The 56403-nt window shown below is 45.1% G+C and carries 69 protein-coding genes, 5 tRNA genes and 1 other annotated feature (1 of these 75 cut by a window edge); of the genes, 70 read left to right on the forward strand and 4 right to left on the reverse strand.

The window, feature by feature from the left end:
* Window positions 1-123: 123 nt before the first annotated feature.
* Together AAV90_RS01265 and AAV90_RS01270 are read left to right on the forward strand one after the other, a co-directional pair.
* A complete protein-coding gene (locus tag AAV90_RS01265; RefSeq protein WP_046494931.1) occupies window positions 124-867 on the forward strand; it encodes a WecB/TagA/CpsF family glycosyltransferase in 744 nt (247 codons plus the stop codon).
* A 342-nt stretch (window positions 868-1209) separates the two neighbouring features.
* Window positions 1210-3339, forward strand: a complete 2130-nt coding sequence (locus AAV90_RS01270) for a cell division FtsA domain-containing protein (protein ID WP_046494933.1) — start codon at window positions 1210-1212, stop codon at window positions 3337-3339.
* Between the two features lie 64 nt (window positions 3340-3403).
* On the opposite strand, the gene AAV90_RS01275 is transcribed toward AAV90_RS01270, so the two are convergent.
* Window positions 3404-4579 carry a D-alanyl-D-alanine carboxypeptidase family protein gene (locus tag AAV90_RS01275; protein ID WP_207642025.1) on the reverse strand — a complete coding sequence of 392 codons (1176 nt, stop codon included), beginning with the start codon at window positions 4577-4579 and terminating at the stop codon, window positions 3404-3406.
* A gap of 465 nt (window positions 4580-5044) precedes the next feature.
* Here AAV90_RS01275 and AAV90_RS01280 point away from each other — a divergent pair, with 465 nt between their 5' ends.
* From AAV90_RS01280 to disA, 6 genes are all read left to right on the forward strand, one after another.
* Window positions 5045-5473 carry a CtsR family transcriptional regulator gene (locus AAV90_RS01280; RefSeq protein WP_046494934.1) on the forward strand — a complete coding sequence of 143 codons (429 nt, stop codon included), beginning with the start codon at window positions 5045-5047 and terminating at the stop codon, window positions 5471-5473.
* A gap of 48 nt (window positions 5474-5521) precedes the next feature.
* Window positions 5522-6028 (forward strand): UvrB/UvrC motif-containing protein, encoded by a 507-nt coding sequence (locus AAV90_RS01285; protein WP_046494942.1) that lies wholly within the window; start codon window positions 5522-5524, stop codon window positions 6026-6028.
* 13 nt (window positions 6029-6041) lie between these two features.
* Window positions 6042-7109, forward strand: a complete 1068-nt coding sequence (locus AAV90_RS01290; RefSeq protein WP_046494944.1) for a protein arginine kinase — start codon at window positions 6042-6044, stop codon at window positions 7107-7109.
* A gap of 34 nt (window positions 7110-7143) precedes the next feature.
* Window positions 7144-9624 (forward strand): ATP-dependent Clp protease ATP-binding subunit, encoded by a 2481-nt coding sequence (locus AAV90_RS01295; protein WP_198142792.1) that lies wholly within the window; start codon window positions 7144-7146, stop codon window positions 9622-9624.
* A 133-nt stretch (window positions 9625-9757) separates the two neighbouring features.
* Complete coding sequence (radA, locus tag AAV90_RS01300) at window positions 9758-11113, forward strand: DNA repair protein RadA (protein WP_046494948.1); 1356 nt, start codon at window positions 9758-9760, stop codon at window positions 11111-11113.
* 5 nt (window positions 11114-11118) lie between these two features.
* Window positions 11119-12189, forward strand: coding sequence for a DNA integrity scanning diadenylate cyclase DisA (disA, locus tag AAV90_RS01305; protein ID WP_076982586.1), 1071 nt, complete (start codon window positions 11119-11121; stop codon window positions 12187-12189).
* Between the two features lie 127 nt (window positions 12190-12316).
* On the opposite strand, the gene AAV90_RS01310 is transcribed toward disA, so the two are convergent.
* Entirely contained in the window at window positions 12317-12715 is a 399-nt protein-coding gene (locus AAV90_RS01310) for a nucleoside triphosphate pyrophosphohydrolase family protein (RefSeq protein ID WP_046494950.1), read from the reverse strand.
* Between the two features lie 212 nt (window positions 12716-12927).
* On the opposite strand from AAV90_RS01310, the gene AAV90_RS01315 reads away from it, so the two are divergent.
* The 49 genes from AAV90_RS01315 to truA all read left to right on the forward strand — a co-directional run bounded on the left by AAV90_RS01315 (window position 12928) and on the right by truA (window position 40821).
* Window positions 12928-14037 carry a PIN/TRAM domain-containing protein gene (locus AAV90_RS01315; protein WP_052729522.1) on the forward strand — a complete coding sequence of 370 codons (1110 nt, stop codon included), beginning with the start codon at window positions 12928-12930 and terminating at the stop codon, window positions 14035-14037.
* Complete coding sequence (gene ispD, locus AAV90_RS01320; RefSeq protein ID WP_046494952.1) at window positions 14030-14728, forward strand: 2-C-methyl-D-erythritol 4-phosphate cytidylyltransferase; 699 nt, start codon at window positions 14030-14032, stop codon at window positions 14726-14728. The genes AAV90_RS01315 and ispD overlap by 8 nt, the downstream gene beginning before the upstream one ends.
* A 2-nt stretch (window positions 14729-14730) precedes the next feature.
* Window positions 14731-15204, forward strand: coding sequence for a 2-C-methyl-D-erythritol 2,4-cyclodiphosphate synthase (ispF, locus tag AAV90_RS01325; protein ID WP_046495238.1), 474 nt, complete (start codon window positions 14731-14733; stop codon window positions 15202-15204).
* Window positions 15205-15438: 234 nt separating this feature from the next.
* Window positions 15439-16890 carry a glutamate--tRNA ligase gene (gltX, locus tag AAV90_RS01330; RefSeq protein WP_046494954.1) on the forward strand — a complete coding sequence of 484 codons (1452 nt, stop codon included), beginning with the start codon at window positions 15439-15441 and terminating at the stop codon, window positions 16888-16890.
* 49 nt (window positions 16891-16939) lie between these two features.
* Window positions 16940-17161 (forward strand) — a binding site (T-box leader).
* Window positions 17162-17209: 48 nt separating this feature from the next.
* Entirely contained in the window at window positions 17210-17932 is a 723-nt protein-coding gene (gene cysE / locus AAV90_RS01335) for a serine O-acetyltransferase (protein WP_046495239.1), read from the forward strand.
* Window positions 17871-19463: a cysteine--tRNA ligase gene (gene cysS / locus AAV90_RS01340; RefSeq protein WP_046494956.1), complete on the forward strand. Its 1593-nt coding sequence runs from the start codon at window positions 17871-17873 to the stop codon at window positions 19461-19463. Before cysE ends, cysS begins: the two co-directional genes overlap by 62 nt.
* Window positions 19456-19857, forward strand: a complete 402-nt coding sequence (locus AAV90_RS01345) for a Mini-ribonuclease 3 (protein WP_046495242.1) — start codon at window positions 19456-19458, stop codon at window positions 19855-19857. The genes cysS and AAV90_RS01345 overlap by 8 nt, the downstream gene beginning before the upstream one ends.
* Before the next feature lie 20 nt (window positions 19858-19877).
* Complete coding sequence (gene thyX / locus AAV90_RS01350; protein ID WP_046494958.1) at window positions 19878-20567, forward strand: FAD-dependent thymidylate synthase; 690 nt, start codon at window positions 19878-19880, stop codon at window positions 20565-20567.
* Between the two features lie 261 nt (window positions 20568-20828).
* The gene (gene rlmB / locus AAV90_RS01355) at window positions 20829-21575 is read left to right on the forward strand and encodes a 23S rRNA (guanosine(2251)-2'-O)-methyltransferase RlmB (RefSeq protein ID WP_052729523.1); all 747 of its coding nucleotides are present in this window, start codon (window positions 20829-20831) and stop codon (window positions 21573-21575) included.
* A gap of 134 nt (window positions 21576-21709) precedes the next feature.
* Window positions 21710-22366 carry an RNA polymerase sporulation sigma factor SigH gene (gene sigH, locus AAV90_RS01360; protein ID WP_157609456.1) on the forward strand — a complete coding sequence of 219 codons (657 nt, stop codon included), beginning with the start codon at window positions 21710-21712 and terminating at the stop codon, window positions 22364-22366.
* Window positions 22367-22474: 108 nt separating this feature from the next.
* Window positions 22475-22549 (forward strand) — tRNA-Thr (locus AAV90_RS01365).
* 10 nt (window positions 22550-22559) lie between these two features.
* Window positions 22560-22644: transfer RNA gene (locus tag AAV90_RS01370), tRNA-Tyr, on the forward strand.
* 7 nt (window positions 22645-22651) lie between these two features.
* Window positions 22652-22727 (forward strand) — tRNA-Met (locus AAV90_RS01375).
* Window positions 22728-22738: 11 nt separating this feature from the next.
* Window positions 22739-22814, forward strand: a tRNA-Thr gene (locus tag AAV90_RS01380).
* 3 nt (window positions 22815-22817) lie between these two features.
* A tRNA-Met gene (locus AAV90_RS01385) sits at window positions 22818-22894 on the forward strand.
* A 137-nt stretch (window positions 22895-23031) separates the two neighbouring features.
* Entirely contained in the window at window positions 23032-24231 is a 1200-nt protein-coding gene (gene tuf / locus AAV90_RS01390) for an elongation factor Tu (RefSeq protein WP_046494963.1), read from the forward strand.
* 105 nt (window positions 24232-24336) lie between these two features.
* Window positions 24337-24648 (forward strand): 30S ribosomal protein S10, encoded by a 312-nt coding sequence (gene rpsJ, locus AAV90_RS01395; RefSeq protein ID WP_046494964.1) that lies wholly within the window; start codon window positions 24337-24339, stop codon window positions 24646-24648.
* 161 nt (window positions 24649-24809) lie between these two features.
* Window positions 24810-25421, forward strand: a complete 612-nt coding sequence (rplC, locus tag AAV90_RS01400) for a 50S ribosomal protein L3 (protein WP_052729613.1) — start codon at window positions 24810-24812, stop codon at window positions 25419-25421.
* A gap of 24 nt (window positions 25422-25445) precedes the next feature.
* A complete protein-coding gene (rplD, locus tag AAV90_RS01405; RefSeq protein WP_046494965.1) occupies window positions 25446-26069 on the forward strand; it encodes a 50S ribosomal protein L4 in 624 nt (207 codons plus the stop codon).
* A 2-nt stretch (window positions 26070-26071) separates the two neighbouring features.
* Window positions 26072-26359: a 50S ribosomal protein L23 gene (gene rplW, locus AAV90_RS01410; protein WP_046494967.1), complete on the forward strand. Its 288-nt coding sequence runs from the start codon at window positions 26072-26074 to the stop codon at window positions 26357-26359.
* Window positions 26360-26404: 45 nt separating this feature from the next.
* Window positions 26405-27229: a 50S ribosomal protein L2 gene (gene rplB, locus AAV90_RS01415; RefSeq protein ID WP_046494969.1), complete on the forward strand. Its 825-nt coding sequence runs from the start codon at window positions 26405-26407 to the stop codon at window positions 27227-27229.
* A 17-nt stretch (window positions 27230-27246) separates the two neighbouring features.
* A complete protein-coding gene (gene rpsS, locus AAV90_RS01420; protein WP_046494971.1) occupies window positions 27247-27531 on the forward strand; it encodes a 30S ribosomal protein S19 in 285 nt (94 codons plus the stop codon).
* A 17-nt stretch (window positions 27532-27548) separates the two neighbouring features.
* On the forward strand, window positions 27549-27890 hold the full coding sequence (rplV, locus tag AAV90_RS01425; RefSeq protein ID WP_046494973.1) for a 50S ribosomal protein L22: 342 nt from the start codon (window positions 27549-27551) through the stop codon (window positions 27888-27890).
* Window positions 27890-28564 (forward strand): 30S ribosomal protein S3, encoded by a 675-nt coding sequence (rpsC, locus tag AAV90_RS01430; RefSeq protein ID WP_046494975.1) that lies wholly within the window; start codon window positions 27890-27892, stop codon window positions 28562-28564. The genes rplV and rpsC overlap by 1 nt, the downstream gene beginning before the upstream one ends.
* Window positions 28564-28998 carry a 50S ribosomal protein L16 gene (gene rplP, locus AAV90_RS01435; RefSeq protein ID WP_046494977.1) on the forward strand — a complete coding sequence of 145 codons (435 nt, stop codon included), beginning with the start codon at window positions 28564-28566 and terminating at the stop codon, window positions 28996-28998. Before rpsC ends, rplP begins: the two co-directional genes overlap by 1 nt.
* A gap of 4 nt (window positions 28999-29002) precedes the next feature.
* Window positions 29003-29194 carry a 50S ribosomal protein L29 gene (rpmC, locus tag AAV90_RS01440; protein ID WP_242847455.1) on the forward strand — a complete coding sequence of 64 codons (192 nt, stop codon included), beginning with the start codon at window positions 29003-29005 and terminating at the stop codon, window positions 29192-29194.
* A 48-nt stretch (window positions 29195-29242) separates the two neighbouring features.
* Window positions 29243-29479 (forward strand): 30S ribosomal protein S17, encoded by a 237-nt coding sequence (gene rpsQ / locus AAV90_RS01445; RefSeq protein WP_046496442.1) that lies wholly within the window; start codon window positions 29243-29245, stop codon window positions 29477-29479.
* 29 nt (window positions 29480-29508) lie between these two features.
* Entirely contained in the window at window positions 29509-29877 is a 369-nt protein-coding gene (gene rplN, locus AAV90_RS01450; RefSeq protein WP_046494983.1) for a 50S ribosomal protein L14, read from the forward strand.
* Window positions 29878-29895: 18 nt separating this feature from the next.
* A complete protein-coding gene (gene rplX, locus AAV90_RS01455) occupies window positions 29896-30207 on the forward strand; it encodes a 50S ribosomal protein L24 (RefSeq protein WP_046494985.1) in 312 nt (103 codons plus the stop codon).
* 27 nt (window positions 30208-30234) lie between these two features.
* Complete coding sequence (gene rplE / locus AAV90_RS01460; protein ID WP_046494987.1) at window positions 30235-30771, forward strand: 50S ribosomal protein L5; 537 nt, start codon at window positions 30235-30237, stop codon at window positions 30769-30771.
* Window positions 30772-30787: 16 nt separating this feature from the next.
* On the forward strand, window positions 30788-30973 hold the full coding sequence (locus AAV90_RS01465) for a type Z 30S ribosomal protein S14 (RefSeq protein ID WP_046494989.1): 186 nt from the start codon (window positions 30788-30790) through the stop codon (window positions 30971-30973).
* A 114-nt stretch (window positions 30974-31087) separates the two neighbouring features.
* Complete coding sequence (gene rpsH, locus AAV90_RS01470; protein WP_046494991.1) at window positions 31088-31486, forward strand: 30S ribosomal protein S8; 399 nt, start codon at window positions 31088-31090, stop codon at window positions 31484-31486.
* An 18-nt stretch (window positions 31487-31504) separates the two neighbouring features.
* Window positions 31505-32044 (forward strand): 50S ribosomal protein L6, encoded by a 540-nt coding sequence (gene rplF / locus AAV90_RS01475; RefSeq protein ID WP_046494993.1) that lies wholly within the window; start codon window positions 31505-31507, stop codon window positions 32042-32044.
* 20 nt (window positions 32045-32064) lie between these two features.
* Window positions 32065-32430, forward strand: a complete 366-nt coding sequence (rplR, locus tag AAV90_RS01480) for a 50S ribosomal protein L18 (protein ID WP_046494995.1) — start codon at window positions 32065-32067, stop codon at window positions 32428-32430.
* A 32-nt stretch (window positions 32431-32462) separates the two neighbouring features.
* Window positions 32463-32966 (forward strand): 30S ribosomal protein S5, encoded by a 504-nt coding sequence (gene rpsE, locus AAV90_RS01485; protein WP_046494997.1) that lies wholly within the window; start codon window positions 32463-32465, stop codon window positions 32964-32966.
* A 13-nt stretch (window positions 32967-32979) separates the two neighbouring features.
* Window positions 32980-33165 (forward strand): 50S ribosomal protein L30, encoded by a 186-nt coding sequence (rpmD, locus tag AAV90_RS01490; protein ID WP_046494999.1) that lies wholly within the window; start codon window positions 32980-32982, stop codon window positions 33163-33165.
* Between the two features lie 19 nt (window positions 33166-33184).
* The gene (rplO, locus tag AAV90_RS01495; protein WP_046495001.1) at window positions 33185-33625 is read left to right on the forward strand and encodes a 50S ribosomal protein L15; all 441 of its coding nucleotides are present in this window, start codon (window positions 33185-33187) and stop codon (window positions 33623-33625) included.
* Window positions 33625-34890: a preprotein translocase subunit SecY gene (gene secY, locus AAV90_RS01500; protein WP_046495003.1), complete on the forward strand. Its 1266-nt coding sequence runs from the start codon at window positions 33625-33627 to the stop codon at window positions 34888-34890. The genes rplO and secY overlap by 1 nt, the downstream gene beginning before the upstream one ends.
* Before the next feature lie 14 nt (window positions 34891-34904).
* Entirely contained in the window at window positions 34905-35552 is a 648-nt protein-coding gene (locus AAV90_RS01505) for an adenylate kinase (protein ID WP_046495005.1), read from the forward strand.
* Window positions 35553-36317, forward strand: a complete 765-nt coding sequence (map, locus tag AAV90_RS01510; RefSeq protein WP_046495007.1) for a type I methionyl aminopeptidase — start codon at window positions 35553-35555, stop codon at window positions 36315-36317.
* A 27-nt stretch (window positions 36318-36344) separates the two neighbouring features.
* The gene (locus AAV90_RS01515; protein ID WP_046495009.1) at window positions 36345-36629 is read left to right on the forward strand and encodes a KOW domain-containing RNA-binding protein; all 285 of its coding nucleotides are present in this window, start codon (window positions 36345-36347) and stop codon (window positions 36627-36629) included.
* Complete coding sequence (infA, locus tag AAV90_RS01520) at window positions 36630-36848, forward strand: translation initiation factor IF-1 (RefSeq protein WP_046495011.1); 219 nt, start codon at window positions 36630-36632, stop codon at window positions 36846-36848.
* 34 nt (window positions 36849-36882) lie between these two features.
* Window positions 36883-36996, forward strand: a complete 114-nt coding sequence (gene rpmJ / locus AAV90_RS01525; RefSeq protein WP_046495013.1) for a 50S ribosomal protein L36 — start codon at window positions 36883-36885, stop codon at window positions 36994-36996.
* Window positions 36997-37036: 40 nt separating this feature from the next.
* Window positions 37037-37405 carry a 30S ribosomal protein S13 gene (rpsM, locus tag AAV90_RS01530; protein ID WP_046495014.1) on the forward strand — a complete coding sequence of 123 codons (369 nt, stop codon included), beginning with the start codon at window positions 37037-37039 and terminating at the stop codon, window positions 37403-37405.
* Window positions 37406-37427: 22 nt separating this feature from the next.
* The gene (rpsK, locus tag AAV90_RS01535; protein WP_046495016.1) at window positions 37428-37820 is read left to right on the forward strand and encodes a 30S ribosomal protein S11; all 393 of its coding nucleotides are present in this window, start codon (window positions 37428-37430) and stop codon (window positions 37818-37820) included.
* Window positions 37821-37836: 16 nt separating this feature from the next.
* Window positions 37837-38466, forward strand: a complete 630-nt coding sequence (gene rpsD, locus AAV90_RS01540; protein WP_046495018.1) for a 30S ribosomal protein S4 — start codon at window positions 37837-37839, stop codon at window positions 38464-38466.
* 93 nt (window positions 38467-38559) lie between these two features.
* Window positions 38560-39510, forward strand: a complete 951-nt coding sequence (locus tag AAV90_RS01545) for a DNA-directed RNA polymerase subunit alpha (RefSeq protein WP_046495020.1) — start codon at window positions 38560-38562, stop codon at window positions 39508-39510.
* A 15-nt stretch (window positions 39511-39525) separates the two neighbouring features.
* The gene (gene rplQ / locus AAV90_RS01550; RefSeq protein ID WP_046495022.1) at window positions 39526-39867 is read left to right on the forward strand and encodes a 50S ribosomal protein L17; all 342 of its coding nucleotides are present in this window, start codon (window positions 39526-39528) and stop codon (window positions 39865-39867) included.
* A gap of 210 nt (window positions 39868-40077) precedes the next feature.
* The gene (truA, locus tag AAV90_RS01555) at window positions 40078-40821 is read left to right on the forward strand and encodes a tRNA pseudouridine(38-40) synthase TruA (RefSeq protein WP_046495024.1); all 744 of its coding nucleotides are present in this window, start codon (window positions 40078-40080) and stop codon (window positions 40819-40821) included.
* Between the two features lie 74 nt (window positions 40822-40895).
* Here truA and AAV90_RS01560 read toward each other — a convergent pair whose 3' ends face one another.
* Complete coding sequence (locus AAV90_RS01560; RefSeq protein ID WP_076982587.1) at window positions 40896-42311, reverse strand: radical SAM/SPASM domain-containing protein; 1416 nt, start codon at window positions 42309-42311, stop codon at window positions 40896-40898.
* 436 nt (window positions 42312-42747) lie between these two features.
* Window positions 42748-43548 carry a MerR family transcriptional regulator gene (locus AAV90_RS13885; RefSeq protein ID WP_052729524.1) on the reverse strand — a complete coding sequence of 267 codons (801 nt, stop codon included), beginning with the start codon at window positions 43546-43548 and terminating at the stop codon, window positions 42748-42750.
* A 568-nt stretch (window positions 43549-44116) separates the two neighbouring features.
* On the opposite strand from AAV90_RS13885, the gene AAV90_RS01570 reads away from it, so the two are divergent.
* The 13 genes from AAV90_RS01570 to argJ all read left to right on the forward strand — a co-directional run.
* Complete coding sequence (locus AAV90_RS01570) at window positions 44117-44461, forward strand: phasin family protein (RefSeq protein WP_046495026.1); 345 nt, start codon at window positions 44117-44119, stop codon at window positions 44459-44461.
* A gap of 71 nt (window positions 44462-44532) precedes the next feature.
* A complete protein-coding gene (locus AAV90_RS01575) occupies window positions 44533-45144 on the forward strand; it encodes a hypothetical protein (RefSeq protein ID WP_046495028.1) in 612 nt (203 codons plus the stop codon).
* Window positions 45145-45187: 43 nt separating this feature from the next.
* Window positions 45188-45628 carry a MaoC family dehydratase gene (locus AAV90_RS01580; protein ID WP_052729525.1) on the forward strand — a complete coding sequence of 147 codons (441 nt, stop codon included), beginning with the start codon at window positions 45188-45190 and terminating at the stop codon, window positions 45626-45628.
* A 23-nt stretch (window positions 45629-45651) separates the two neighbouring features.
* Window positions 45652-46743 carry an alpha/beta fold hydrolase gene (locus AAV90_RS01585; protein ID WP_052729526.1) on the forward strand — a complete coding sequence of 364 codons (1092 nt, stop codon included), beginning with the start codon at window positions 45652-45654 and terminating at the stop codon, window positions 46741-46743.
* Between the two features lie 31 nt (window positions 46744-46774).
* On the forward strand, window positions 46775-48547 hold the full coding sequence (locus AAV90_RS01590; protein WP_157609457.1) for an AMP-binding protein: 1773 nt from the start codon (window positions 46775-46777) through the stop codon (window positions 48545-48547).
* Window positions 48548-48594: 47 nt separating this feature from the next.
* Window positions 48595-49719, forward strand: a complete 1125-nt coding sequence (locus AAV90_RS01595) for an alpha/beta fold hydrolase (RefSeq protein WP_052729527.1) — start codon at window positions 48595-48597, stop codon at window positions 49717-49719.
* Between the two features lie 445 nt (window positions 49720-50164).
* Window positions 50165-50587, forward strand: a complete 423-nt coding sequence (gene rplM, locus AAV90_RS01600) for a 50S ribosomal protein L13 (RefSeq protein WP_046496440.1) — start codon at window positions 50165-50167, stop codon at window positions 50585-50587.
* Between the two features lie 10 nt (window positions 50588-50597).
* The gene (gene rpsI / locus AAV90_RS01605) at window positions 50598-50990 is read left to right on the forward strand and encodes a 30S ribosomal protein S9 (protein WP_046495035.1); all 393 of its coding nucleotides are present in this window, start codon (window positions 50598-50600) and stop codon (window positions 50988-50990) included.
* A gap of 135 nt (window positions 50991-51125) precedes the next feature.
* The gene (locus tag AAV90_RS01610) at window positions 51126-51917 is read left to right on the forward strand and encodes an N-acetylmuramoyl-L-alanine amidase (protein WP_076982588.1); all 792 of its coding nucleotides are present in this window, start codon (window positions 51126-51128) and stop codon (window positions 51915-51917) included.
* 304 nt (window positions 51918-52221) lie between these two features.
* Window positions 52222-53616 (forward strand): AmmeMemoRadiSam system protein A, encoded by a 1395-nt coding sequence (gene amrA, locus AAV90_RS01615; RefSeq protein WP_052729528.1) that lies wholly within the window; start codon window positions 52222-52224, stop codon window positions 53614-53616.
* A 101-nt stretch (window positions 53617-53717) separates the two neighbouring features.
* On the forward strand, window positions 53718-54596 hold the full coding sequence (amrS, locus tag AAV90_RS01620) for an AmmeMemoRadiSam system radical SAM enzyme (RefSeq protein WP_046495037.1): 879 nt from the start codon (window positions 53718-53720) through the stop codon (window positions 54594-54596).
* A 348-nt stretch (window positions 54597-54944) separates the two neighbouring features.
* Window positions 54945-55982 carry an N-acetyl-gamma-glutamyl-phosphate reductase gene (gene argC / locus AAV90_RS01625; RefSeq protein ID WP_046495039.1) on the forward strand — a complete coding sequence of 346 codons (1038 nt, stop codon included), beginning with the start codon at window positions 54945-54947 and terminating at the stop codon, window positions 55980-55982.
* 101 nt (window positions 55983-56083) lie between these two features.
* Window positions 56084-56403 carry the beginning of a bifunctional glutamate N-acetyltransferase/amino-acid acetyltransferase ArgJ gene (gene argJ, locus AAV90_RS01630; RefSeq protein ID WP_046495041.1) on the forward strand. 886 nt of this gene lie beyond the right edge of the window, so 320 of the gene's 1206 nt are visible here — the first part of the coding sequence; the start codon lies at window positions 56084-56086; the stop codon falls past the right edge of the window.

Below are 56403 nucleotides of genomic sequence, written 5' to 3' on the forward strand. Positions count from 1 at the left end.
TTATCACATACCCGCCGAGAGGCGGGTATTCTGATTTTAAAGCAAGATTTTCAAGGCGAAAAATGGACGCGGACTAAAGAGACTTATATAATAATTGAAAACGGTCAAAGAGGTTAGATAAAGATGAAGTCAAACGAAAAGGCTCTTATTTTGGGAGCCAACGTAGATATTGTAGATTTCGGACAAGCTCTGCAGCGAATCAAGCAATTAATTAAGGCCGGTACGCCATCTCACATTATTACCCTGAATGCAGAAATATTATACCAAGCGCAGGACAATGAAGATTTGCTAAATGTGATCAATGCAGCGGACCTGGTAACCCCGGATGGTATAGGAATTGTCTGGGCTGGGAAAAAACTGGGTTACCCTTTCTTGGAGAGGGTAACGGGGATCGATCTGCTTTATCTAATATGTGAAGAAGCCGCCCAAGAATCCTGGAAAATATATATGCTGGGGGCTGCTCCCAATGTAGCTGAGACGGCCGCAAAACAATTAACCCAAAAATACCCGGGCCTTAAGATTTGTGGCTGCCATGACGGTTACTTTGCATCTGACGAAACTGATCAAATTATCGAAGATATTAAAAAATCCCAGCCGGACATATTGTTTGTAGCGCTAGGTGCTCCCAAGCAGGAATTCTGGATAAAAGAACATAAAGATGCTCTATCTGTACCCGTTTTAATAGGTGTAGGAGGAAGTTTTGATGTGGTGGCCGGGATCAAAGAACGGGCACCCGAGTGGGTTATTAAAGCCAATCTGGAATGGCTGTACCGGCTGGTCAAGGAACCCAGCCGCTTTAAAAGGCAATTGGCTCTGCCCCGATTCACGGTGGAAGTGTTAAAGCAAAAGGCCAAAACCAAGGATTAATCTTTATAATAAACGCGGATTCACGCGGTTTTAATTAGAAAATCAGATTTATCCAGATTGAATGTGATTAGTTTTCCGAATAATTAATTTTCTGCAGCAACAGCGCATATACTCAGAATTCTGGCTTTTTGAGCGGATGCTTTATCTTTTGCGACAACCTCATTTTCAAACCGGAATTAATTAATTTATAAATAATGATTATCTGACCTGGTAGCGGAAGCCTTAGCTTCCCCGCGTATCACAGCCGCCTTTTTAAAATGGTTGTGGTCGGCACTTAAGATTGAGTGCCGGGCAGCGTTTCTGTGAATATTTAATAATTCTGACTAACGTTGGGGGGATAATGTGAATAACGATACTGTGTTTGCCCTGGATATCGGCACCAGAAAAATTATCGGTTTGGTCATGCAGAAAAATAGCAGCGGTTATGAAGTACTGGACGCGGAAATGATTGAACATCAGAGCCGGGCAATGTTGGACGGACAGATACACGATGTGGAAGAGGTAGCCCGTACTATTTTGACCATAAAAAAAACCCTGGAAGAACGCCTGGGCATGCAGCTTAAATCTGCGGCAGTGGCTGCGGCCGGACGGGCTTTGAAAACGGCTTCAGGAACCGCCCGCAAGGATAATCAATTTGTTACCGAAATGAGCCGTGATGAGGTACGGGCCCTGGAAATAGAAGCGGTTCAGCTGGCTCAGCAAACGATTGCCCGGGATGATATGGAAAAAGGTGCCGAGACCCAGTATTTCTGCGTAGGCTACAGTGTAATTGCCTACTACTTGGAAAATCAGCAGATAGGAAATTTGATTGGACAGCTGGGATCCTTTGCATCGGTTGAAGTGATTGCTACTTTCCTGCCCAGAGTCGTAGTAGACAGCCTGTTTTCTTCATTAAAACATGCGGGTTTGGAAGTACACAGTATAACGCTGGAGCCCATTGCAGCTCTTTCCATGGCCATACCTCCCAATATGCGCCTGCTAAATCTTGCCTTGGTCGACATAGGCGCCGGAACCTCCGATATTGCCATAGTAAAAAACAGCAATATTTATGCATATGACATGGTGCCAAGTGGCGGAGATGAATTAACCGAACAATTGGCCGGTTGTTTTCTGATGGATTTTAATAGTGCGGAAAAACTCAAACGTCAGCTTGCTACCCAGGAAATATTGACATTCAAAGATATCCTGGATAACCAGGTGGAAATAAAAGCCGCTGAAATAAAAGCCCAATTAGAATCCAGGGTACGTGAACTGGCTCAAGAAATCAGCAACAGTATTCTACTTTTAAACGGTAAGGCTACTGATGCCGTATTATGTGTGGGCGGGGGCAGTTTAACCCCGGATCTGGTGCAATATCTGGCCGAGGCCTTGGAAATACCTAAAAACCGAGTAGGAATAAGAACCCGCGATAGTGCGCCCCAGGTAATCGGAGAATTTGACTGTTTACAGGGGCCACAGGCCGTAACCCCGCTGGGTATCGCGTATCATTCCCTGATTATCCCACCGCTGCCTTTTATCAAGGTAATGGTCAACGGACGTGAACTAGGTCTATGGAATATTGGCGATATCGATGTGGCGGATGCATTGCTTAGTGCCGGTATTTCTCTTAACGATGCCTATGGCAGGCCGGGAATGGGCAAAACAATTGAGGTAAATGGTTATCTGAAGGTTTTTAAAGGGGAAATGGGAACTGCCCCGCAGATACGTGTAAACGGCAAGGAAGCCAGCTTAGACACGCCAATCATTAAAAATGATCAAATTGAATATATAAAGGGCGAAGACGGGGAGAATGCCAGCGTAAAACTAATTAATATCGATTCAGGTGCCAGTGGGTACGTTTTTATAAATGGGGAAAGGCTGGAACTAAAGCCGGAATATACAGTCAATGGCCAGGAATGGGATGCAGAAGAGGAGATACCCGATCGAAGCCAAGTGGAAATCCGCCGTCTCAGTCGTTTGGGAGACATTCTCCTAAAGGCTGGTTTATCTGAATCTCTTCTTCAAGAGAAAACCTATAATTATTATCTTAACGAACAGCCCATGGTGGTCAAATGGTCTCCGCTTGAGCTGCGTGTCAACGGACAGCCGGCCCGAGTGGATCAGACCGTGAACTTTGGGGCTTCGATTGAGTATCGAGCCGGCCGAGAAAGACCGCGTCTAAAAGATCTTATCGTGATACAGCAGGACTTGGATTGTGTTGTGACAGTCAACGGGGAGCAGGTTAGAATCAAAAACAAAGGCTATAGCTTGACCAGGAATGGTTATCCGGTAAGCCCTGAAGAGGAAATATTTAACGGGGCACGCATCAAGATTGACCAAGAGCACAGTCAGGCCATCTTAAGCGACATATTCAAGGTGATAGAGATTAAAACCCAGGCTAACAAAAGATTACGCATCAGGGTTGACGGAGAAGAAGGCGGCTATACTACCCCGCTCAAAAATAATAGTGTGGTCGAACTGGAATGGGAATAAACCTACATAGGGTATAAAATAACCAAAGGGTACTATAACCTTTTGGAAGCTGCGTTTACTGTGGCTATTCTTTACGGCCGATGGTGAGTTTAGGTTGATAGGCAGTCGCTCTTTTTTGCCGCCGATAAATAATGTAGGTAACTATTAAAATTGCGGTAATAATCATAACAATCCCGGGGATTCTCATGATTCTTTCGCCCCAGGTGATCCGGGGGACATCATTGGCGGCGACCAAATCTACCTTTTTAAGCAGAATCCCGTTATTTAAAATCTCCATTTCACCCAGTTTTTGACCGCGTTGCACCGGGGCTTTGACACTTCCGGCTACATTCTGGCGGCGGGTAAAAGAAGCCCCCTGGTTGCATTGATAAATGGCGTTCACATCATCTCTGACCAGTACTTTTACTTCTTTGTCGATTCCTCCTCTGACCCGAGTGGTTGCACAAACATTATGGGAGGAAAGCAGTTTTTGGGTGGAATAATTGTCAAAACCATAATCCAGCAGGTTTATCACATCATTTGTCTGACCGCCTTTGAGGGGACATCCCATAACGACTACTATAAGACGCAGATTACCGCGTTTGGCTGTAGCTGTCAGACAGTTTTTGGCCTCCGAAGTGTAACCGTTTTTCAAACCATCGGCCCCTTCGTAACGCCACAACAGCTTGTTACTATTATGAATGGGGAATTCGCCCTGCCGCAGACTATGTTCTTTTAACGAGCTATACCTTAAAACAGGGGTGTTATCCAGGGTATACCGAGCCAGAATTGCCATATCATAAGCTGAGCTGACATGGCCGGGCGCAGGCAAACCATGGGAATTTCTAAAGCGGGAATCTTTCATACCGATGGCGGCAGCTTTTTTATTCATCAGTTCAACAAAGGCAGCTTCGCTGCCACCTAGTTTCTCTGCCACCGCTACACTGGCATCATTAGCAGAAACCAAGGACATAGCTATGAGCATATCGTCCATATTCATAACCTCACCCGGCTCCAGATAAATCCGGGTACCTTCCATGGAAGCAGCATATGGGCTGGCAATAACTTTATCACTTTTCCCTACCTGATTATGTTCGATAGCCTCCAAAGCCAGGAGCATGGTCATTAACTTAGTCATACTGGCCGGAGGGAGTTTTTTGTGCATATTTTTAGACTTTAGAACTTTACCGGAATCAGCGTCCATAAGCACATATGATTCAGCACTTATGGCATCAAGCTGGGACTGTTCAGCCCATGCCATATTAGGAAAACACGAAATTAAAAAAAATGCCGGTATCAATACCCAGACTAAACAATGTTTATGCAACATATTTTTTACACTCCAACAGCAAATAACTAAACATATTTATTATAATCCATTCGCAAAAAGTATGGAATCAGATGATATATTTTTCATGTATTTTAGAAATGAAATAAACCGTGGTTAAATTTCATAATCAACTATTATAATGCGCAAAATAAAAAAAGACAATATCAGCTCTTAAGCCCATAGCCACGGCATGAAAGTTCACCGCCGCCTAGCCTTGTGTTGCCGGATCGTACTTTAAGTTACTGAATTAAAAAATAACAGTGTCCTTCAGTGTTAAAAAAACTGCCACAATAATCAGCATCTATTAAAATCTATTTTCGTATTTGTATTGCAAAACCTTTACGAGATGATTACAATATACAAAAGGTCAAAAATGGTCAAAGAGAGGCTGGGTTCATGAAAAAGAGTTTAGCAGATCGCATTGAACAGTATATTAAAGTTCTCATTTCCAGAAGTGAAGATAAAAGTATCGAAATACAACGAATTGAGCTAGCGGAGACATTTGCTTGCGTACCTTCCCAAGTAACCTATGTTTTGAGCACGCGCTTTACGGAGAAAGATGGCTATCTGACCGAAAGTCGCCGGGGAGGATGCGGTTTTGTACGTATCAGTCAGTTTAGTTGTCCGTATTCTGAGGGTTTTGTAGATAATCCGCCTTTGTTTCAAATTATAGATGAATTAAAACAAAGTAAATTATTAAATGAACGGGAAGCGGAAATGATTAAATATATATCCATCAATAGCTGCAGGGACTTGCCGTATGAATACAAGATCAAGGTTAGTGAAGGGGTAGGCAAAGCACTTAAAGAGTATTTTGCTTATTAAAATGGGATATATATCGCAGAGTTTCCTGCAAAATAGGAGGTCTTTTTTATGTATTGTGAAGAATGTAAACAGAAACCTGCTGCAGTTCACTTGACCCAGGTATTTAACGGAAACATAATTCAAAGCCATCTCTGTGAGGAATGTGCTGCGAAAAAGGGCGGCTTTATTTTCGATCCCGGCAACAAGTTTTCCATTCCCAATCTGCTCAGCAGTATCTTTGGATCCGGTTATAACATGGATTTAACTCCGGTTGCCGAGACTCCGTCCTGCCCCAATTGCGGGATAAACTATAAGAACATTCGTGAAACAGGCAAATTGGGTTGCAGTGAATGTTACCGTATATATGAACAGGAATTGGAGCCGACCCTGCGCAGGATACATGGAAACAGTCAGCACATAGGCAAAATACCTTCCCGGGGCGGAGAAAAAGTCCTGTTAAGAAAGCAGATGGAAGATTTGAAAGCTCAGCTCCAGGAAGCGGTTAATATGGAAGAGTACGAAAAGGCCGCTGGAATCAGGGATAGTATTAAGGAATTAGAAACCAAGCTGGCTTGATGGAGGGATGACGATGAATGTCAAAGATGTTATTTATAATAATTTCGTGACTTGGATGGATGGGGATGCGGAAAATGGAGACATCGTGATTAGTAGCCGTATCCGTTTAGCTCGCAATCTCAGGGAAATACCTTTTCCCCACCTGCTCGATCAGGCCAAGGGTGAGGATTGCCTTAAAATAATAAAGGGCGCTTGGCAGGAAAGCCCTGCTTATCAGCAGGGGCAGATGGAACTGGAGACATTTGATCATTTAAGCTCACTGGATCGGCAAATGCTCGTAGAAAAACATCTTATCAGTCCGGGGCATGCCGAAACCAATTCAAGTTTTCGAGGGGTTGTCCTGAATCAGGATGGTTCTTTGTCAACGATGATCAATGAGGAAGACCATCTGCGCATTCAGTGTTTATTACCTGGCTTGCAGTTGGATGAATGCTATACCTTGGCTCAGGGCCTGGATGATGAATTGGAAAGCCAGTTGGAATATGCCTTTGACGAAAGACGGGGTTATTTAACTGCCTGTCCCACCAATGTCGGAACTGGGCTAAGGGCCTCGGTTATGCTCCACCTGCCGGCTATGCAAATGACCGGACAGACTAATCAGATCCTGCAAAACATCGGTCAACTGGGAATGACGGTAAGGGGTCTGTATGGTGAGGGCACTGAAGTGGCAGGTAACTTCTTCCAAATGTCTAACCAGATTACGATGGGCCAGACCGAAGAGGAAATATGCACACACCTGCGGGCAATTACAGTACAACTGGTGGAACAGGAGCGGCTCTTGCGGGAAAGGCTGCAAGTGGACTTAAAATATCAGTTGGAAGATAAAATAGGACGAGCCTATGGCATATTAAGCCATGCGCGCATAATCAACTCGAATGAGGCCTTATCGTTACTCTCCGATGTCCGTTTGGGCATAGATATGGGAATTTTACAAGGGATTAAGCCCAATGATTTAAATGAACTGGTGGTGGCAATACGCCCGGCTCATCTCCAGAAAAGGGCCGAAGAGGAAATGGATGCTACCGGAAGGGATATAAAAAGGGCGCAAGTAATTCAGGAGAAACTGCAGGGTATTCAGTAATTATCATATCAATACGCTAAAAGGGGTGATGATGATGTTTAGAAAATTTACCCAAAGAGCCAGAAATACAGTTATCCATGCGCAGGAAGAAGCGCGGGAAATGGGACACCCGGCCATTGGGACTGAACACATATTGTTGGGATTACTGCGGGAAGGCGAAGGTGTAGGAGCCAGAGCCCTTATTAACCTGGGTGTGGATCTCGAGAACGTTCGAGAGGAAATCAAGAAATACATCGGTCAGAACCAGTCAGCCAGTGAAGGACCGGCCGGAGATTTACCGATTACTCCCCGGGCCAAAAAGGTGTTTAATACTGCTTTTGACGAAGCTCGCTTACAGGGAGTCAACTATGTAGGCACGGAACATCTGCTCCTAGCTATCCTAAGAGAAGAAGAAGGGGTGGCCAGCCAGGTTCTGCTGGCTATGGGGGTTAAGCTGGATGATTTAAGGGAGCAGGTTATTCTGCTGCTGGGCGGAGAAGTTCCGGGTATGATGAATCCGGACAGCTTTCAGGAAATTTCAAATACGCCCCCTGTAACCACTCAAAAAGGGAGAAAAGGTAAGAGCAAAACCCCGGTTTTGGACAATTTTAGCCGGGATTTGACCAAAGATGCCCAAGAAGGCCGCTTAGATCCTGTTATTGGCAGGGAAAATGAGATTGAGAGGGTCTTGCAGATATTATCCCGGCGCACCAAGAACAACCCCGTTTTGATCGGTGATCCCGGAGTAGGCAAGACAGCCATTGTGGAAGGACTGGCGCAGCGCATCTTTGAAAACAAAGTACCCGAAAACCTAAGCCATAAAAGAGTCGTAACCTTGGATTTATCGTCCATGATTGCAGGAACCAAATACCGGGGCGAGTTTGAAGACCGTCTGATGAAGATCGTCAATGAGATTAAGGCGGCCGGAGATGTAATTGTTTTTATCGATGAACTGCATACCATTGTAGGTGCGGGAGCTGCCGAAGGGGCTATAGATGCTGCCAACATACTAAAACCTTCCCTGGCCCGGGGCGAGTTCCAGTGTATCGGTGCTACAACACTGAATGAATATCGCAAACATATAGAAAAGGACGCCGCACTGGAAAGACGTTTTCAGCCTATTCTGGTTGAGGAACCCAGTCCCGAGGAAAGCGTGGAAATATTAAAAGGGGTTCGGGATCGTTATGAAGCTCATCATGGAGTTAAAATAAGTGATCAGGCCATTCAATCGGCGGTGCGGCTTTCCAGCCGCTATATCTCGGATCGCTTTTTGCCTGACAAGGCCATTGATTTGATTGATGAAGCCGCCTCCCGGGTACGTCTGGCCAGTTATGTACTGCCCCAGGAATTAAAAGATCAGGAGGCCAGCCTGGAGGATATCATCAAAGAAAAAGAAGAGGCCATTAACGCTCAGGAGTATGAGAAAGCCGCCAAGCTGAGGGATGAAGAGCAGAAATTAAAAGATGAGATAGAAAATCAGCGCCGGGAATGGATCAGCAAGCGTAATGTTGAAGCCGGCGCAGTCAGTGAAGAAGAAATCGCCGCGATTATTTCAAGCTGGACTGGCATTCCGGTCAGCAAACTGGCGATCGAGGAAAGTGAACGGCTTTTGAATCTGGAGGAGGTTCTGCACAAAAGGGTAATCGGTCAAAACGAAGCCGTGAAAGCGATTGCCCGTGCCGTAAGAAGGGCCCGCGCCGGTTTGAAAAACCCCAAACGCCCTATCGGTTCCTTTGTATTTTTAGGTCCTACCGGGGTGGGTAAAACGGAATTGGCCCGGGCTTTGGCTGAAGCCATGTTTGCCAGTGAAGATGCTATCATTCGTCTGGATATGTCCGAGTATATGGAAAAACACGCCGTATCGCGAATGATCGGCTCTCCCCCTGGCTACGTAGGATATGATGAAGGCGGCCAGTTAACTGAAAAGGTTAGAAGAAAGCCTTACTCGGTAATTCTCCTGGACGAAATTGAAAAGGCCCATCCGGATGTTTTTAACATTCTTCTGCAGGTGTTGGAAGACGGACGCATGACAGATGGGCAGGGGCGGACAGTCGATTTTAGAAACACCATTATTATAATGACCTCCAATGTCGGGGTAGAAAATCTGCAAAAGAATAAAACCATGGGCTTTACCCGGGCAGTTGATGAAGCCGAAGATTATAACCAGATGAAGGAAAAGGTATTGGAACAATTAAAACATACCTTCCGTCCCGAATTTCTAAACCGCATTGACGAACTGATCGTTTTCCAGAGTCTGACTGAAGCAGAATTAAAAGATATTATCGGCCTGTTGGTTCAGGATTTAACTGAAAGGATAGAACACAGCGGTTATGATTTAGAAATATCTGACCCCGCCCGCAGCCTTATTTTAAAAGAAGGTTATGAGCCAGCCTATGGGGCCCGGCCGCTCAAAAGGGCTATTCAAAAACTTATCGAAGATAAGGTCTCAGAAGAAATACTCATGAAAAACGTTGAACCTGGTGATACCATCCTGGTGGATGCGGAAGATGGTCAGATCGTAATTAAAAAAGGTTAGATAGCAAACGTCTCAAGCAAGGGCAGGCTAAAAAGCCTGCCCTTGCTTGCTATCGCAAACATTAATGTCATAAAATAGAAGAACCAAACAAAAAACCTGTTATAGTATTATAATAAATAGAAAAGGGAAATTTATGGTCAAAATATCGAGCAAATTCGTTTGTCGGGATTGCGGTTTCGAAACTGGCAAATGGCTGGGAAAGTGCCCCGGGTGCGGGGCCTGGAACAGCTTATTAGAGGAAAGGGTAACCAAAGACAGCAACCGACCACTCAAGAGTGCTGTAGAAGCACTGCCGTTGAGCAGGGTACCGCCAACCGATATATATCGGCTGGCCAGCGGCATGAAAGAACTGGATCGAGTCCTAGGCGGTGGTATGGTACCTGGTTCGCTGGTTTTGCTGGGTGGCGACCCGGGTATCGGTAAATCAACCCTGCTATTACAGGTTGCCGATCATATATCCAGAAACCAACGCAAAGTGCTGTATCTTTCGGGAGAAGAATCACCGGTGCAGATCCGTTTGCGTTCCGTACGTCTTGATATTGATAGTGAACTGATATATCTTTTGAGTGAGCAGAATATCGATTTATTGGAAAGTTTTATAGAAGAGATTGATCCCGACCTGGTTATCATTGATTCCATTCAAACCGTTTATTCGGACAATTTAAGTTCAATCCCCGGAAGTGTTTCCCAGTTGCGTGAATGTACGGCTCGATTGATGAATCTTGCCAAACAAAGCCGGCGGATTTTCTTTCTGGTCGGGCATGTCACCAAGGATGGTGCCCTAGCCGGACCCAAGGTATTGGAACACATGGTTGATGTAGTCATATATTTTGAGGGTGAAAAAAACTATTCCTTTAGGATATTAAGGGGAGTCAAAAACCGTTTTGGGCCGACTGATGAAATCGGTCTGCTGGAGATGAGCGGCCAGGGTCTAAGAGAGGTAGTGGATCCAGCCCAGATTTTTCTGGCCGCTAAAGACCCTAAGGTCAGTGGATCGGCCGTTGTAGCCAGTTTTGAGGGAAGTCGGCCTTTGCTTATAGAAATGCAGGCATTGGTAACTTCATCGGGTTCAGCTTATTCGCGCCGTATGGCATCAGGCATTGATCAAAACCGGTTGGCGCTGATTATTGCGGTGCTGGAAAAAAGACGGGGTATTGATCTGAGCAGCTATGATGTTTTTTTAAAGGTAACCGGGGGCGTATTTATCAAAGATCCTTGTGTGGATTTGGGGATTGCCGCAGCTATCTACTCCAGTTTCCGCGAAATGCCCCTGTCCCGGGATACGGTTTTTTTAGGAGAACTCGGTTTATCCGGTGACATACGGTCAGTGCCTTTCCTGGATAGCCGCCTTAAAGAGATTAAAAAGATGGGTTTCAAACGGGTGATATTGCCGCATGGACAAATGAAATCCGTTTCGGCCGCAGGAGGTTTAAATATTCAGGAGATCCGTAATCTGGATGATTTAATAGAAATATTAATGGAGGGATAGACCTGGTGGAAGATATCTATCGAGCTAATTTCCGCGATTACTTAAAAATGCTGGCCCCGGGAACCATCTTTAGACTGGGGGTCGAAAATGTATTACAGGCCAATACCGGGGGATTAATCGTGGTGGGAGATTCGCCTGAACTCATGAATCTGGTTAGCGGTGGTTTCCATATTGATTGTGAATTCACTCCCTCCCGTCTCTATGAGCTGGCCAAGATGGACGGAGCGATAATTACTAACGGCGATGCTTCCCGGATAATATTGGCCAATGCCCAATTAGACCCTAATCCCAAATTACCTTCCCGGGAAACCGGAATCAGACACAGAACCGCGGAAAGGGTTGCCCAGCAAACCGGTGAATTAGTCGTAGCCATTTCTCAGCGACGCAGTGTCGTGACCCTCTACCAGGGAAATACTGTGTTTCGCTTACGGGATATGTCTACTATTTTGGTTAAAGCTAATCAAGCCCTGCAGACTTTGGAAAAGTATCGCAATGTGATGATGAGGGAGCTGCAGCGGCTGGGGGGGCTGGAATTTGAAGACATGGTAACGGTAGCCGAAGTCTGCGAAGTACTGCATCGCTGTATCAAAGTACTGAATATTGCCGGGGAAATCGAAGACTATATTGCTGAACTCGGTACGGAAGGACGCCTGGTTAAAATGCAGCTGGATGAATTGCTGGCTAATGTTGAGGAAGAAGCTACCTTAATAATTAAAGATTATTCTCATACCCCGGATAAGAGTTCGGAGGAGTTGTTAAATACGATCCTGCGGGCATTCGAAGAGGAAATATCGGATGCTGTTTTTATCGCCCGCATATTGTCACTGGGCACGACTGCCAGCCATCTGGAGCAGCAGGTCTCACCACGCGGTTACCGTATGTTAAACAAGATCCCGCGCATCCCGGTGGCCATAATCGATAATCTGGTCGAACGCTTTTCCTTGCTTAATCAGGTTTTGCGAGCCAGTATCGAAGAGTTGGATGATGTAGAGGGAATCGGCGAGGTCAGAGCACGCTCCATAAAAAATGGTTTGAAGCGGATGCATGAGCAACTCCTGTTGGAGTATATGGTGTAAAAACTAATCTTATATGCGATAGGCGATAAAATGGGAACCCCCACAATGCAACGGGTTCCCATTATTTTTTGCGAGGCCTTATTAGATTGGTTGCCTGGACAGCGTATCTGAAGGTTATCTTATTTTCTTATCTAAAATTGTAGACACCCAGGGCCGAAGCCTTTTTCTGTTCCTTTATAAAGACATCGTATAGATTGATATCTAATGTGTTGCAAAGGGCGGCCGTATAAAACAAGAGCTTACCCAACTCACTGCTGATTACCTCTTCGCACTGTGGGCATAATTGCCCCCGGAGGTGATTATCCAAACACGATTTTAATTCGGCTATGGATTGAATATTATCGGGGATTTGAATCTTTTGAGCCTGTACGGAAACGCAACCGCAATCAGTAACGGTTTTTATGACCGAGCGATTAACTCGGCAGGTAGCCTCGGAGAGTTTGGAAATAATATCCAAGATACTATGATGGCGAATGAGCAGATTATCAACGGTGTTTTGAAATTCATCACATATCAAGTCTTTCATAGAGGCTCTCCCCCCGCTCGCGGTAAGATTTCTATAAGTATAGCCCCGACCGCAAGCTTTTGTCAAATCTGGATCTTCAACAGATTATTGCCAAAATTGAGTTTTGAGGAAAAGGTGTGTGACTTGTTTAAGGAAGGAATAAATAAATATTTCTGGATCATTAGTATAATTATTACCTATTAATCCCAAAATATTAACTGGAGGTGTAATATATGCATAAACAGATAATATCCAGTTCCCTGCTTCTGTTTGCACTTATTTTTGGCATCTGGTCCGGTTATATAGCCAATCTTTATCTGTCCATGAACCTGGCTGGGCGTATTTTGGTTGGCATGGGTGGTGCCCTGTTGTTTTACATTGTGACGGGCCTGATGTTAAAAGCAACCCGCAAAATGATTCGAAAATTCAATCGGATGTTGGACAGTACTTCTATTGAAATCGTGCTGGGTGGCGCGGCCGGGCTATTGGTAGGTGTGTTGCTGGGCTTAATCACTTCATATCCCCTGTCCGTGATAGAAGGAGCAGGGGCTTATATCGCTCTGAGCGTATTTTTGCTATTTGCCTATCTAGGTTTAAGGATTGGAATCCATCGGGCATTGGATGTGGTTAAACTTTTTCCCGCCATGACTGCTGAGAATCTGGCCACGGCAATAGATCCGCCGGATTGTAAAGTGCTGGATACCAGCGCGATTATTGATGGGCGAATATATGATGTCTGTCTAAGCAAGTTTCTGGAAGGCAGGCTTTTAGTACCGATGTTTGTGGTTGAAGAATTACAGCATATTGCCGATTCATCAGATAATTTAAGACGCAACAAAGGACGCCGGGGATTGGAATTATTGTCGAAAATGACTAAACATCCGGGCATAAAAATTGATATAATTGAAGATAGTATCCCGGAAGAAAAAGAAGTGGATATGAAATTAATACGGCTCTGCAAACAAATTAATGCCAGTATCATCACCAATGATTACAACCTTAACAAGGTAGCAGAATTACAAGGAATAAACGTTTTAAACCTAAATGAACTGACCAATGCAGTCAAGGTGCTTGTCTACCCAGGGGAAACGATGCATATCAGCGTTTTAAAGGGAGGCAAGGAACCCGGCCAGGGGGTAGGATACCTGGAAGATGGAACTATGGTCGTGGTTGAGGATGCTCAAAACGAACTGGGAAATAATCTGGAGGTTATCGTCACCAGTGTGTTTCAAACTGCGGCCGGCAGAATGATCTTTACACGCAAGGCAAAAGAAGATGCACAGGCTGGTATAGGCAATACCCTGCAGACCGTAAAAATGCAAGAGGTGAACTTATATGGCTAGCAACCTCAGGGTTGTTATAGCGGCGGCAGGCCAGGGTAGCCGTATGAAAACCAGGGTTAACAAACAATTCATTTTACTTAAAACTCACCCGGTCTTAGCCTATTCCCTGGATTTTTTTGAGAAACAAGATATGGTTGATGAAATCGTGGTAGTAACTTCGGAAAAAGAAGTGGATTATTGCCAACGAGAGATAGTGGATAAGTTCCGCTATCGTAAAGTATCAGCCGTTTTGCCCGGCGGAAGAGAAAGGCAGGATTCTGTTTGGGAAGGACTTAAACACCTTAGTCCGGATACAGATTTTGTGGCTGTGCATGATGGCGCACGGCCACTTTTGTCGTCTGATGTCCTACAACGTTTGTTAAATGAAGCCCGGGAATGGGGGGCAGCTATACCAGGTGTTGCCAGCAAAGATACCCTCAAAATGGTTGATAAGGATTCATTTGTACGGCAAACTATAGACCGTAGCATGGTTTATTCCATTCAAACCCCCCAAGTATTTCTGTACAGTGAACTGCGGGAAGCTTATCAGCTAGCCTATGAAGAAAATTATTATGCTACTGATGATGCGGCTTTGTTTGAAAAATATATCGGCAGGGTCAAGGTGGTTGCCGGAGATTATAATAATATTAAGATCACCACCCCGGAAGATCTGATGATAGCCCGGAGCCTGCTGGAAGGCCGAGAGGAATGATTATGCGGATTGGAATTGGCTATGATGTGCATAGGCTGACAGAAGGCCGGCAATTGATCCTGGGCGGAGTAGAGATCGCTTCTGAAAAAGGACTCCTGGGACATTCTGATGCCGATGTGTTGCTGCATGCCATCTGTGATGCCTTGTTAGGGGCCGCGGCTCTAGGAGATATAGGCCGTCATTTTCCAGATACCAGCCAGGAATTCAAAGACATTAACAGCCTGGTTCTGATGGAGAGAACCGGACAGCTTATTAAAGAGCAGGGCCACACCGTTGTCAATATCGACAGTACCATTATTGCTCAGCGGCCGAAGCTGGCTCCGTACATAGATGAAATGGTTATAAACATCGCCCGGGTTCTAAACATAAGCCCCGGGCAGGTAAACATCAAGGCTACCACCACCGAAGGTCTAGGCTGGGAAGGCAGCGAGGCAGGCATCGCCGCTCAGGCCGTGGTATTACTGAAAAATGGATAATTAGAAAAAAACGCGGATAACACGGATTAATTGGACACAATACGCTATCTGCAGTATCAGCGTATAATACCTAATAATCCGGTTTTTGTGCGCAAGCTTTAGCTCAAGTACCCGCAAGGTGATCTACGATGTATTCCCCTCATGCCTTACCCCTTACTTTTCGTAGGTGGTTGGGCTTGAATTTAGTGTTATTCATAAATTTCAGCGCCAATAATTATTAAGGAGGAAGAACGCTTGAAAAAGCCCAAAGTAAGATTTGCGCCCAGTCCTACGGGGCCGCTGCATATTGGTGGGGCCCGTTCGGCTTTATTTAATTATCTTTTCGCAGCCCATCAAGGCGGAGAACTGGTTTTAAGGATTGAAGATACCGATCTGGAACGTTCCCGGCAGGAGTATGAAGAGGAGATTGTGGCCTCTTTAAAATGGTTGGGGATTAATTGGACGGAAGGCATAGAAGCCGGTGGGGATAACGGTCCTTACCGGCAGACGGAGCGACTAGACATTTACCGTCACTATACCCAACAACTTTTGGATCAGGGTTTGGCCTATTATTGTTTTTGCAGCCAGGCTGAGCTGGAACAAGAGAGGCAGGAACAGTTTGCCCGGGGGATAACGCCTCATTATGGAGGTAAATGCAATCACCTGAGCGAAGCCGAGGTTAAAGAGCGGTTAGAAGCTGGGGAGCCAGCCAGTATTCGTTTTCGGGTGCCTCAGAATACCATCTATGTAGTAAATGATCTAGTAAGAGGTCAGGTTAGCTTTGAAAGTGAAAACAGCGGCGACTTCATTATTGTGAAATCCGATGGCATACCGGTTTATAATTTTGCGGTGGTAATCGATGATGTCCTGATGGGCATCACTCATGTGGTGCGGGCGGAAGAACATCTGTCCAACACCCCCCGCCAATTAATGCTCTATGATGCCCTAAGATTCAGCCGTCCCGAGTTTGCTCATATATCCTTGATTCTAGGCAGTGACCGCCAGAAGATGAGCAAGCGTCATGGAGCTACTTCATTAATTCAATACCGTGAATTGGGCTATTTACCGGAAGCACTGTTAAACTTCTTGGCTTTATTGGGCTGGGCTCCGGAAGGCGAACAGGAAATTATGAGCAAAGAAGAAATAATTGCCGCCTTTACCCTGGAGCGGGTATCAAAAAGCCCGGCTGTATTTGACATCGATAAATTAAACTGGATGAATCAGCAGTATATCAAGAAAATCGCGACCGCTGATTTAAAAAATATGCTGTTGCCCTATATTAATCAAACCGAATATGCTGCAGATGTGGCTGCCTTACCGGAAACCAAGCAGCTTGTTTTAGTTGATGCTATTCGTGATCACTTGGTCTGTCTTAGTGACGTAGCCGATTTGCTGGATGTATTCTTCCGGGAGACCGAATACGAAGAACAGGCCTTAGTAGTCCTACAGAAGGAAAACGTATTACCGGTTTTAGAAATGTTTAAAGATGAATTTCCCGATTATTTAGAACCCCAGGAACTACAGCAATTCCTTAAGGGTATCGTCAAAAAGACCAAACTAAAACCTAAAGATGTGTATATGCCTTTGCGCAGTGCCTTAAGCGGCCGTACCCACGGGCCGGAATTACCTTTTTTGATTTATATTTGGGGCAAGGACAACACCTTAGTCCGTTTAGAAAAAACCATCCAAAAAATAACTGATTTATAAAAGTTGACAGAAAAATATGACCGGCATATAATCTAGTAAAATAACAATTATAAATGCCTAGAATGGGAAGAGTAAGCGAATATATGCTGCCAGAGAAAGAAGGTCACCGGCTGAAAGCCTTCTTAAGCAAAGGTCGCTGAAGTGCGCCCGGGAGCAGGTATGCTGAACTTAAGTAGGTATACCCGGTTTTAAACCGTTATATTCGAAAGAGGAGTGCCTTGGCACTCAAACAGGGTGGAACCGCGGAAGCAATTAACCTTTCGTCTCTGATTAAGAGATGAAAGGTTTTTTATTTATAAAAAGAAAGGGTGAAGGCAGGATGTTTTCTACGATTAGAGAAGAAATACAGGTAGTATTTGCAAGAGACCCCGCAGCGCGCAGCGTAATGGAGGTTATCTTCTGTTATCCTGGATTTCATGCCGTAATGAATCATCGCCTGGCCCATTGGCTTTATAACAAGAAGCTGTATTTCCTGGCTCGCTTGGTATCACATATCAGCAGACACTTTACCGATATAGAAATTCATCCCGGGGCCAAAATAGGCAAAGGGTTGTTTATAGACCATGGCAGCGGTATCGTTATTGGCGAAACGACCGAAATAGGCGACAATGTTACCCTGTACCAAGGCGTTACCTTGGGTGGCACTGGGAAAGAAAAAGGAAAAAGACATCCCACAATTGGGAATAATGTAGTTGTCAGTGCCGGAGCCAAAATATTAGGTTCGTTTACGGTAGGCGATTTTGCCAAAATCGGAGGAGGTTCAGTCGTATTAAAAAGCGTACCCCCTAACTGCACCGTAGTGGGTGTCCCCGGCCGGATCGTAGTCCAGGACGGGGCCCGGGTTCATGACGGCAAAATGGAAGTTGACCTGGAACACCATATGCTGCCCGACCCTATTGCCGATATGCTTACGGCTATGCAGGAAAAAATAGCCGTTTTAGAACAGAAGCTGGAGAATCTTGAAAAGGAGACCATCGAGGATGAAGATATACAATACTTTAAGCGGCAAAAAAGAAGAGCTGCAAACATTGAAACCGCATAGAGTAAATATGTATGTGTGCGGCCCCACCACCTACAACCTTATACACCTGGGGAATGCCCGACCCCTGGTAGTATTCGATACCGTCAGACGCTACCTGAAACACAGGGGTTATGAAGTTACCTATATTCAAAATTTTACCGATGTGGATGACAAAATAATCAAAAGGGCCTGGGAAGAACAAACCGACCCGCTGGAATTGGCGTCCCATTATATAGAAGAGTATTTTATAGATGCCGATGCCCTGGGGATTGACCGCGCGGATATACACCCCCGGGTCAGTCAGCATATTGAGGATATTATTGCCACCATCACCGGTCTAATGGAAAAAGGATATGCCTACGAAGTTGATGGCAATATCTATTATCGCGTCAGAGCCTTTGCTGATTATGGCAAGCTGTCCGGCCGTTCTGTGGAAGAAATGTTCTCAGGTGCCCGGGTAGAAGTAGATGAACGCAAAGAGGAGCCGGCGGATTTCGCGCTCTGGAAAAAGGCCAAACCCAATGAACCTAGCTGGCATAGTCCCTGGGGGGAAGGCAGACCGGGCTGGCACATAGAATGTTCGGTAATGGCAACCAAATATCTGGGAGAGACAATTGATATACATGGCGGGGGTGCCGACCTGATATTTCCTCACCATGAAAACGAAATTGCCCAGGCCGAAGCTTATACCGGCCAGCCTTTCGTCAAATACTGGATGCATAATGGATTTATTACTGTAAACAGTGAAAAAATGTCCAAATCATTAGGTAATTTCTTTGTACTGCGTGATATTTTAGCCAAGTACCCGGCGGATGTGATACGTTATTATCTGATCGCTACCCATTACCGCAGTCCTTTGGACTTTGATGACAGCAAACTGGAGGAGGCCCGTAAAGCCCTGGGCAGACTAAAAACCACCTTAACACTCACCCGCGAGTTTGTTGATGACGAACCTGAAATTACAGAATTAACGGTTGCCGGGAAGGCTCTACTGGAAAAAACCCATGAATTAGAACAAAAATTTAACGAAGCTATGGATGATGACTTTAATACTGCCATGGCCATGGGATTTCTGTTTGAGCTATCCCGCCTGCTTAACAGTTTTATGGCCGACCAGGATCGCCGGGAACCGGCAGCCCGGACAGCAGTTAAAAATGCCGCTGAGATTTTCATGGAACTGTTATCGGTATTGGGTATAATCATAGAACGGGATACTAATGATGAACAGTATGTCAACCTGTTGCTTAAGCTTTTGCTTGATCTGCGCAATCTGGCCCGGCAGGAAAAGGACTATGCGCTTAGTGATGCGGTACGGGACAGATTAAATGGGTTAAACGTCAAGGTGGAGGATAATCCCGAGGGCAGTCGTTTTCGCTATGAGGTTTCTCCGGCTGTAGACGAATTGCTGGAATATATCCTGGCTATTCGCCAAGAAAGCAAGGCGCAAAGGCAATATGCCCGGGCGGATTGGATTCGCGACAATCTGCAGGAGAACGGTATCATATTGGAAGATACCCGGGAAGGAGTGCGCTGGAAGTTTGCTGATGCCTAAACCGGCCAACGACAAGGAATTGCAGCAGTATTCTCCGGTAGTCCTGGCCTATATCGGGGACGCGGTCTTTGAACTGATGGTGCGTACACATATCGCTACCAGCGGCCCAAGAAAAATCAAGAATATTCACAGCGATACGGTAGATATAGTCAAAGCAGCCAGCCAAGCGCGAATGGTTCGTCATATTTTTAAGGATTTGTCCGAGGAGGAACAGGAAATAGTAAGGCGGGGGAGGAATGCCAAAACGAATCCTCCTAAAAACACGGTTCTCCATGATTATAAACTAAGTACCGGCTTTGAAGCCTTGTTGGGATATCTTTACCTAAAAGGCGAAGAGGAACGTCTACAAGACTTGATTCAGCGGGCTCTGGATGAAGGGCAGCCCGACCCTTAAAAGAAGGAGGTTGCATAAAAATGATAATAATCAAGCCTCAGATATATGTCCCCCAGGATGCACTTTCCGACCGGATATCAACCAGATTGGAACGCTATGCCCGGGTTTGTTACAAATCGGAGGATAAAATGAGTTCTGGCGGCAACCCGGATTTTTTAAAAAGCAAGGTAAGAATGGGACATGAATCAATTATAGAACATGAGAAAGCAACGGTTATGTTGATAATCGACCGGGGGGTATCCCACGAACTGGTACGGCACCGGGTAGGCGCTGCCTACAGCCAGGAATCAACCCGCTATTGCTCCTATAACCAGGATAAGTTTGGAAATGAAATAACGGTTATTGAGCCGTATTTTCTGCATGATAAACCAGAAGCTTATGCATTATGGCTGCAAAGCTGTCAGGTAATTGAGAAAAACTATATGCAGATGCTTGCCCAAGGTTGTTCAGCCCAGGAAGCACGCTCTGTTTTGCCTAATTCACTCAAGACAGAAATTGTGGTTACCTTTAATATGCGGGAATGGCGCCACTTTTTCCGCTTGCGTTGCGATCAGGCAGCTCACCCGCAGATGCGTCAGGTAGCGATCCCCTTGCTTTTATTCTTTAAGGAAAAACTGCCGGAGCTCTTTGAGGATATAGAATTTGATCGTAGTTTTCCTGCCCGGCATTATGCGGAATTAATTATAACCGATGATCTGTTTACTATCTGACATCTTTAAACGACTGCTTTTTCCAAGGAGCTTTCCCAAACAGTCGGCAGCAGATCACAATTCCAAGATATATTGCGTTTACGTCAGAAAATGCACCGACTTATTTATTTAAAGAACAATTTAAAGATACAGTAGTATAAAACCTGATACATAGGATCACCCGAGTATGGTAATCTATAACTAGATGGCTTCTCGGGCGGTCTGCTTTATACCAAGAATAGTTAACAGATAAAAACACTTAACTTATTTAGGAGAACGCCCATGAAGGAAAAATTAGCCGGAGTAAACAGTATAATGGAAGCACTGCGGGGCGGACGCCGGGTGCACAAGATTTATATTCAGGAAGGCCGCGGCGGCAAAAGGATTGGAGAACTTTTAAGTCTGGCCGCCAAACGCGGGGTTTTTTGCCAGTATGTCGAGAAAAACCAGCTGGATAGAATGTATACCCAGGGCAACCATCAAGGGGTAGTGGCCCAGGTAGATGTTTATGAGTACAGCACCTTGGAAGAAATACTTGAATATGCGGCTATGCGCGGGGAAGCGGCCTTGGTGCTGCTTTTGGACGGTATAGAAGATCCCCAGAATTTGGGCTCAATTATCCGCAGCGCAGAATGTGCAGGCGTACACGGTATAGTTATCCCTCGTCATAATGCCTCTGCGATTACTCCAGCCGTTGCCCGGGCCTCTGCCGGAGCGGTTGAACATATGCGTATTGCCATGGAAACCAACCTTGTAACCAGTATTAAACGTCTCAAGGATTACGGTTTATGGATAGTCGCTGCCGACATGGAGGACAGTCAGGACTATTTTCGAGCTGCTATACCCAGTCCCACCGCTGTAGTTATAGGGGGAGAGGGCAAAGGGATCCGCAGACTGGTCAAAGAGAAATGTGATTTGGTTGTAAAGATCCCCATGCGCGGGGCTTTAAATTCCCTTAATGCTTCCGTTGCCGCTGCTTTGCTTATCTATGAGATATTAAGGCAGCGCCAGGAAGAAAACCCGAATTGATTAAATAAAAAGGATTAATATTTCCCAAAAGAAGGGTTCTTGACGGGTGAGCCACTTGCCGCTATAATATACTTGTCCATAGAGTCGCCATCGTTATGATTAATAGGATATTATAATTTTATGGAGGCGATTTAGTGATAAATTCTGTCGCTACGCAAAGAATATACATATCATATGCCGAAATGACAGATGAAGAAATAGTTGAACTAGCCCAGCAGGGAGATCAGTTTGCCATAGAATATCTGGTTGATAAGTACAAAAACTTTGTACGCGCGAAAGCCAGGTCTTATTTTTTAATCGGGGCAGACCGGGAGGATATAATTCAGGAAGGTATGATCGGTTTATTTAAAGCCATTCGCGATTATAATGGGGACAAGCTGACTTCGTTTAGAGCCTTTGCTGAATTATGTATTACCCGGCAAATTATTACGGCCATTAAAACCGCCACCCGACAAAAACATATTCCTCTTAACTCCTATATCTCCTTAAACAAACCGGTCTATGATGAAGAATCAGACCGCACCCTGATGGACATTATTACCACCAACAAGATTACCAACCCCGAGGAAATCATCATCAGCCGTGAAGAATTCGTATTTATTGAGAAGAAGATGGGGGAAATATTAAGCACCCTGGAATGGAAAGTGCTTATGGCTTACCTGGAAGGTAAGTCCTACCAGGAAATAGCAGTGGAACTCAAACGCCATGTAAAATCTATCGACAATGCACTGCAGCGGGTGAAAAGGAAACTAGAGAAATACCTGGAAGATCGTAGCGAGATCAACATATAGCCGAGCGTAAAAAGCCCTGCCTGTCGGGATTGCGGCTCAAAAACTTAAATTTAATTTTTAAGTACTATTGACTTTGAATAGCTCAGCATATAGAATATTACTTGCTGAGCCGAGCTAGCTCAACGGTAGAGCAGCTGATTTGTAATCAGCAGGTTGCGGGTTCAAATCCTGTGCTCGGCTCCAAAAACTTCATGGAGGGATACCCAAGCGGCCAAAGGGGGCAGACTGTAAATCTGTTGTCGACGACTTCGAAGGTTCGAATCCTTCTCCCTCCACCATTAGCAACGCGGGATGGAGCAGTTGGTAGCTCGTCGGGCTCATAACCCGAAGGTTGTCGGTTCAAGTCCGGCTCCCGCAACCATAAAAACAATTGCCCTTATAGCTCAGTCGGCAGAGCGCATCCTTGGTAAGGATGAGGTCACCGGTTCAAGTCCGGTTAAGGGCTCCATCTGGCGGTGTAGCTCAGCTGGCTAGAGCATACGGTTCATACCCGTAGGGTCGTGGGTTCAAATCCCTCCGCCGCTACCATAAATATAAACCGTAAAGGAGCAGGATTTAAATCCTACTCCTTTTATTTTGTTCAGCTTTTGGGTAGAATATAATGAGTATGCCTAAAAAGCATTCATTATTAAATATCACGATTAAAAGGAAAGGTGAGAAAAAAGATGGCAAAGGCAAAATATGAAAGAAGCAAACCTCATCTTAACATTGGCACGATAGGACACGTAGACCACGGCAAGACAACGTTGACAGCGGCAATCACGTTAACCCTGTCCCAGACAGGCGGGGCAGTTGCAACTTCATATGCAGATATAGACAAAGCCCCGGAAGAAAGAGAAAGAGGTATAACGATAAATACCTCCCACGTAGAATACCAGACTGAGACCAGACATTACGCACATGTAGACTGCCCGGGTCATGCTGACTACATAAAGAACATGATCACCGGAGCAGCCCAGATGGATGGTTCCATATTGGTAGTATCGTCAGCAGACGGCCCCATGCCTCAGACCAGGGAACACATCGTGCTCTCCAGGCAGGTGGGAGTGCACCACATAGTAGTATTCATGAACAAAACCGACATGGTAGACGATGAAGAACTGCTCGAACTGGTAGAGATGGAAATCAGAGAACTATTAAGCACGTATGACTTTCCCGGAGATGACATCCCGGTCATAAAAGGTTCCGGTTTAAAAGCCTTAGAATGCGGTTGCGGCAGCAGAGACTGTGAGTGGTGTGGCCGCATATGGGAGTTAATGGATGCGGTGGACAGTTACGTTCCTCTGCCCGAAAGAGCAGTCGATAAACCCTTTTTAATGCCGATCGAGGACGTATTCACCATAACCGGTCGTGGCACCGTAGTAACCGGCAGGGTAGAAAGAGGCCAGGTCAAGGTTGGAGACGAAACCGAGATAGTAGGGATGAGAGAAGAGATCAGAAAACACATAGTAACAGGCGTAGAGATGTTTAGAAAACTATTAGACTATGCCGAAGCCGGAGACAATATCGGCACCCTGTTAAGAGGACTGGACAGAAAAGACGTGGAAAGAGGCATGGTATTAGCCAAACCAGGCAGCATCAAGCCCTTAACCAAGTTCAAAGGTGAAGTATACGTACTGTCCAAAGAAGAAGGCGGTCGCCATACCCCGTTCTTTGGTGGCTACAGACCCCAGTTTTACTTCCGGACAACAGATGTGACCGGCGTAATCCAGTTACCCGAAGGCGTAGAAATGGTAATGCCCGGTGATAACATTCAGATGTCCATAGAACTGATAACCCCGATTGCCATTGAAGAAGGCTTAAGATTTGCAATAAGAGAAGGCGGCAGAACAGTTGGTTCCGGAGTTGTTACCAGCATTGACTAAATAATAAAACACCAGCCAGCGGGATAAGGGATCATAGGGTCCTTTATCCCCAAACACGAGGATGCGTGTAAAGAATGAGCCCAGGCTAAGGAGGTTTAAAATAGAGTGAGTGGCCAGCAAAAAGTTAGAATTCGTTTAAAGGCATTCGATCACAAACTCCTGGATCAATCATCCCAGAAGATTGTGGAAACAGCTAAAAAAAATGGAGCCACTGTATCCGGACCTATTCCCCTGCCGACCGAAAAAAGTATCTATACGATCCTGCGGTCGCCTCATGTGAATAAGGATTCACGGGAACAGTTTGAAATGCGTACCCATAAAAGACTCATAGACATACTGGATCCTAATCCCAAAACTATCGATGCTCTTATGCACCTGGATTTGCCTTCCGGCGTAGACATAGAGATCAAGTTATAGGTGAGGAACCGGTGCTTAAAGACCAGTGGGAAAAGTGGTCTTAAGGCGGCAAAAACCCGGATAAAAATTAGAGGCGATGTTGGAGATCCCACTTTCAACCGCTCGCCATAATTCTGAGCCAGGAGGTAATCAAGGTGACAAGCAAATTGAAGAAAGCCCTCATGGGCACCAAGGTGGGCATGACCCAGGTATTCGATGAAACCGGCCGGGCGGTACCGGTCACGGTTGTAGAAGCCAGCCCGAATGTAGTGCTGCAAAAGAAGACGATCGCCAATGATGGGTACAACGCGCTGCAGGTAGGCTATGGTGAAATCAGGGAAAGACTGGTAAACAAACCGGAAACGGGCCACTTTAAGAAGGCCAATGTAAAACCTTTACGATATATAAGAGAATTCCGTATAGATAACGTAGACGATTATGACATTGGAGCTGAATTCAATGTAGATCTGTTTGCTCCCGGGGATATCGTTGATGTAGTGGGCACATCCAAAGGCAAAGGCTTTGCCGGAGCAGTTAAGCGCCATAACTTTGCCCGTGGAGCCATGGGCCATGGTTCCAAGTATCATCGCAGACCAGGCTCCCTGGCGGCCAAGGGGCCAGCCCGCGTTTTCAAAGGGCGGAAGTTGCCCGGAAGATTAGGAAGAGAACGGGTTACCGTGCAATGTTTACAAATCGTTAAGGTCTACCCCGAAAAAAACCTTATCCTGATCAAGGGTGCAATACCCGGCCCCAGAAAAGGTCTGGTTATTATTAAGAATTCTGTCAAGGCATAGCTTTATGAGAAGGAGGTTAGGAAGATGCCTAAAGTTGCGGTATATAACATGGCCGGGGCCCAGGTCGGAGAAATTGAACTAAACGACAATGTTTTTGGTATAGAGCCTAATGAGGCAGTCATGTATGACTTTGTTAAGATGCAGCTTGCCAATAAGCGTCAGGGTACATCTTCAACCAAAACCAGGACTGAAGTAAGAGGTGGAGGTAGAAAACCCTGGAGACAAAAGGGAACCGGACGTGCACGGGTAGGCAGTAGCAGGAATCCGGTTTGGAGAGGCGGCGGAATAGCATTTGGCCCCAAACCCAGAGATTATTCCTACAGGCTACCCCAGAAGGTAAGAAGGTTAGCGCTAAAGTCAGCCCTGTCTACCAAGGCACTTGATAATAAGATTGTAGTAGTGGACGAACTGAATTTTGAGCAGCCGAAAACCAAAATGATGGTTCAGGCCCTGGAAGCCTTAAAGGTAGGCAAAAAGACACTAGTTGTAACTGCAGATGGTAACGTGAATGTGACTAAATCAGCCAGAAATATAGAAGGCGTAAAACCTTTAAGAGCGGATTTCATTAACGTTTACGATATTTTAAAATACGATACCCTGCTCATTACCAGGGATGCAGTTGCCATGGTAGAGGAGGTATTTGCCTAATCATGAGAGACTACAGAGATATAATTATCAAACCGGTAGTAACTGAAAAATCCATGGATCTGCTGGCTGATAATAAATACACCTTTATTGTAGATAAGAAAGCCAACAAAACCGAAATAAAAAACGCCGTTGAAAATATATTTAAGGTCAGGGTTGAGCAGGTATATACCATGAATGTAAAGGGCAAACCCAAGCGGATGGGACGATTTGAAGGTAAGAGACCTGATCGCAAGAAGGCGATAGTTACCCTCAAGCCCGGCTATAAGATTAAACTGTTTGAAGGAATGTAGACCAAGCGCAATGCTAAATTAGATTAGATCGGGAGGATTGTTCCGATGAGTGTAAAAAAATATAGACCAACTACCCCAAGTAGAAGACATATGACCGTAATGACCTTCGAAGAAATAACCAGGAGTGAACCGGAAAAAGGTCTTACTACCAGTTTAAAGCGCAAAGCCGGCCGTAATGTTAACGGACGGATAACAGTCAGGCACCGAGGGGGAGGACATAAAAGACTCTACCGGGTAATTGATTTTAAACGCATCAAAGATGGTGTTCCGGCGAAAGTAGCAGCGATTGAGTATGATCCCAATCGTTCAGCCAATATTGCCCTCCTGCATTATGCAGATGGTGCCAAGGCTTATATCATTGCACCGCATAATCTTAAAGTCGGTGACACAGTCGAGTCAGGAGAAACAGCCGATATTAAAGTAGGCAACTCCTTGAAATTAAAAGATATTCCGGTGGGATCCTTAATCCACAATATCGAAATGAGACCGGGTAAAGGCGGACAATTGGCACGCTCCGCCGGTGCGGTAGCACAATTGATGGCCAAGGAAGGAGCCTATGCTCATATCAGACTTCCTTCCGGGGAGGTCAGACTGGTTCATATCAATTGCCGGGCTACCATTGGCCAGGTCGGGAATGTGGAACATGAAAATATCACTATCGGCAAAGCCGGCAGATCCCGCTGGTTAGGGAACCGACCTGCGGTTAGAGGCTCGGTTATGAATCCGGTTGACCATCCTCATGGCGGCGGCGAGGGTCGGGCGCCCATAGGAAGAAAATATCCGGTTTCCCCCTGGGGTAAAATCGCCATTGGCGGCAAGACCCGTAAGAAAAAGCCCTCAGACAATATGATTGTTCGCAAACGCAAGTAAAGGAGGTCTTTCATTAAATGGCTAGGTCGTTAAAAAAAGGACCTTATTGTGAGGAAAAACTCCTGGCTAAGGTTGAAGATATGAATGCCAGCGGACAGAAAAAGGTAATCAAAACCTGGTCCCGGCGTTCCACCATTATGCCCCAGATGGTCGGGCACACCCTGGCGGTACACGATGGACGCAGACATATACCCGTTTATATTACCGAAGATATGGTCGGTTTAAAATTGGGCGAATTTGCTCCTACCAGAACTTACCGTGGCCATGCTGGAAAATCAGAAAAATCGAGCAGATCAAGGTAGAGAGGAGGAACCTGATTATGGAATCCAGAGCAATTGCTCGGTACTTGCGAGTATCTCCTTTAAAAGCACGTCAGGTGGCCGATCTGGTTAGAGGTAAAGATGTAAGTGAAGCCTTGGGTATTTTAAGATATACCAACAAAAAATCTTCCCCCCTGATCAGTAAAGTAGTGCAATCTGCCGTAGCCAATGCAGAGCATAATTATGATATGGATTCAGACGCTTTATATATATCCGAGATATTAGTAAACGAAGGCCCGGTCTTAAAGAGAATGAGGCCCAGAGCTTATGGCCGAGCCGACATTAGGCGTCATAGAACCAGTCATATTACCGTGGTGCTGCGCGAAAGGGAGGTTAAATAGTGGGTCAGAAGGTTCATCCGAAAGGATTAAGAATCGGCATTATCAAAGATTGGGACTCCAATTGGTACGCTGACAGAGATTATGCCGATCTATTACACGAAGATTATAAAATCAGAAGTATGATAAAAGAGCGCTTTTACGTTGCCGGTATATCCAAGGTAGAGATACAGCGAACCGGGAATCGGGTGCGTATTACGATTCATACCGCCAAGCCGGGTATCGTAATCGGGCGCGGCGGAACTGAAGTTGAAAAACTTAAACAGGATCTGACCAAACTTACCGGCAAGAACATTAATATTAATATCCAAGAGATTAAAAAACCAGAACTGGATGCCCAGATCGTTGCCGAGAATGTTGCCCAGCAGCTTGAGAAGAGGGTTTCTTTCCGCCGGGCAATGAAACAGGCTGTAAGCCGAACCATGCGGATGGGCGGAGAAGGTATGAAGATAGCCATTTCTGGTCGGCTGGGCGGTGCTGAGATAGCCAGAACCGAATGGTATGCTGAAGGAAAAGTACCCCTGCATACTTTAAGAGCCGATATTGATTATGGATTTGCCGAAGCCAATACAACCTATGGCAAAATTGGTATCAAGGTCTGGATAAATCGCGGTGAAGTAGCCCCTGAAGCCAAAAAAAGACCGCAAGAGAAACAAATGGAGGAGGCAGGTCAATAATGCTTACCCCTAAAAGAGTAAAATATAGAAAACAACATCGCCCTGCCTTAAAAGGTAAGGCTCAGAAAGGTAATACAGTGACTTACGGTGAATACGGCCTGCAAGCCTTGGAAGCAGCCTGGATCACAAATCGCCAGATTGAAGCAGCCCGTATTGCCATCAACAGATATATCAAAAGAGGCGGTAAACTCTGGATTAAAATATTCCCCGATCGTCCGATCACTGCCAAACCGGCTGAAACCCGTATGGGTAAGGGAAAAGGTTCACCCGAACAATGGGTGGCTGTAGTCAAACCAGGCCGGGTAATGTTTGAACTTGCTGGAGTTAACGAAGAAGTTGCCCGCGAGGCAATGCGTTTAGCATCTCACAAGCTTCCGGTAAAATGTAAGTTTGTAAAAAGAGAAGAAATGGATGGTGAGGTTAGTGATAGCTAAGAAAATGAGAGAACTAACCGACGAGGAATTAGAAAGAAAAGTTTCCAGTTATAAAGAAGAATTATTCAACCTGCGTTTTCAGATGGCAACTGGTCAACTTGATAATCCCATGAGAATAAGAGATGTAAGAAAAAACATCGCCAGATGCAAGACTGTATTACGGCAGCGGGAAATTTCGCGGGAGAGTAACGGATAAAAAGGAGGTCTAAGGGTGGCTCAACATCAAGGCAACCGTAAAACCAGGATGGGCACGGTAACCAGCGACAAAATGGAAAAGACCATAACCGTTTCAGTAGAAACCGTACAGCAGCATCCTCTATACAAAAAGACCATAAAGACAAGTAAGAAATATAAAGTTCATGACGAAAATAACGAAGCCAAAACCGGTGATGTCGTAAAGATCATGGAAACCCGCCCCTTAAGCAAGGACAAGAGATGGATACTCGTGGAAATTATTCAAAAAGCCAAGACTCTGCAATAGTTCTGGTATATTGAAGGGAGGTTTAAACCGTGATTCAGCAGGAAACAGTTTTACAGGTAGGGGACAACACCGGGGCCAAACAGGTACTCTGTATAAAGATATTAGGCGGATCAAATCGAAAGTATGCTACGGTTGGAGATATCATTGTCGTGACTGTTAAAGAAGCAGCACCGAATGGCGTAGTAAAAAAAGGTGATGTCGTAAAAGCTGTAGTAGTAAGAACCAAAAAGGAAATCAGAAGGCAAGACGGTTCCTATATTTCTTTTTCGGAAAATGCCGCCGTCATACTTGACGATAATGGAAACCCCAAAGGTACGCGTATTTTTGGACCTGTAGCCAGGGAACTGAGGGATAAGAATTTCATGAAAATCATATCTCTGGCCCCCGAAGTGCTTTAGTCGGTGGAGGTGTGAAGAATGAATATAAAAAAAGGTGATATTGTACTAGTGTTAACCGGCAAAGATGCCGGCCGCAAAGGAAAAGTATTAAAAGCGATACCTGCCCAAAATCGGGTAGTCGTTGAAGGGATAAATAAAGTCAAGAAGCATCAGCGCCCCACCCGGGCTATACCGCAGGGCGGCATCTTACAGGTAGAAACACCAATGAATGTATCCAACGTGATGCTGGTGTGCGAAAAATGTAACCAACCAACGCGGATTGCCAAAGGATTTTTAGAAGATGGAACTAAGGTGAGGGTCTGCAAGAAATGCGGAGAGGTAGTAGACTAAGCTCCAAGAAGGGAGGCTAGCTATTAAATGGCTACGCTGTACGAAGTATACAAGCAAGAGATTACTCCTCAACTGATGGAGAAATTTCAATATAAAAATGTTATGCAGGTTCCGAGGCTGGAAAAGATCGTTCTTAACATAGGCGTTGGCGAAGCTATTCAAAATCCTAAGGCATTGGATGGAGCAGTCAATGATCTGACCGCCATATCCGGGCAAAAACCGGTTATTACCAAAGCGAAAAAATCGATCGCCGGGTTTAAATTGCGGGAAGGCATGCCCATCGGATGCATGGTAACCCTCCGGGGTGAACGGATGTATCAATTCCTGGATAAGCTGATTAACATTGTACTGCCCCGGGTACGTGATTTCCGAGGTGTTTCGCCCCAGGCTTTTGATGGACGTGGTAATTACTCCTTGGGAATCAAGGAACAGACTATTTTCCCGGAAATTGAGTATGACAAAATCGATAAGATCAGAGGGTTGGAAGTAGCTATCGTAACTACTGCGAAGACCGATGAAGAAGCTCGGGAATTGTTAAAGCGCATGGGAATGCCATTTAGATAAGAGGAGGTATTTGCAAATGGCAAAAAAGGCGATGATTGCAAAACAGCAACGCCCACGCAAGTATAAAGTCCAGGAATACAATCGCTGCAAGATATGTGGAAGACCACGTGCCTACATGGGCAAATTCGGCATCTGCAGAGTTTGTTTCAGAGAAATGGCACATCGGGGAGAAATACCCGGTGTTACTAAGTCAAGCTGGTAGGCTTTAAAAGTGGATAGTCTACAGTGAGGAGAAAAGCTGGTCGTGGTAACAGGTTAATACCATAGCCTGCTGAAAGCCTTATGTTGTAAGCTGGTAATAAAGGAGGTAAAAAATATGGTCATGACTGATCCCGTAGCCGACTTCCTGACCAGAATTAGAAACGGCAATATGGTCATGCATCAAACCGTTGAAGTACCCGGCTCCAAGATGAAGCTAGGCATGGCCCGGATCATGAAAGAAGAAGGGTACATCAAGGATTATGAATATATAGAGGATGGCAAACAAGGGGTAATCAGGGTGTACCTTAAGTATGGACCCAACAAGGAAAAAGTGATCACCGGACTAAAAAGAATCAGCAAGCCGGGTCTGCGGGTATACGTACAGAAGGATGAAGTGCCCAAGGTTTTGGGTGGACTCGGCACCGCAATTGTTTCTACCTCTAAAGGACTAATGACTGATAAAAACGCCCGCAAAGAAGGTTTGGGCGGCGAAGTGATATGTTACATTTGGTAGCCGAAGGAGGAGTGAGCAGTGTCCAGAATAGGTAGAAAACCTATCGCTCGACCTGACAACGTAAAGGTAACAATAAATGATGATATAATTACGGTTGAAGGTCCTAAAGGGATTCTTTCCCAGCAAATACCACAAGATATTTCTATAGAAGTTAGCGATAATGTGTTATTGGTCACAAGACCGAGTGATTCCAAAAAACATAGAGCCATGCATGGATTAACCAGAGCCCTGGTAGCCAATATGGTTGATGGTGTCAGCCAAGGCTTTGAAAAAAAGCTGGAACTGGTAGGGGTAGGATATCGCGCCCAGATGCAAGGCAGCAAGCTGGTTATAAACATCGGTTATTCCCATCCGGTTGAAGTAGAACCCATTGCGGGTATTGAGTTTGAAGTTCCGGCCGCTAACAAGATCACGGTAAAAGGTATTGACAAACAACTGGTTGGCAATACTGCAGCTCATATACGCGCCATTAGAAAGCCCGAACCGTATAAAGGCAAAGGCATCAAGTATGAAGGCGAAGTTATCAGACGCAAAGCTGGTAAGGCAGGCGGTAAATAAATAGGAAGGGAGTGACTGCGTTGATCAAGAAAACCAGCAAAAATGAACTCAGAAAAACTAGACATAAAAGGATTAGAAAGAAAATAGCTGGTACTGCTGAAGTACCCCGACTATGTATTTATACCAGCCTAAACCACATATATGCGCAGATTATCGATGATGAAAATGGTGTAACCCTGGTAACCGCATCAACCCTTGATAAGGACATGGCTGACCTTACCGGTAAAACCAATATAGATGCGGCCAAGCGCGTAGGCGACAGTATTGCGCAAAAGGCTAAAACCAAGGGGATTACCTCAGTTGTTTTTGATAGAAATGGGCGCAAATATCATGGTAAAGTAATGGCTCTGGCAGATGCAGCCAGGGAGAGTGGACTGAACTTTTAACACTTGATTTCCGTCAGGTTAGGAGGGAAAAAATGATTGAAAAGGAACAGGTAGCCCCCGAATATATTGAAAAAGTCGTAAATATAAAAAGGGTTGCCAAGGTTGTAAAAGGTGGACGCAGATTTAGCTTCAGTGCCCTGGTTGTAGTAGGTGATGGAGCAGGCAGAGTCGGTACAGGTAAAGGAAAAGCCACCGAAGTGCCGGAAGCAATCAGAAAAGCGATGGAAAATGCTAAAAAGAACATGATTGAAATACCTTTAATAGATGACAGAACGATTCCTCATTCTATACTAGGCAGATTTGGCGCGGGTGAAGTATTGTTAAAACCAGCTGCGGAAGGAACGGGCGTTATCGCCGGCGGGCCAGTCAGAGCAGTATTGGAAGCAGCCGGACTAAAAGACATCCTTACCAAATCTCTGGGGTCAGCCAACGCCAACAATATGGTGCACGCCACCATGGAGGGCTTAAAAAACCTGAAACGGGTTGAAGACGTAGCCCGCCAGAGGGGCAAAACCATCGATGAGATTTTGAACTAGGGAGGGAAAAACCTTGGCCAAGCAGTTGAAAATTACCTGGAAAAAAAGCTTTATTGGTTACCCTCAAACCCAGAGACTGACCATTAAAAGCCTGGGATTTAGCAAGCTAAATCAGGTATTGATAAAAGAAGATTCCCCGCAACTCCGCGGACAGCTTAACAAGGTAGGACATCTGGTAAGTGTGGAAGAGTTAGATTAAAAACAGGGAGGTTTTAAGAGTGAAGCTAGAGGAAATAAAATCTCCGCCCGGGGCCACTAAAAGTGCTAAAAGAGTTGGCAGAGGGATTGGCTCAGGACATGGCAAGACATCTTGTCGTGGACATAAAGGGCAGAAATCCCGTTCCGGTGGAGGCGTCCGGCCCGGTTTTGAAGGCGGACAAATGCCCCTGCAAAGGCGTTTACCTAAAAGAGGTTTTACGAATATTTTTAAAACTGAATGGTCAATCGTCAATGTGAGAGACCTGAACGTTTTTGAAGAGGGTACAGTAGTAACCATACCCATGTTGAAGGAAGCAGGCCTAATCAGGAAAGCGCCTCTGCCAGTTAAGCTACTGGGTGATGGCGAAATTGAAAAAAAACTGACCATACAGGTAAATAAAGCCAGCCAGCAGGCCGAGGAGAAAATCGCAGCCAGAGGTGGCAAGGTTGAGGTGATCTAATGCTTAATTCATTTCAACAGGCTGTAAAAATCGGCGATCTGCGCAAGAAACTACTCTTTACCCTGTTTATGCTACTCGTATTCAGGGTGGGAGCACATATACCTGTACCCGGGATCAACCCGGAAGCTATGGCGGAATTGTTGAAAGGCCAGTTGTTCGGCTTTTTTGATATAATATCCGGGGGCGCATTTAAACGCTTTAGTATTTTTGCCATGAGTATAACGCCCTATATTAACGCCTCTATTATCATGCAGCTCCTCACCGTAATTGTACCGAAACTGGAGGAGCTTAACAAAGAAGGCGAAGAAGGCAGAAAGAAAATAGCTCAGTACACCCGGTATTTTACCATAGTACTAGCATTTATCCAGGCTCTCGGCATGTCCGCAGCTCTTACCAAAACAGGAGCAGTTATCAATAGCGGTTTTACTTCTTATATGGTAATTGCCATATCACTCACAGCCGGGACGGCCATGCTAATGTGGATCGGCGAGATGATCACCGAAAAAGGTATCGGCAACGGAATATCCCTGATTATCTTCTGCGGGATCGTAGCCCGCATACCCCAGCAGATTGTTGGAGTAGGTCAAGAAATATCAGGCGGTATTATCGGTTTCTTTAACGTTATATTGCTGATTATTGTTATGCTGGCGGTTATAGTTGCAGTAGTCGCAATGAATGAAGGGCAAAGAAGGCTGCCAATCCAATACGCCAAGCGGATGGTGGGCAGAAGAATGTATGGCGGGCAAACCACTTTCCTGCCGTTAAAAGTAAACTCCGCCGGGGTTATACCTATAATATTTGCCATGTCACTTTGTATGTTTCCGGCGACTATAGGCTCCTTTATGTCACAGACATCTGGATATAATCAGTTTATCGACAGTTATTTTAATTTTGGGAGTGTATTATATAATGTTGTCTATGCCTTACTGATTGTGTTCTTTACGTATTTCTATGTATCGATAATATTCAATCCCCTGGATGTGGCTGATAACATTAAGAAAAACGGAGGGTTCGTACCAGGCATCAGACCAGGCAGACCCACCGCTGAGTATATAGACAAAATACTGTCCCGGCTAACCTTAGCGGGCGGTGTATTCTTGGCTTTGATAGCAATATTGCCTAATTTCGTAATTGCCATAACCGGAGTGACCAGCCTCTGGTTTGGCGGCACCGCATTGTTGATCGTAGTTGGTGTAGCGCTAGATACAATGAAACAGATAGAATCACATTTATTGCTTAGAAGTTATGAAGGTTTTGTAAAATAGGAGATGATTAACTAATGAACATTATCATTATGGGCCCTCCCGGTGCTGGTAAAGGAACTCAGGCAGATTTAATCAAGGCAAGATTTCCGATTTTGCATATCTCTACTGGAGATATGTTCCGGGAAGCAGTAAGCAAACAAACGGCTATGGGGTTAGAAGCCAAGAAGTACATGGATGCCGGCCAACTGGTGCCTGACGAAGTTACTATTGGTGTAGTTGAAGAGAGACTGGCACAGCCGGATTGTGCCGATGGATTTCTGCTGGATGGATTTCCGCGCACGATACCGCAGGCCGAAGCTCTGGATAAGGTTTTAGCCAAGCTGGGTAAAAAAGTAGAAGCTGCCCTTGATATCAGTGTTCCTGACCAGGTTCTGCTGGAACGCATGACCGGCCGCGTAAGCTGCCCGCAATGTAAAACCGTATATAATACCAGATTTAATCCTCCGACAACCGTTGGTATCTGCGATAAATGCGGTACTGGGCTGATGCAGCGTGATGACGACAAAGAAGCAACCGTAAAAAATCGTCTCAAGATCTATATGGAACAGACCCAGCCGCTTTTAAACTATTATGAAAAGCAGGGCACCTTAAGAACGATTGATGGCAACCGTGATCCTAAAGACGTGTTTGCAGATGTAGTATTAGTGCTGGAGAAGCTCTAGATGATAATAATTAAGACCAAGGATGAAATCGAGAAAATGAGACGCTCCGGGCAGGTCGTAGCGGAAGTGCTTAAGCTGCTGGAAGCCACCGCGCGACCGGGTATAACAACTGCCGCTCTAAATGCCACTGCTGTGGAAGAGTGTAAGAAAAGAAATGCGATCCCGCTATTTCTAAATCAACCTCATCCCCGTGGCGGCAAACCGTTTCAGGGTGCCATCTGTGCATCAGTAAATGAAGAAGTGGTACATGGTATACCGGGCAACCGTGTTTTGCACGAAGGGGACATCATTAGTATTGATTTTGGGGTGATGCTGGATGGCTATGCGGGAGATGCCGCCATAACTGTAGCCATAGGTGAAATCGATCCTAAGCTTAAAAAACTGATTCAGATAACTGAAGAGGCATTGCTTAAAGGGATTGAACAGGCAAAGGCAGGTAACCGGCTAGGATATGTGTCCAACGCAATCCAAACTCATGCTGAAAACCATGGATTTTCGGTAGTTAGGGACTTTGTCGGGCACGGTATTGGCAAATCCATGTGGGAGGATCCACCGGTACCTAATTATGGCAGGAAGAATAACGGCCCGATCCTAAAAGAAGGGATGACCTTGGCGATTGAGCCCATGCTTAACCAGGGGACTCACCAGGTTTCCACTCTTGAGGATGAATGGACTGTAGTTACCAAAGACGGTTTACCATCAGCCCACTTTGAACACAGTATTGTTATCCTGGATAAGGGGCCGGAAATCCTTACCTTAAGGTAATGGAGGTGACCAATCATTTCCGAGACCATGTTGGGCAGAGTTGTTTTCTCCAAGACAGGCCGAGATGGCGGCAAGCCGTTTGTAATCGTCCAGGTGGTTAATGAGCGCTATGTTATTATTTGTGATGGAGATACGCGCAAAATTGAAAATCCTAAGATGAAGAACATTAAACACTTGCAATTTACTAAAATGACGTCTTTCGAGGTCATTGACTATTTAAATAAAGGTGAAATACCTGATAACCATATAATCAAAAAAAGTCTTAAGCGAATACTTGAAAGAGGAGAATCAGATGGGAAGGAGGTCTGGTAAATGGCTAAAGATGACGTTATCGAGGTAGAGGGGAAAGTTCTTGAACCGTTACCCAATGCTATGTTTACGGTGGAACTGGAAAATGGCCATAAGGTCCTCGCCCACATATCAGGAAAAATGCGGATGAATTTTATCAGAATATTACCTGGTGACCGTGTAATGGTAGAGTTATCGCCTTACGATTTAAATCGTGGCAGAATAACATATCGTTTCAAGTAGGAAGCTTTTCTACCGTTTAAAGGAGGTTAATTAAGTGAAAGTTCAACCCTCAGTCAAACCCATGTGCGAAAAATGCAAAGTAATAAAACGCCATGGCAAGGTTATGGTAATATGCGAAAATCCCAAGCATAAACAGAAACAGGGCTAAGCGTGACGGCGCCTATATTATCTGAAGGAAGTGAATAGAATTGGCGAGAATAGCAGGTGTTGATTTACCCCGCGACAAAAGAGTGGAAATTTCCCTTACCTACATTTATGGTATCGGGAAATCCTCAGCTCAGAAAATATTGGCGGAAGCAGGTATAAACCCTGATACCAGGGTGAAAGATCTAACCGAAGAAGAAGAAGCTAAATTAAGAACAATTATTGATAAAAACTACACCGTTGAAGGCGATCTTCGGCGCGATGTCAGCATGAATGTCAAAAGACTTATGGACTTAGGCTGCTACCGGGGACTTCGCCATCGGCGCGGATTACCGGTGCGCGGTCAGAAGACCAAGACAAATGCACGTACCCGCAAGGGTCCCAAACGTACAGCCGCCGGCAAGAAGAAATAGCCATTAGAAGGGGGATAAATGAGTGGCACGAAGAACAACCACGCGGGTTAAACGGCGTGAAAAAAAGAATATTGCAGAAGGTATTGCGCACATTAAGTCAACCTTTAACAATACAATTATTTCGATTACCGACAAACATGGTAATGCAATATCCTGGGCCAGCGCAGGAACGGTTGGCTTCAAGGGATCGCGCAAAAGCACCCCGTTTGCGGCTCAGCAGGCAGCAGAGAATGCGGCCCGGGCAGCGATGGAACACGGCCTTAAAGAAGTCGAGTGTTATGTAAAGGGGCCGGGAGCCGGGCGTGAAGCCGCCATTCGTTCACTGCAGGCAGCGGGGCTGGAAGTAAGCGTTATTAAGGACGTTACCCCCATTCCGCATAACGGGTGCAGGCCGCCTAAAAGAAGAAGGGTTTAAGGAGGTAGTAATTTAAGTGGGAAGATATACTGATTCAGTTTGCCGCCAATGCCGCCGCGAGGGGGAAAAGCTTTTTCTAAAAGGAGATCGCTGTTATTCCGTCAAGTGTGCGGTAGAAAAAAGACCCTTCGTACCTGGCCAGCATGGTCAAAAACGCAGACAGAAAACTAGTGAATACGGGCTGCAGTTAAGAGAAAAGCAGAAGACGAAACGCATCTATGGCGTTAGCGAGAAACAGTTCCGCAACACGTTTGAAAAAGCAGATCGTCAGCAGGGAGTTACCGGTGATAACTTGCTGGCATTACTGGAGAGACGCCTGGACAATGTAGTTTTTAGAATGGGCATGGCCAGTTCGCGCAAAGAAGCCCGTCAACTGGTAAACCATGACCACTTTACCATTAATGGCAAAAAAGCTAATATCCCGTCCATGTTGGTTAAGGCTGGCGATGTTATTCAAGTAAAGGAAGCTAGTGCCGAATCGCCAAAATTTGAGGAACTCAAAGCCGCTGCTGCCTATAAGACTGCCCCCGAATGGCTGGAAGTAAATGCTGACAGCTTGACTGGCAGGGTATTGTCATTACCGACCAGGGATCAGATAGATACAGCTGTTAGTGAACATCTAATCGTAGAACTATACTCCAGATAGACACCAGGGGAAACCTTTTGCCGGTGTCAAACTAACTATACTCTAGATTATCTATCTAAAAGCAACCTCTATTAGAGAAGGAGGGGATAATTAGTGCTAGAGATGGAAAAACCGCGGATAGAGCGAGTCGAACAGGATCTTACGTCAAATTACGGAAAATTTGTTATCGAACCGTTGGAGCGAGGCTATGGTACTACTTTGGGCAACGCTCTACGCAGGGTGCTCTTGTCTTCATTGCCAGGGGCAGCTGTTACATCTATTAAAATTGACGGGGTTCTGCACGAATTTTCCACTATTCCAGGCGTTCTGGAAGACACTACAGAAATGATCTTGAATATTAAACAGATGGTCTTGCGCTATGAAGGCAACGAACGCAAAATCATCCGCTTGGAGAAAAAAGGTAAACAGGATGTATGTGCGGGAGATATCGAGCCCGATGCCGAGGTCGAGATTTTAAATCCAGATCTTCATATTGCCAGTTTAGATGAAGATGGCAAGCTGGAGATAGAAATGACCGTTGAAAGAGGCCGGGGTTATGTCAGTGCAGACCAGCAACCTAATAAAAGCGAAGAAGTAGTAGGGCTGCTGCCGATTGACTCCATATATACCCCGGTCACCAAAGTTAACTATATGGTGGATAACGCCAGGGTTGGCAAGAGAACCGACTTTGACAAGCTGGTTCTGGAGGTATGGACCAATGGCAGCATAAAACCGGAAGAAGCCATTAGTCTCTCAGCCCAGATCCTAATTCAGTACCTCAATCTCTTTACGGAAATAGATGATACCTATGCCGAAGTAGAGATTTTGGTAGAGAAGGAAGAAGAAAAGAAAGACAAGGTTTTAGAGATGTCTATCGAGGAACTGGAGCTATCGGTGCGCGCCTCCAATGGATTAAAAAGGGCCAATATCAACACCGTGGGCGATTTAATTGAAAAAACCCGTGAAGAGATGAGCAAGGTCAGAAACCTGGGGCAGAAGTCCCTGGAGGAAATTGAGCGTAAGCTGACAGAACTGGATCTGACCTTTAAGAAAACAGAGGAATAGGAAGGAGGATTCCCATTGAGTTATCGCAAATTCGGACTCTTGGCTGATCATCGCAGATCCATGCTCAGGAACTCAGTGACCTCTTTGTTGGAAAACGGCAAAATCACAACTACGGAAACGAGAGCCAAAGATATCAAAGTAGTAGCCGACAAAATGATCACCCTGGGAAAACGTGGGGATCTACATGCCAGACGGCAGGCTGATTCTTACTTAATGAAAGAAGAAGTCGTGGCCAAATTGTTCAATACCGTTGCGCCTCGGTATAAAGACCGCTCCGGCGGTTATACCCGCATAATCAAAGCCGGATATCGCAAGGGTGACGGTGCCCCTATGGTTATTCTGGAGCTGGTAGACTAAGCTAAATATCGTTTTCCGGTCATAAAAGGACTCTTTAGTGCCGGGCAAGGGTCATAAAATAACAATAGTGAGTTGATACTGCTCTATAAAAGTATTAAGGGAGGATTGTATATATCCTCCTGATCTTTTATAGGGTTTATTTGAGCTAAAAACCGGCTGGATAAAAGGCAGGGTCGGCAGCCAAATTATCTTTTGGGGAGAATTAAGCAGATGAAGCGAATAAAGATGGTGCTGGAATATGATGGCAGCAATTACCATGGCTTTCAAAGACAAATAAATGCCCACACGATTCAAGCTCAGTTGGAAAGTTCAATCAATCATCTGACCGGAGAAACGGTTACGGTAAACGCCGCAGGGCGTACCGATGCCGGCGTACATGCCTTGGGTCAAGTCATAGCTTTTAATACGTCAGCCCGGATACCTGCCGATAAATGGACCCCGGCACTAAACAGCAAGTTGCCGGACGACATTCGTATTCTAAATAGCTTGGAGGCTGCCCCGGATTTTCATCCCCAGTTTGATGCCCTAAAGAAAAGCTATGTGTATTTAATATATCGGCAAAAGTCCGGGGCCAGTTTTTACCGGAAACATGCCTTGCTAAACAGTGAAAATCTGGATGTCGCAGGAATGCAAAGGGCGGCCCGACTGCTGGAGGGTAACCATAATTTTAAAGCCTTCTGTGCCAGTGGGTCTTCCGTAAAAAGCTTTAAGCGCAATGTCAGCCTCTGTCGGATAATTAACCAGGAAGCTTGGCTGAAGTTGGAAATAGAAGCCAATGGTTTCTTGTATAATATGATCCGCATTATTATGGGAACCCTCCTGGAAGTAGGTCGCCAGCGCCTTACACCTGAGCATATTTTAGAAATATTGGACTCCCAAGATCGAAATCTGGCTGGCTCTACCGTATCTCCCCATGGACTTTACTTAAAAGCAGTAGAGTACCCCGAAGGATGATTATTGGCGAAATCTGATTTTTTATGCTTAACCTTGTGTTTTTAAAAAATATAATTAAATCCGGTTACATTACTTCAATGATCGCGTGAGCCCAATCTAATTAAACCGCGCTGCCGGGGCTGCTCTTGTGCAGGCTGCGGTAAATCAGCGGCACAATGGTTCTGCTCCCAGAGTTGGTCAGCTACTTTACCCCATTCCAGGGCTACCTGCATAGTTCGTTCCGTAAGTTCATCCACATCCTCCAGGTCGATGGGCTGGGTTGACTGGGCGCCGGATAAATGCACCATTTCCCTTAGCTTATGGGGATTATCTAGCAACGGACAGGGCCGCAGGAGATTGTCATTAAAAGGCTGGCCAAGCCGGTACTGCATGAAAAGCGGAGATTGTAAGGCGTCTAGCAAACTAACATCCTTTATATTAACATTGGAATAATGAATAAAGGCACAAGGTTCTACGTCACCGTTGGCATTTATATGTAAGTACCTACGCCCACCGGCAATACATCCCCCGGCAAAGTCGCCGTCATTCCAAAAATCCATAAGAAAGATTGGTTTGGTATTACGAAATTCTCTTACGCGATGATACATATAGGCACGCTGCTCAGGGGTGGCGATTAAATCCAACTGGGCACCTTTTCCCAGGGGCATATAAGTAAAGTACCAGCCAAATATGCAGCCTTTCTCAATCATGTAATCGACATATTGGTCAGAACCGACACTATTCACATTTCCACTATGATAGCAGGTGGAAAATCCAAAAGGAACCCCATGTTTGCGCAATATGTCCATAGCCTCAATAACCCTTTGATAAGTACCGTCACCGCGGCGCATATCTGTTTCACTTTCAAAACCCTCCACACTCAAAGCCAGCGCAAAATTCCCAGCCGCGGCCATTTGAGCTGCTAAATCATCATTTACCAGGGTGCCGTTTGAAAAAGCCAGAAACATACAGTCATTATGTTTATGAGCCAGTTTCATGAGGTCATCCTTACAGATCAAGGGTTCTCCTCCGGAGTATATGTACATATATATCCCCAGTTCTTTGCCTTCCCGGATAATACGGTCAAGGGTTTTTATGTCCATTGAAGCTGTTTTTTTATATTCCGCCGCCCAACAGCCGGTGCACTTCAGGTTGCAGGCAGCAGTAGGATCCATCAAGATGGCCCAGGGAATATTGCAGCCATATTTCTCGGACATTTTCTCGTTGGTGGGAATTCCTAAGATAGAAGCGTTAACCAAGAAATTAACCAGGACTTTTTTTCTGACGTTAGGGCCAAACTCGGTAAACAGGCGGCATATATATTCATTCCAGTTATTGCTGGGGTCATCCAATATGTCACGTATTGAACGAGCATAACTTTTATGATTGTCCGTAATCAGTATTTTTTCGCCCCAATTTAATAATTTTTCCATGTTCTCCAGCGGATTTTTCTCCACGTACCTGATTCCTTCGTTGATTACGGCAGTACTGATCATCTGTTTTACCTTCATACTGTTTCCCTCCTTGGCGTTATAATAGCTATAAAGGAGCTAAAAGCAAGAGAACAGATGGTTCTTGACTCTGCATATTTCCAAAGTTGACTAAAAGCCTACCTGCCACCTCCTTTTGCAAGAAAGCTAACCAAAAGCAATCAGCGCTGACTTATGAATCTTGAACTCCATTTCTCTGCTTTTATAGACGTGTTACCGACCATTTTATCGCTATTATTACTTCCACCTTAAGATATCCCATAATGGGAGAGTCAATAGAATGATAAAATTTTCACTTCTGCCCGCGCCAAATAAAATCCACTCTGTATAAAAGTGATACAGAGCGGATTGTAAAGCGTGAGATAAAAAGGTTTATTCAGTCTCAAAAGTACCGAGTAAATCCGCGTTTATTATTAAGGTCCCCAGTGATCTGCGTCTATTATCTAATTTAAACGCTTTAAAATAAATCTGGCACAGAACAGCGTAGTTCATAAAGAGGTCGTTCTGCGTTGTATAATCCGGTGACGAGTTCTGTTTCCACGACTATTACATCTTGTCCGGTTTTAAATATTTCTGCAAACAATTCCTTAGCTTTTTCAATTCTACTTTCCTGAATATGCCTAACAATATATGGCCCAGCGGGGATTTTTATTATATCTTTAGCTCCGTTTTTTGTCGTTGGCAGGATATCAATGAATTGGTAACGTTCTACTGCGTTGGTACGAAACCGGTAAAGGAGACCAAACTTATATCCTGACTTATACCCTTGCTTGGCTACTGCCGCATATAATCCTCTCAGTTTCAAATAAAATTCTTTTTCGTCTGTGGATTCTGTAATAGGTTCTAACATATAGTAGATATCCGGAAAATCGATCCGGTTAGGCGGGTCATAGGGAGAGATTTGATCGTTTTGTTGGATTTCCAACTGCAAATCATCGATAAAATTCAAACCATCCTGGATTGTGCGGATTTTCGTTTCGGCCATCTCTTTGCTAACCTCCAGCAGCTGCGTTAAGTGAATCAGTCCGTCTTTTTCCATAAGCTCGTTAAGCTTTCTTAAAGGTATGCCCAACTCCACACAAAATTGAATGATATCAACCAGTTTGAGCTGTGAAAAATCGTAATAGCGATATCTCGTATCCGGGTCAATATAGGCTGGCTTTAATACGCCAATTTTATCGTAATAACGCAGAGATTTAATATGTGTCCCGGTCAGTTTTGATACTTCTCCAATAGATAAATAAATCCCTTTCCTCATAAATTAATTTCCCCCTTGACTCTCCTATTATAGGACAGTATATATTTTAGCCTATAGAGTGAAACAGTACTTGTCAAGGATTACAGTGTCTCAATCCGTCGTTGTCCCGTAAAACAGCTGCTACTCTCATAAGTGGCTGCCCCTTTGCATACAATTGAGGTTATAGGCTGCGAACCGGGGCGGTTGTTGGGAAAATGATTTTTAAATAGTAAATTTAGGTATATACATTTCCATTTTTAATGTTATACTGTATTAAAAATGAATGGCACAATAATGTATTAGCTATCGACCTGCCAGTTATTTTTTCTTTAACCTTTCTATTTTTACGCAGCAAATAAATCCGCCGCCGTATTGGGTTATTCATTGGTGTTGTTCAGGCTAATTACCTGGTATCATTTCGAGTTTCAGCCAAAACGTAAGGTTCCTTGTAAAACTAAATAAGGTTATTGTGGGCTCCTCTGCTGGAAAAAGGCCAGCCTTGGTTTTATCGTTGCCCCTATTTTTGGCTTCGTGCATACCTATGCACGATACTGGTTAAAAAAGACAAACTGAAAAGGAGTGGATATTGATGAAAACACAGGAGACTGTAACAAAAACTTTTGCTACTATGGAGACTCTAATGGAAAAGTTCTGGGATATGTGGCTGGTAGGTATGGGCAGCATTTCTTGGACGCAGGAGCAATTTGACAACATGCTCAAAAAATATTTGGAGCAAAGCCAGGTTACCAGAGAAGAGAGCAGTAAAATTATTGATGAACTCATGAAACAGGTCAAAAACAACCAGGCGCAAATGCAAAAGATGATTCAGGAAGCTGTAAATACAGCTTTGGAAAATGCAGAACCGGCCTATAACTACTTTGAAGAAATCAACAAAAAAGTTGAAGAACTAAGCAAAAAGGTCAGCAGTATGTAATATTTCCAGATAAACAAACGATTAAAGCATGTCCTGAAGTATCAGGAACCTTATAGAAAGGAGCCGGATGCATGTCTGAGGACGAAAGAAGCAGCAGCCAGGCTGATGGCCATAAGATTATATTTCCTGATTTAGCCGAACTATGGAAGGAAATGTACTTTAAAACTGAAGGTGCCTGGGCCGAGGCTTTAAAAGATTTTGTCAGCACCGAAACCTTTATAAAGATGCTGGATCAGACGTTGAACCAGCATCTTTCCATAGAAAAGATCACCCGTCAGAATATGGACAGGATGTTTGAGTACAGTGCCACCCCGTCCAAAAAAGATCTGGCCAGGATTGCCGAACTGGTCATATCGGTAGAGGACAAGGTAGATAATCTGGATTTCCAGCTGGTCGAAAATATCAACAAGACTACGGACACTCTGCTTAAGATGTTAAGTCTTATGGAAAAAGGTCAGCAGGAGATAAATGCGATAAAAGCACAAAATGAAGAATTAGACCAGCAAATTAAAGCCTTATCAAAACAAAACCTGGAGCTTAAAAAAAGAATGGCCGCCTTAAAATTACCCGCATCATCCCAGTCAGAACCTGCGCCTGTTGAGATCAGCCCTGAAGAAACCACCAACAAGGCTCAAAACACCCGTAAAAGAACTAAGGTTAAAAAAACCGCTGATGAACCTTGATCATATCTCTTATAAACAGGACGTAAAAGGAGGCAGGTCTGTTTTGATAGAAAACATTTACAGTGAACTTAAGATAGGCGATGTGGGCTATGTAGAAAAAACTATTACCGAATCAGACGTATATATGTACGCAGGAATTACCGGGGATTTTAGCTGGCTGCATGTCAACCAGAAAAGAGCCGAACAAGGACATTTTAAAACCCGAATTGTCCATGGAATGCTGCTGGTGGGGCTTATTTCCACGGTTGTGGGCAATGAGATGCCTGGTGCCGGAACCATATATGAGCAGCAGGATATTCAGTTTTTAAAACCTTGCTTCATAAATGACACGGTCAGGGCCCAAACCGAAGTGCTTGCTCTGCTCCCGGCCGGTCGAGTCAAATTAAGAACCTCCTGCTACAACCAACATAATGAACTTATCGTTGACGGTACAGCGATAGTTATTCCGCCTAGACAACATGTGATTACCGAAAAGATATCCTGATTTAGCTTGGGGAGGATTATACCGTGAAAAATATCATTCTAAGCGGCTCCGCCGAAGAAATTGGCAAACAGCTGCAGGAAAGCTATGACCGGATGTGTAGCAGCACCCAGAAATGGATGGAGATGCTCCAGTATGATCCATATCCTCAGACAGGCTTAAGCCCTAAAGAAGTCGTCTGGAGAAAGAACAAGGCCAGGCTATACCGGTACGTGTCACCGTCAGGGCACCAGCACAAAGTGCCCATACTTATTATATATGCCCTTATAAATAAGCCTTATATATTGGATTTGACCCCCGGTATGAGCTTGATTGAACACCTATTGGAATGTGGATTTGACATATTCCTGCTGGATTGGGGCGATTTTGATTGGGAGGATCGTGAACTTAGCTACGGTAATCTGGTCAACGACTATATTGCCCGGGCGGTGCAAAAAACCCTTTTGACATCCGGCAGTGATGAGCTGACCATGCTGGGCTACTGCATGGGAGGAACGATGACCAGTATGTATGCCGGGCTTTACCCGCAAGAAAGGATAAAAAATATCGTACTTTTATCTGCCCCGATTGATTTTTCTGACGCGGGTACTTCATCCCTATGGCTCAATTCACCTGATTATGATGCCGACAGAATCGTGGATACTTTCCAGTTGGTACCGAAAGATTTTATCGATATCGGGGTTAAGATGCTGCGTCCGGTTAATAATTATATAGGCACATATACCCGCCTGTGGCGCTCGATAGACGAGGATAATCCGGTAATCGCCTGGAAGGCACTTAACAAATGGGTAAATGACAACATCAATTTCCCCGGCGAGGCATATCGTCAGTGGATCAAGGATTTATACCAGGAAAACAAACTGGTGAAAAAGCAATTTTCTCTCCAGGGGCAAACGGTCGATCTGGCCAGAATAACATCCAATCTGCTGGTCATGGCCGGTGAAAACGACCATCTGGTGATGACTGCCCAGGCCCAAGCGGCCCTTGACTATATGTCATCTTCGGATAAATCCTATTACGAATTTCCGGTAGGGCACGGAGGTCTGGTATTCGGTAATTATGCCAAAAAAAATGTCTATCCGGTCATGTCCGAATGGCTAAAACAACGTTCTAATTAACCAGAAAAAAAGGAGAATTACAAATGGGGATGTGAAAAAGAACATGACTCAGGATTATTGGGAGATTATTAAACGTTTACAAGAACCGCAGAACCTGTCCCTGGGTTGGGAATTGGAGAGGCGGGTTGCCGAGAATAAGGATAAAACCGCCCTCGTTTATCAGGATGAGATAATTAGCTATCAACAGTTAAATGCCGGGGCTAACCGCTATGCTGATTGCTTTAGTCGGCTGGGCTTTAAAAAAGGTGATGTGGTAGTATTGTTTATGAAAAACCGGCCTGAATTCCTTATGGCTGCGACCGGTTTAAGCAAATTAGGGGTGATCGTATCCTTGGTGCATATAGGTATCCGTAAAGACGTTCTGGCTCATGATATAAATATTTGTGAACCCCGCGCGGTAATCGTGGGGTATGAGCTAATAGACGTATTTAATGAGGTTCTACCCCTTCTTAAATTGAGGGCCCCAGCCCTTATTCTGATAGACTCCCCGAGCGACCATGAATTGCCCGCCTCCAGAATGCAAGCCCTGGGTCCTTTACTGCAATCCTCCAGCGAGGAAAACCCGTCCGCTACTGTAACTATAAACAGTGATGATCCCTTGGTTTACCTTTATACCCCCGGACAGAGCGGATTACGAAAAGCAGTGGCTATAAGCCAGCAGAGTTGTCTGATAAAATCCTATCTTTACAGTATGTTGGGATATATGCAGGAAAAAACCGTTCAATATATGTGTTTGCCCCTACATAATAATGGAGGGTTTGTAGGAGCATATTCCGCTATGATAACCTCGGGTAGTACCATGGTTCTAAAACAAAAATTCTCTGTTCATAATTTTTTTGATGATCTGCGTTTCTATGGGGCTGATTATGTGATCGCGGTGGGGGAAATGGCCCGCTACCTATATAACCAGCCGCCCCGGGAAAATGACCGCGATAATCCTCTGCAGGTCATGGTCTGCAATGGCATGTGGGGTTCACTGGTAGAAGCTTTCCGGGAACGTTTTGACGTCCAGCATATAATTGAGGTTTATACTAAAACCGAAGGTGTAGGTATCTTTGTAAACTTTGAAGAGGTACCCGGGATGTGCGGCAATTTGAGTCTGCGCGATATGCGCCAGGGCGAAGTTGTGCAATATGATTACAGCAACAAACAGATCAAACGAAATTCTGCCGGCCGGGCCATAAAATGTGTTCCGGGGGAATCAGGGTTGCTGGTCTGCGAGATTAATCAGCTTAATCGCTTTGCCGGGTATATAAATGATCCATCGTCTACCGAAGAAGTCCTGCTCTCCAATGTATTTGCCGAGGGAGATCGTTACTTTAACAGCGGTGATCTGGTACAATTGCATGAAAAAGATTATATATCCTATGTGGATCGTCTGGGTGACACCTACCGCTGGAAGGGACGTACTGTTTCTGCCAACCAGGTGGCCGATGTTCTGCAGCGTTTTTATGGGGGTATAGAAGATGTCATCGTATACGCGGTAAAAGTACCGGATGTGGAAGGACGCTGCGGTATGGCGAGCTTAAAGCTTATAGAGGGGGAACAACTGAATTGGGCGGAATTTATAAAACACATTAACCGCCGCATGCCCGAACACGCCCGCCCGGTTTTCATTCGCATTGCCGATCAACTGGCGGGTGGTCAGGATTCGGAAGAATATAAAGAAATACTGCGGTATGAAGGATTTAATCCCGGTCGGGTAAAGGATCCTCTGTATTTTCTGCATCCCGAACTCGAGCAGTATCTGCCTTTGGATATGGAAACCTACAAACAGATTCTGGCCCAGGAAATAAAGCTTTAAAACGAGTCTAATTTGGAAAAGAAGTCGGCACTGAAGGGAGGCTTTTTATGCTGTCCATATACCAGGAAATAATGAACAGCTTTTGGGGAATAGCCGAGCAAAACCTGGATTTTTGCTGCTCGTTATTTCCTGACGCGGATAAGGTAAATCAGTATATGTGTGTACTCGCTAAACTCGAAAACCCAGAGGCTCACTGGGCCACCCCCAACAATATAATCTATGAACATCAGACCTTGCGGTTGCGACATTTTCCCAATCCCAAAAGTTCCAGTGCCCGCAGACCGGTGCTCATTTTGCCCCCCCAAGCCGGGCATCATTCCAATCTGGCCGATTATTCCCCGGCCCAGAGTCTGGTTAGGGTTTTTCATAGTTATGGTTATGATGTGTATGTAACCGAATGGCTGTCAGCCGTTTTCGAGCAGCGTAATCTGGGAATGAATGATTACATACGGTTAACCGATGAAGCAGTTGATGAGATCCGCCGCCGCACAGGTGTGTATAAAATTCATCTCATCGGGCAATGTCAGGGAGGCTGGCAGGCCGCCATATATACCTCTTTGCATCAGGACAAAATCGCCACCCTGGTTTCAGCCGCGGCGCCTATTGACGTTGAGGCAGCACCTTCTATGATTATCGATGATGCTCAACTGCCTATGTCATTTTTCGAATATCTGGTGGCTACCGGCAATGGTTTAATGCAGGGAAAATACATCCTGTGGGGTTTTAAGAATATGCAGGCCGACGAGCATTATATGCGCAAATATAAGCGGTTATGGAAAATGATTGCTGTCAACGATCAAGAAGGACTCAAGCGTTTCCAACGCTTTGAAAACTGGTATGAATACACCCAGCAGTTGCCCGGCCGGTTCTATCTGGAAATAATTAAGAACATATTCAAGCAAAATAATCTGACCAAACCAGACACCATAAAGCTGGATGGACGAGCGGTGGATCTAAGAAATATCAATTGCCCGGTAATAATTATGGCCGGCCAAAAAGATCATATTACACCTCCCCCTCAGGCCTTTGCCCTAAAGAACTACATCAGCACCCCCCGGGAGGATGTAGTGGAAATCCTGACCGATGGCGGGCATATCGGCACCCTGATGGGTACCGAATCATTAAGGGAGGATTGGACAGCCGTAACCGAAGTACTAAATCTGGCTACCTGATAATCGGAAAAAGAAGTTAAATGGACACATATAACCCAGGTTTTTTCGGAATTACCCAGATCATCCCTTTTAAGGTGTCGGCAAGATTGTTTGCCAATAGCACCCTACTGCGAATAAGAGGATGGGATTCAGGCTGCAGCAGGTTACACCGCTTAGTGGCAATAATCTAAATCTAACTAATGGCTTATAATTTAATACAATTTCTTACTTAAACGGCATAAATAAATAACCTGCGTAAATCCCTTAAACCTGTGTAATCTGTGCCCATTAATCTAGGCGATATTTGCGGGGGGTTTCTTGACAAACCGTATTAAATTTGGATAATATTAAAAGGTAGTCTCTTCACTCCTGTTTGGCTCCAGCCCCGTTGACAAGCAGAGAGGCAGAGTCTTAAAGATATGCTCACTATCCGAGAGCTACAGGAGGGAAATTCGTGAAAACATATATGGCGAAACCTGCGGAAGTTGACCGCAAATGGTACGTGATAGATGCAGAAGGCCAGACACTCGGAAGATTAGCTTCAGAAGTTGCCTCCATCCTGAGAGGAAAACATAAGGCCACTTACACTCCTCATATAGATACCGGTGATCATGTTATCGTCATAAACGCTGAGAAGATAAGGCTGACCGGCAACAAACTTAATGATAAGATGTATCGCCGTTATTCCGGTTATCCGGGAGGATTAAAGGAAGTAAATTATGCTACTTTATTAGCCCGCAAGCCGGAGAAAGCTATCGAGCAGGCAGTAAAGGGAATGCTTCCCCACAATCGTCTGGGTCGGGCCATGTTTAAAAAACTTAAAGTATACAGAGGCGGGCAGCACCCCCATCAAGCCCAAAAACCAGAACTTCGTGAGTTGAGAGGTTAGGAGGATCGATATGGCTAGCGTACAATATTGGGGAACCGGAAGAAGAAAAACAGCTGTAGCCAGGGTTAGATTAGTTCCTGGAACAGGTAATATAACCATTAATAACAGATCATTTGAGGATTTCTTTCCAAATAAGACCAGCCGTTTGATTGTTCTGCAACCCATGGAGTTAACTGAAACAACCGGTAGATTTGATGTGCTCTGCCGGGTCAACGGCGGCGGTGTTACCGGACAGGCCGGAGCAATCAGATTAGGTATTGCCCGCGCGCTAATTAAGGCAAATCCGGAGTTAAGGCCGGTTTTGAAAAGAGGCGGTTTTCTTACCCGCGATCCACGTATGGTGGAAAGAAAGAAATACGGTCTGCACAAAGCCAGAAAAGCACCCCAGTACTCAAAACGTTAAGAAACTTTTTAAAACCCCCCGGATACAATTATTCGGGGGGTTTTCCTATCCAGCGGCAACTTTTTATTCTCCATAAATATATTCTTTTTCCCCCGCATATATAATAAATAGCAATTTTTGTGTGGGGGTTAAAGAATGATAAAATGCCCAACGGTATATATTAAAAAGAAACCAGCTGCCGTAATAACGGCTTGGGTTTTTTTTGTACTGCTGTCCTTACTGGCCATAAAGAGCGAGAATCGACCAGAGCAGCCGGTTGTGTCTTACCCAGTCGCCAATAAAATCATTGTGATAGATGCCGGCCATGGCGGCATGGATCCTGGCGCCATATCGGCAAGTAAACATGAGGAAAAAGATATTACCCTGGCGATCAGCAAAAAATTGGTGCAGCATTTGAGTCAGGGCGGGGCAACGGTTATTAACCTGCGTAACAGTGATGCGGATTTATGCAGTCCGGACTTCAAAGGGACAATAAGGGAGAGAAAAAGAAAGGATCTACAACTGCGGGTGGAGAAGGCCCAAGTTTCCCAGGCTGATTTATACGTCAGCATCCATACGAATGCAGATCTAAGTCCCCAATGGTCAGGAGCGCAGACCTTTTACAAAGCCGGCAATGAAAAGAGCCAAATAGTGGCCGAAAGTATCCAGGAGGAATTTAAAAGGTTACTAGGAAATACGAAACGCGAAGCCAAAACAGGCAGCTATTTCATCTTGGACAAAGCTACCATGCCCGCTGTAATATTGGAGGTAGGTTTTCTGTCAAATCCTCGGGAGGCCGCCTTACTGATTACTGATGAATATCAGGAAAAGGTAGCCTACGCTATCTTCTGTGGGATCGTTAAATCCCAGCTGGCCCAGGAACCTAAAAAAGACGACCGGACGACCGGCTCCCCTCAATCCGGGCCGCGCGTAAATAAAACCAGATAACGCAGATTTTATGGATTCACACAGATTTTTCCTTGAGGATATCAGCTGTTCCGATATGATATAAAGTAGGATGTCTCATCATCTAACCAAAATTGGGGGTAAATAATTTTGTTTTATAACTGGGAAGTCTCCCGGTCATACAACAAAATCCATTTCCTTTAATCGGCAGAATAGTTCTATAGGGCATTTTATTAGCAATTATGCAATTACTATAAAAAAGATAATCTACTATAAATCAAATCAGTGAATTCCGGGTTATCTGAGTCCATGAAATTTCCGGGGTATTATATTTGGAGGTGGAAATATGATCTGTTATGGAGCCTTGATGCCGCATGCTCCGGTTTTAATCAGTGAGATTGGAGGCCAGCGGGTTAATGATGTGCAGGCAACCGTCAAGGCGATGCAGGAGGTGGCCGCCCGGTTGGTAGCCAGCCAACCGGATTGCGTGTTGTTTCTGACACCGCATGGAAATGTTTTTTCCGATTGTATTACGTATTTGGTAGAAGATAATTTAGAAGGGGATTTAGGTGATTTTGGCCAGCCCCAGATTAGGACAAGCCGTGTCAATAATCCCGCCCTGCTGGATGCTATCGCCGAACTGGCCTTGGACAGTAATGTGGAGTTTGTAGCTATAAATGAAAATCTAGCCGAACGATTTAAGCTTATGACGAGTCTCGATCACGGTATAATGGTTCCGCTGTATTTTTTAGAACAAGCCGGTATAGGAGATGTGCCGATAGCGGCGATTAGTATTGGCTTGCTGAACAACCAGTCCTTATACGTTTTTGGCCAGATGATTCAGGAAGCCAGCAACCTGCTTAATCAGAAGGTAGCGATTGTAGCGTCGGGTGATATGTCGCACCGTTTGAAAGAGGATGGGCCCTATGGCTTTCATCCGGACGGAAGCCGTTTTGATCTGGCTATCAAAGAGGCACTGGGCAGCGGGGACGTATTATCCATCCTGGAAATACCGCCTGTCTTAAGGGAGAACGCGGGAGAGTGCGGATATCCTTCCCTGCTGATCCTCCTGGGGGCTATGGATAGATTTAAGATAGTAAGTGATTTAATAAGCTACGAAGGGCCGTTTGGGGTAGGATATATGACAGCCGGTATCGAACCTGGGGAGATAAAAGCCAGTATGCTGGGAATAATGAGGATTATTCAGAACGAAAAGATGAATGCTCGCCGTGCTGAAGAGTCACCTCTGGTAAGATGGGCCCGTTTGAATCTGGAAAGTGAGGTTACCCGTAACCCGCCTCCGCAGTTGGAGGAAGATATGCAGGGTCTGTTGGAGGAGCGGGCGGCAGTTTTCGTATCCCTGAAAAAACAGGGCCAGTTGCGCGGGTGTATCGGAACGTTTCTGCCCAGCTATGAAAATCTAGCAGAGGAAATAGCCCAAAATGCTCGAGCGGCCGGTTTGGAGGATCCCCGTTTTAATCCGGTGCAAGTACAGGAGTTAAAAGATATAGAATACTCGGTCGATGTATTAAGCCGACCCGAACCTTGCAGTGCGGCAGAACTTGATCCCCGAAAATACGGGGTAATAGTAACGAAAGGCTCCCGCCGGGGCCTGCTTCTGCCCGATCTGGAGGGGGTGGACACCGTAGAACAGCAGCTTCGGATCGCTTGCCAGAAGGCAGATATTTCATATCAGGAAGATTTTAAGATAGAGCGTTTTGAGGTTAAAAGATATACTTAGAAGAAAATAGACGCCAACAAAACAAAGCTTTTTCATCGTCTGTAATTCTTTTTCAGAAATTAAGACCGCTGATTTTTATAGTTTAGTTGGGGGTGCTGATTATGACAAGGCAGGTCGATTATTTTACTCCAGGGGATAAGGGTATCATGGTCTGTCGGGTTTGCCCTCATAACTGTCAATTAAAGACCGGTCAAACCGGGATTTGCCGGGTTAGGGCTAATCAGGAGGATAAACTGACAGCACTAAATTATGGACAGGTTTCATCGCTGGCCTTGGATCCAATTGAAAAGAAGCCGTTATATCATTTTTACCCGGGTACCATGATTTTATCGGTAGGCAGTTTCGGCTGTAATCTGGCCTGTTCTTTTTGCCAGAACTACAGTATTGCCCAACAGTCTCCGCCTACCCGTTATATATCTCCGGCTGAGCTGGCCGCACTGACTGCTAAATACTCTGACTATGGCTCGATAGGGCTGGCTTTTACTTATAATGAACCGCTTATGTGGCTGGAATATATTATGGATGTAGCTCCCCGGCTAAAGGAGCAGGGTTTTAAGGTGGTGCTGGTCAGCAATGGATTTATTGAGAAAAAACCGCTTAGGGATCTGCTGCCTTTTGTGGATGCGTGGAATGTCGATGTTAAAGCCTTTAATGAAAATTTCTATCGGCGTTTGTGCAAAGGACGGCTGGATTGTGTAAAACACACAGTGGAAGAAATTGTCGGTAAGGCACATCTGGAGATAACCACTCTGCTGATCCCGGAAGAAAACGAGACGGAAGAAGAAATTCGGGATTTAGCCCGCTGGTTGGCCAGCCTGGATCCCGATCTGGTACTGCATTTATCCCGCTACTACCCTGCTTATCGCATGACCTCTCCCCCCACTGGGCTTAAGACCTTAAGAAATGCCCGCCAGATTGCCCGCGAGTACTTGAATTATGTTTATCTGGGCAACGTAGCCCCGGAAGAAAATGAAATGTAAGGGCGGAGAAGAAAAATATCCTTCTCCGCCTTTATATGAAAGCCCCGGGATAAATCCCATAAGGCTGTTCAAGCATTTTAAGTTTGCAATTTATGATATGCCCAAAGCAACCGCAGGGTGACATATAAATTAATGCTGATAATGCTTAGCCTTATTTGCTTACCACCGGGATACGGTCGCTTCATACTGAAAAAAAGAGTAAGGAAATTGGATTATGCAAAACCCTCATTTAAGAGTATTGCATAATTTTTTAATTCTTAAACACATTATTGATTAAAAATAAAAACTTATTGCAAAATTATACACCTGTGTGTATAATTATAAAATCACTCCAAGGAGGAATTGCCTATGTATAAAATTGGAATAATCGGAGACGGATATACCGCCGCCGAATTGCTTAGGCTTCTGGCCGGTCATGATGAACTGCAAGCGGTCATGATTTCCTCAACCGAAAATATTGGTAAGAATATTGGAGATGTCTATCCACATTTAAGAGCATATTATAATCTGGTCTGCCAACCTACTGATTTGGAACAGATCAAGAAAAGTTGTGAAGCCGTATTCCTGGCTTTGCCGCATGGCTTATCCGTCCCCATGGTCAAAGATCTATTTGGGGCCGGTATAAAATGTGTAGATCTGGGAGCCGACTTTCGCTTGCAGGATGTAAACACCTATCAGAAGTATTATGAAACTCGCCACGAAGCCCCTGAAATGCTCGCGCAAGCCGTATATGGCCTGCCGGAATTAAACCGGGAAGCGATAAAAACTAGTCAGATTGTGGCTAATCCAGGCTGTTTTCCAACTTCGGCCATACTGCCGATAGCTCCGTTGCTTGAGGCCGGACTAATTGAGCACCAAGGGATTATAATCGATTCCAAAAGTGGAGTATCCGGGGCTGGCAAAGCCCTTAAGGCCAGCAGCCATTTTTGTGAAGTGAACGAAGGCTTCAAGGCTTATGGTCTGGGCACACATCGTCACGGGCCGGAGATTGCCCAGGAGCTGAGCCGGGCGGCTGGTGAGAAGGTGGAAATGATCTTTACCCCACATTTGGTTCCGATGAATCGAGGCATATTGACTACCTGTTACCTGCGCTTGAGGCCGGGCCAAAAGGCGGCTCAGGTTAGGGAGGTTCTCCTGGAAAAGTATCAAGCCGAATTATTTGTACAGGTACTGGAAGAAGGGGTAACTCCAAACACCAAGTGGGTGTATGGAACTAATTTTTTATATATCGGAATTTATGCCGATGATGATACCGGCAATGTAATTTTAGTATCGGCTTTGGATAATTTATGTAAAGGGGCTTCCGGGCAGGCCATTCAAAATATGAATCTTATGCTGGGTCTGGAAGAGTCTCAAGGACTGCGGGGATTAGGAATATACCCATAAGTTATTGGAAAATATTAACAATTGCTTAGATTCTAAACAATTGTTTGACAACTATTACAAACCTGCTATAAGGCGATTAGATGAGGAGGTTTATATAAATTATGATTGTATTGGAAGGTTCAGTCACTTCACCGCAAGGTTTTTTAGCCCAGGGAGTGGCTGCTGAAATAAAAAAAAACGATAAGAAAGATCTGGCCATTATATATTCTACGACTCCCTGCACGGCTGCCGGGGTATTTACCACTAATATAGTACGGGCCGCCTGCGTTGATCTAAATCGGAATTATCTGAAGGATGGCAAAGCCCAGGCGATTGTAGTAAACAGCGGCAATGCCAATGCCTGCACAGGTGAACAGGGTTGGGAAGATACGGTGGCTATGGCCGCAACCGCAGCAGACTGTTTAGAACTCCACCCCCATGA

It is taken from the genome of Syntrophomonas zehnderi OL-4, from assembly GCF_000983115.1.
GTDB lineage: Bacteria > Bacillota > Syntrophomonadia > Syntrophomonadales > Syntrophomonadaceae > Syntrophomonas_B > Syntrophomonas_B zehnderi.

What these genes read in the sequence shown, in the direction of transcription:
- AAV90_RS01575 (WP_046495028.1), top strand. Translation starts at nt 44,533, where the DNA reads ATGTCTGAGGACGAAAGAAGCAGCAGCCAGGCTGATGGCCATAAGATT.
- AAV90_RS01290 (WP_046494944.1), top strand. Translation starts at nt 6,042, where the DNA reads ATGAATGTCAAAGATGTTATTTATAATAATTTCGTGACTTGGATGGAT.
- AAV90_RS01295 (WP_198142792.1), top strand. Translation starts at nt 7,144, where the DNA reads ATGTTTAGAAAATTTACCCAAAGAGCCAGAAATACAGTTATCCATGCG.
- AAV90_RS01315 (WP_052729522.1), top strand. Translation starts at nt 12,928, where the DNA reads ATGCATAAACAGATAATATCCAGTTCCCTGCTTCTGTTTGCACTTATT.
- rplD (WP_046494965.1), top strand. Translation starts at nt 25,446, where the DNA reads ATGCCTAAAGTTGCGGTATATAACATGGCCGGGGCCCAGGTCGGAGAA.
- AAV90_RS01345 (WP_046495242.1), top strand. Translation starts at nt 19,456, where the DNA reads ATGCCTAAACCGGCCAACGACAAGGAATTGCAGCAGTATTCTCCGGTA.
- AAV90_RS13885 (WP_052729524.1), bottom strand. Translation starts at nt 43,548, where the DNA reads ATGAGGAAAGGGATTTATTTATCTATTGGAGAAGTATCAAAACTGACC.
- rplP (WP_046494977.1), top strand. Translation starts at nt 28,564, where the DNA reads ATGCTTACCCCTAAAAGAGTAAAATATAGAAAACAACATCGCCCTGCC.
- rpsH (WP_046494991.1), top strand. Translation starts at nt 31,088, where the DNA reads ATGGTCATGACTGATCCCGTAGCCGACTTCCTGACCAGAATTAGAAAC.
- AAV90_RS01610 (WP_076982588.1), top strand. Translation starts at nt 51,126, where the DNA reads ATGATAAAATGCCCAACGGTATATATTAAAAAGAAACCAGCTGCCGTA.
- map (WP_046495007.1), top strand. Translation starts at nt 35,553, where the DNA reads ATGATAATAATTAAGACCAAGGATGAAATCGAGAAAATGAGACGCTCC.
- AAV90_RS01280 (WP_046494934.1), top strand. Translation starts at nt 5,045, where the DNA reads ATGAAAAAGAGTTTAGCAGATCGCATTGAACAGTATATTAAAGTTCTC.
- AAV90_RS01570 (WP_046495026.1), top strand. Translation starts at nt 44,117, where the DNA reads ATGAAAACACAGGAGACTGTAACAAAAACTTTTGCTACTATGGAGACT.
- rpsE (WP_046494997.1), top strand. Translation starts at nt 32,463, where the DNA reads ATGATTGAAAAGGAACAGGTAGCCCCCGAATATATTGAAAAAGTCGTA.
- rlmB (WP_052729523.1), top strand. Translation starts at nt 20,829, where the DNA reads ATGAAGGAAAAATTAGCCGGAGTAAACAGTATAATGGAAGCACTGCGG.
- rpsS (WP_046494971.1), top strand. Translation starts at nt 27,247, where the DNA reads ATGGCTAGGTCGTTAAAAAAAGGACCTTATTGTGAGGAAAAACTCCTG.
- rpmC (WP_242847455.1), top strand. Translation starts at nt 29,003, where the DNA reads ATGAGAGAACTAACCGACGAGGAATTAGAAAGAAAAGTTTCCAGTTAT.
- ispF (WP_046495238.1), top strand. Translation starts at nt 14,731, where the DNA reads ATGCGGATTGGAATTGGCTATGATGTGCATAGGCTGACAGAAGGCCGG.
- AAV90_RS01265 (WP_046494931.1), top strand. Translation starts at nt 124, where the DNA reads ATGAAGTCAAACGAAAAGGCTCTTATTTTGGGAGCCAACGTAGATATT.
- secY (WP_046495003.1), top strand. Translation starts at nt 33,625, where the DNA reads ATGCTTAATTCATTTCAACAGGCTGTAAAAATCGGCGATCTGCGCAAG.
- AAV90_RS01595 (WP_052729527.1), top strand. Translation starts at nt 48,595, where the DNA reads ATGCTGTCCATATACCAGGAAATAATGAACAGCTTTTGGGGAATAGCC.
- rplV (WP_046494973.1), top strand. Translation starts at nt 27,549, where the DNA reads ATGGAATCCAGAGCAATTGCTCGGTACTTGCGAGTATCTCCTTTAAAA.
- rpsQ (WP_046496442.1), top strand. Translation starts at nt 29,243, where the DNA reads ATGGGCACGGTAACCAGCGACAAAATGGAAAAGACCATAACCGTTTCA.
- rplM (WP_046496440.1), top strand. Translation starts at nt 50,165, where the DNA reads ATGGCGAAACCTGCGGAAGTTGACCGCAAATGGTACGTGATAGATGCA.
- thyX (WP_046494958.1), top strand. Translation starts at nt 19,878, where the DNA reads ATGATAATAATCAAGCCTCAGATATATGTCCCCCAGGATGCACTTTCC.
- argC (WP_046495039.1), top strand. Translation starts at nt 54,945, where the DNA reads ATGTATAAAATTGGAATAATCGGAGACGGATATACCGCCGCCGAATTG.
- AAV90_RS01560 (WP_076982587.1), bottom strand. Translation starts at nt 42,311, where the DNA reads ATGAAGGTAAAACAGATGATCAGTACTGCCGTAATCAACGAAGGAATC.
- rplW (WP_046494967.1), top strand. Translation starts at nt 26,072, where the DNA reads ATGAGAGACTACAGAGATATAATTATCAAACCGGTAGTAACTGAAAAA.
- AAV90_RS01275 (WP_207642025.1), bottom strand. Translation starts at nt 4,579, where the DNA reads ATGGCATGGGCTGAACAGTCCCAGCTTGATGCCATAAGTGCTGAATCA.
- AAV90_RS01465 (WP_046494989.1), top strand. Translation starts at nt 30,788, where the DNA reads ATGGCAAAAAAGGCGATGATTGCAAAACAGCAACGCCCACGCAAGTAT.
- tuf (WP_046494963.1), top strand. Translation starts at nt 23,032, where the DNA reads ATGGCAAAGGCAAAATATGAAAGAAGCAAACCTCATCTTAACATTGGC.
- truA (WP_046495024.1), top strand. Translation starts at nt 40,078, where the DNA reads ATGAAGCGAATAAAGATGGTGCTGGAATATGATGGCAGCAATTACCAT.
- rplX (WP_046494985.1), top strand. Translation starts at nt 29,896, where the DNA reads ATGAATATAAAAAAAGGTGATATTGTACTAGTGTTAACCGGCAAAGAT.
- cysE (WP_046495239.1), top strand. Translation starts at nt 17,210, where the DNA reads ATGTTTTCTACGATTAGAGAAGAAATACAGGTAGTATTTGCAAGAGAC.
- AAV90_RS01285 (WP_046494942.1), top strand. Translation starts at nt 5,522, where the DNA reads ATGTATTGTGAAGAATGTAAACAGAAACCTGCTGCAGTTCACTTGACC.
- AAV90_RS01515 (WP_046495009.1), top strand. Translation starts at nt 36,345, where the DNA reads ATGTTGGGCAGAGTTGTTTTCTCCAAGACAGGCCGAGATGGCGGCAAG.
- rplC (WP_052729613.1), top strand. Translation starts at nt 24,810, where the DNA reads ATGGGCACCAAGGTGGGCATGACCCAGGTATTCGATGAAACCGGCCGG.
- amrA (WP_052729528.1), top strand. Translation starts at nt 52,222, where the DNA reads ATGATCTGTTATGGAGCCTTGATGCCGCATGCTCCGGTTTTAATCAGT.
- amrS (WP_046495037.1), top strand. Translation starts at nt 53,718, where the DNA reads ATGACAAGGCAGGTCGATTATTTTACTCCAGGGGATAAGGGTATCATG.
- rpsI (WP_046495035.1), top strand. Translation starts at nt 50,598, where the DNA reads ATGGCTAGCGTACAATATTGGGGAACCGGAAGAAGAAAAACAGCTGTA.
- AAV90_RS01505 (WP_046495005.1), top strand. Translation starts at nt 34,905, where the DNA reads ATGAACATTATCATTATGGGCCCTCCCGGTGCTGGTAAAGGAACTCAG.
- ispD (WP_046494952.1), top strand. Translation starts at nt 14,030, where the DNA reads ATGGCTAGCAACCTCAGGGTTGTTATAGCGGCGGCAGGCCAGGGTAGC.
- rplB (WP_046494969.1), top strand. Translation starts at nt 26,405, where the DNA reads ATGAGTGTAAAAAAATATAGACCAACTACCCCAAGTAGAAGACATATG.
- cysS (WP_046494956.1), top strand. Translation starts at nt 17,871, where the DNA reads ATGAAGATATACAATACTTTAAGCGGCAAAAAAGAAGAGCTGCAAACA.
- infA (WP_046495011.1), top strand. Translation starts at nt 36,630, where the DNA reads ATGGCTAAAGATGACGTTATCGAGGTAGAGGGGAAAGTTCTTGAACCG.
- rplE (WP_046494987.1), top strand. Translation starts at nt 30,235, where the DNA reads ATGGCTACGCTGTACGAAGTATACAAGCAAGAGATTACTCCTCAACTG.
- AAV90_RS01310 (WP_046494950.1), bottom strand. Translation starts at nt 12,715, where the DNA reads ATGAAAGACTTGATATGTGATGAATTTCAAAACACCGTTGATAATCTG.
- radA (WP_046494948.1), top strand. Translation starts at nt 9,758, where the DNA reads ATGGTCAAAATATCGAGCAAATTCGTTTGTCGGGATTGCGGTTTCGAA.